50 protein-coding genes (2 of these 50 running past the window's edge) are annotated in these 57,671 nt (G+C 53.1%); 31 read left to right on the forward strand and 19 right to left on the reverse strand.

Annotation, left to right across the window (positions count from 1 at the left end):
• Positions 1 to 747, forward strand: partial view of a 2,3-butanediol dehydrogenase gene (locus ACT3TR_RS15065; protein ID WP_444625629.1) — the 3' portion only. 318 nt of this gene lie to the left of the window's left edge; only the last 747 of its 1,065 coding nucleotides appear in the window; its start codon lies off the left edge, out of view; its stop codon occupies positions 745 to 747.
• 448 nt (positions 748 to 1,195) lie between these two features.
• A complete protein-coding gene (locus ACT3TR_RS15070; RefSeq protein ID WP_176483388.1) occupies positions 1,196 to 1,807 on the forward strand; it encodes an OmpW/AlkL family protein in 612 nt (203 codons plus the stop codon).
• 183 nt (positions 1,808 to 1,990) lie between these two features.
• Here the strand turns inward: ACT3TR_RS15070 and pepQ are convergent, their stop codons facing one another.
• The 7 genes from pepQ to ACT3TR_RS15105 all read right to left on the reverse strand — a co-directional run bounded on the left by pepQ (position 1,991) and on the right by ACT3TR_RS15105 (position 10,184).
• Positions 1,991 to 3,289, reverse strand: a complete 1,299-nt coding sequence (gene pepQ / locus ACT3TR_RS15075; protein WP_444625628.1) for a Xaa-Pro dipeptidase — start codon at positions 3,287 to 3,289, stop codon at positions 1,991 to 1,993.
• Between the two features lie 46 nt (positions 3,290 to 3,335).
• On the reverse strand, positions 3,336 to 4,247 hold the full coding sequence (locus ACT3TR_RS15080; RefSeq protein WP_441684793.1) for a LysR family transcriptional regulator: 912 nt from the start codon (positions 4,245 to 4,247) through the stop codon (positions 3,336 to 3,338).
• A 46-nt stretch (positions 4,248 to 4,293) separates the two neighbouring features.
• On the reverse strand, positions 4,294 to 5,331 hold the full coding sequence (locus ACT3TR_RS15085) for an ABC transporter ATP-binding protein (protein ID WP_096282343.1): 1,038 nt from the start codon (positions 5,329 to 5,331) through the stop codon (positions 4,294 to 4,296).
• Positions 5,332 to 5,369: 38 nt separating this feature from the next.
• On the reverse strand, positions 5,370 to 6,386 hold the full coding sequence (locus ACT3TR_RS15090; protein WP_096279552.1) for an ABC transporter ATP-binding protein: 1,017 nt from the start codon (positions 6,384 to 6,386) through the stop codon (positions 5,370 to 5,372).
• 7 nt (positions 6,387 to 6,393) lie between these two features.
• Positions 6,394 to 7,368, reverse strand: a complete 975-nt coding sequence (locus tag ACT3TR_RS15095) for an ABC transporter permease (protein ID WP_444625627.1) — start codon at positions 7,366 to 7,368, stop codon at positions 6,394 to 6,396.
• The gene (locus ACT3TR_RS15100) at positions 7,365 to 8,414 is read right to left on the reverse strand and encodes an ABC transporter permease (RefSeq protein WP_444625626.1); all 1,050 of its coding nucleotides are present in this window, start codon (positions 8,412 to 8,414) and stop codon (positions 7,365 to 7,367) included. The genes ACT3TR_RS15095 and ACT3TR_RS15100 overlap by 4 nt, the downstream gene beginning before the upstream one ends.
• A 189-nt stretch (positions 8,415 to 8,603) precedes the next feature.
• The gene (locus ACT3TR_RS15105; protein WP_096279557.1) at positions 8,604 to 10,184 is read right to left on the reverse strand and encodes an ABC transporter substrate-binding protein; all 1,581 of its coding nucleotides are present in this window, start codon (positions 10,182 to 10,184) and stop codon (positions 8,604 to 8,606) included.
• A 274-nt stretch (positions 10,185 to 10,458) separates the two neighbouring features.
• Here ACT3TR_RS15105 and ACT3TR_RS15110 point away from each other — a divergent pair, with 274 nt between their 5' ends.
• Entirely contained in the window at positions 10,459 to 10,977 is a 519-nt protein-coding gene (locus ACT3TR_RS15110) for a hypothetical protein (RefSeq protein WP_096279558.1), read from the forward strand.
• 37 nt (positions 10,978 to 11,014) lie between these two features.
• On the opposite strand, the gene ACT3TR_RS15115 is transcribed toward ACT3TR_RS15110, so the two are convergent.
• Positions 11,015 to 11,401, reverse strand: coding sequence for a glutaredoxin family protein (locus ACT3TR_RS15115; protein ID WP_096279559.1), 387 nt, complete (start codon positions 11,399 to 11,401; stop codon positions 11,015 to 11,017).
• Between the two features lie 269 nt (positions 11,402 to 11,670).
• Between ACT3TR_RS15115 and mpl the strand changes: the two genes are divergently transcribed.
• The 3 genes from mpl to ACT3TR_RS15130 are packed head-to-tail and all read left to right on the forward strand — an operon-like array spanning position 11,671 to position 14,354.
• Positions 11,671 to 13,065, forward strand: coding sequence for a UDP-N-acetylmuramate:L-alanyl-gamma-D-glutamyl-meso-diaminopimelate ligase (mpl, locus tag ACT3TR_RS15120; protein WP_096279561.1), 1,395 nt, complete (start codon positions 11,671 to 11,673; stop codon positions 13,063 to 13,065).
• On the forward strand, positions 13,062 to 13,730 hold the full coding sequence (locus ACT3TR_RS15125; RefSeq protein ID WP_096279563.1) for a flavin prenyltransferase UbiX: 669 nt from the start codon (positions 13,062 to 13,064) through the stop codon (positions 13,728 to 13,730). Before mpl ends, ACT3TR_RS15125 begins: the two co-directional genes overlap by 4 nt.
• Positions 13,731 to 14,354, forward strand: a complete 624-nt coding sequence (locus ACT3TR_RS15130; RefSeq protein ID WP_176483389.1) for a LysE family translocator — start codon at positions 13,731 to 13,733, stop codon at positions 14,352 to 14,354.
• 14 nt (positions 14,355 to 14,368) lie between these two features.
• On the opposite strand, the gene ACT3TR_RS15135 is transcribed toward ACT3TR_RS15130, so the two are convergent.
• Genes ACT3TR_RS15135 through ACT3TR_RS15145 form a run of 3 tightly spaced genes read right to left on the reverse strand, consistent with a single transcriptional unit; the run spans position 14,369 to position 17,580 of the window.
• Complete coding sequence (locus ACT3TR_RS15135; RefSeq protein ID WP_444625625.1) at positions 14,369 to 15,766, reverse strand: bifunctional DedA family/phosphatase PAP2 family protein; 1,398 nt, start codon at positions 15,764 to 15,766, stop codon at positions 14,369 to 14,371.
• Between the two features lie 42 nt (positions 15,767 to 15,808).
• Entirely contained in the window at positions 15,809 to 16,741 is a 933-nt protein-coding gene (locus ACT3TR_RS15140) for a diguanylate cyclase domain-containing protein (RefSeq protein WP_444625624.1), read from the reverse strand.
• Complete coding sequence (locus ACT3TR_RS15145; protein WP_444625623.1) at positions 16,738 to 17,580, reverse strand: hypothetical protein; 843 nt, start codon at positions 17,578 to 17,580, stop codon at positions 16,738 to 16,740. The genes ACT3TR_RS15140 and ACT3TR_RS15145 overlap by 4 nt, the downstream gene beginning before the upstream one ends.
• Positions 17,581 to 17,853: 273 nt before the next feature.
• Between ACT3TR_RS15145 and ACT3TR_RS15150 the strand changes: the two genes are divergently transcribed.
• The 11 genes from ACT3TR_RS15150 (at position 17,854) to lipB (ending at position 28,420) form a co-directional block, all read left to right on the forward strand.
• Positions 17,854 to 19,161 carry a glutamate-5-semialdehyde dehydrogenase gene (locus ACT3TR_RS15150; RefSeq protein ID WP_444625622.1) on the forward strand — a complete coding sequence of 436 codons (1,308 nt, stop codon included), beginning with the start codon at positions 17,854 to 17,856 and terminating at the stop codon, positions 19,159 to 19,161.
• A 25-nt stretch (positions 19,162 to 19,186) separates the two neighbouring features.
• Positions 19,187 to 19,840: a nicotinate-nucleotide adenylyltransferase gene (gene nadD / locus ACT3TR_RS15155; RefSeq protein WP_444625621.1), complete on the forward strand. Its 654-nt coding sequence runs from the start codon at positions 19,187 to 19,189 to the stop codon at positions 19,838 to 19,840.
• Positions 19,841 to 19,925: 85 nt separating this feature from the next.
• Positions 19,926 to 20,312, forward strand: coding sequence for a ribosome silencing factor (gene rsfS / locus ACT3TR_RS15160; protein ID WP_096279575.1), 387 nt, complete (start codon positions 19,926 to 19,928; stop codon positions 20,310 to 20,312).
• Positions 20,309 to 20,776: a 23S rRNA (pseudouridine(1915)-N(3))-methyltransferase RlmH gene (rlmH, locus tag ACT3TR_RS15165; RefSeq protein WP_096279577.1), complete on the forward strand. Its 468-nt coding sequence runs from the start codon at positions 20,309 to 20,311 to the stop codon at positions 20,774 to 20,776. The genes rsfS and rlmH overlap by 4 nt, the downstream gene beginning before the upstream one ends.
• 71 nt (positions 20,777 to 20,847) lie before the next feature.
• Positions 20,848 to 22,755: a penicillin-binding protein 2 gene (gene mrdA / locus ACT3TR_RS15170; protein WP_096279579.1), complete on the forward strand. Its 1,908-nt coding sequence runs from the start codon at positions 20,848 to 20,850 to the stop codon at positions 22,753 to 22,755.
• 3 nt (positions 22,756 to 22,758) lie between these two features.
• Complete coding sequence (rodA, locus tag ACT3TR_RS15175; protein ID WP_096279581.1) at positions 22,759 to 23,919, forward strand: rod shape-determining protein RodA; 1,161 nt, start codon at positions 22,759 to 22,761, stop codon at positions 23,917 to 23,919.
• An 87-nt stretch (positions 23,920 to 24,006) separates the two neighbouring features.
• A complete protein-coding gene (gene mltB, locus ACT3TR_RS15180) occupies positions 24,007 to 25,056 on the forward strand; it encodes a lytic murein transglycosylase B (protein ID WP_096279583.1) in 1,050 nt (349 codons plus the stop codon).
• Positions 25,057 to 25,088: 32 nt separating this feature from the next.
• Positions 25,089 to 26,096 carry a septal ring lytic transglycosylase RlpA family protein gene (locus tag ACT3TR_RS15185; protein ID WP_444625721.1) on the forward strand — a complete coding sequence of 336 codons (1,008 nt, stop codon included), beginning with the start codon at positions 25,089 to 25,091 and terminating at the stop codon, positions 26,094 to 26,096.
• Between the two features lie 85 nt (positions 26,097 to 26,181).
• Complete coding sequence (locus ACT3TR_RS15190; protein WP_096279585.1) at positions 26,182 to 27,381, forward strand: D-alanyl-D-alanine carboxypeptidase family protein; 1,200 nt, start codon at positions 26,182 to 26,184, stop codon at positions 27,379 to 27,381.
• Between the two features lie 59 nt (positions 27,382 to 27,440).
• Entirely contained in the window at positions 27,441 to 27,752 is a 312-nt protein-coding gene (locus tag ACT3TR_RS15195) for an HP0495 family protein (RefSeq protein ID WP_096279587.1), read from the forward strand.
• A gap of 2 nt (positions 27,753 to 27,754) precedes the next feature.
• Positions 27,755 to 28,420 carry a lipoyl(octanoyl) transferase LipB gene (gene lipB / locus ACT3TR_RS15200; RefSeq protein ID WP_096279589.1) on the forward strand — a complete coding sequence of 222 codons (666 nt, stop codon included), beginning with the start codon at positions 27,755 to 27,757 and terminating at the stop codon, positions 28,418 to 28,420.
• 118 nt (positions 28,421 to 28,538) lie between these two features.
• Here the strand turns inward: lipB and lipA are convergent, their stop codons facing one another.
• Positions 28,539 to 29,597 carry a lipoyl synthase gene (gene lipA, locus ACT3TR_RS15205; protein ID WP_096279591.1) on the reverse strand — a complete coding sequence of 353 codons (1,059 nt, stop codon included), beginning with the start codon at positions 29,595 to 29,597 and terminating at the stop codon, positions 28,539 to 28,541.
• Between the two features lie 405 nt (positions 29,598 to 30,002).
• On the opposite strand from lipA, the gene ACT3TR_RS15210 reads away from it, so the two are divergent.
• The 5 genes from ACT3TR_RS15210 (at position 30,003) to ACT3TR_RS15230 (ending at position 37,096) form a co-directional block, all read left to right on the forward strand.
• Positions 30,003 to 32,429 carry a DUF3141 domain-containing protein gene (locus ACT3TR_RS15210; protein WP_444625620.1) on the forward strand — a complete coding sequence of 809 codons (2,427 nt, stop codon included), beginning with the start codon at positions 30,003 to 30,005 and terminating at the stop codon, positions 32,427 to 32,429.
• Between the two features lie 291 nt (positions 32,430 to 32,720).
• Positions 32,721 to 35,348 carry a type I DNA topoisomerase gene (gene topA, locus ACT3TR_RS15215; protein ID WP_444625619.1) on the forward strand — a complete coding sequence of 876 codons (2,628 nt, stop codon included), beginning with the start codon at positions 32,721 to 32,723 and terminating at the stop codon, positions 35,346 to 35,348.
• Complete coding sequence (locus ACT3TR_RS15220) at positions 35,345 to 35,806, forward strand: DUF6586 family protein (RefSeq protein WP_444625618.1); 462 nt, start codon at positions 35,345 to 35,347, stop codon at positions 35,804 to 35,806. The genes topA and ACT3TR_RS15220 overlap by 4 nt, the downstream gene beginning before the upstream one ends.
• Positions 35,807 to 35,988: 182 nt before the next feature.
• A complete protein-coding gene (locus ACT3TR_RS15225) occupies positions 35,989 to 36,618 on the forward strand; it encodes a L,D-transpeptidase family protein (protein WP_444625617.1) in 630 nt (209 codons plus the stop codon).
• A gap of 214 nt (positions 36,619 to 36,832) precedes the next feature.
• Complete coding sequence (locus ACT3TR_RS15230; RefSeq protein ID WP_096279604.1) at positions 36,833 to 37,096, forward strand: Lpp/OprI family alanine-zipper lipoprotein; 264 nt, start codon at positions 36,833 to 36,835, stop codon at positions 37,094 to 37,096.
• Between the two features lie 140 nt (positions 37,097 to 37,236).
• Here the strand turns inward: ACT3TR_RS15230 and ACT3TR_RS15235 are convergent, their stop codons facing one another.
• Positions 37,237 to 38,352, reverse strand: a complete 1,116-nt coding sequence (locus ACT3TR_RS15235) for a L,D-transpeptidase family protein (protein WP_444625616.1) — start codon at positions 38,350 to 38,352, stop codon at positions 37,237 to 37,239.
• An 84-nt stretch (positions 38,353 to 38,436) separates the two neighbouring features.
• Positions 38,437 to 41,886: a transcription-repair coupling factor gene (gene mfd / locus ACT3TR_RS15240; protein ID WP_444625615.1), complete on the reverse strand. Its 3,450-nt coding sequence runs from the start codon at positions 41,884 to 41,886 to the stop codon at positions 38,437 to 38,439.
• 256 nt (positions 41,887 to 42,142) lie between these two features.
• On the opposite strand from mfd, the gene ACT3TR_RS15245 reads away from it, so the two are divergent.
• From ACT3TR_RS15245 to sthA, 9 genes are all read left to right on the forward strand, one after another.
• The gene (locus ACT3TR_RS15245) at positions 42,143 to 43,597 is read left to right on the forward strand and encodes a glyceraldehyde-3-phosphate dehydrogenase (RefSeq protein ID WP_444625614.1); all 1,455 of its coding nucleotides are present in this window, start codon (positions 42,143 to 42,145) and stop codon (positions 43,595 to 43,597) included.
• A 312-nt stretch (positions 43,598 to 43,909) separates the two neighbouring features.
• Positions 43,910 to 45,289, forward strand: coding sequence for a Na(+)-translocating NADH-quinone reductase subunit A (locus tag ACT3TR_RS15250; protein ID WP_441686030.1), 1,380 nt, complete (start codon positions 43,910 to 43,912; stop codon positions 45,287 to 45,289).
• Positions 45,289 to 46,515: an NADH:ubiquinone reductase (Na(+)-transporting) subunit B gene (locus ACT3TR_RS15255; RefSeq protein ID WP_096279614.1), complete on the forward strand. Its 1,227-nt coding sequence runs from the start codon at positions 45,289 to 45,291 to the stop codon at positions 46,513 to 46,515. Before ACT3TR_RS15250 ends, ACT3TR_RS15255 begins: the two co-directional genes overlap by 1 nt.
• A complete protein-coding gene (locus tag ACT3TR_RS15260; RefSeq protein ID WP_096279616.1) occupies positions 46,515 to 47,336 on the forward strand; it encodes a Na(+)-translocating NADH-quinone reductase subunit C in 822 nt (273 codons plus the stop codon). The genes ACT3TR_RS15255 and ACT3TR_RS15260 overlap by 1 nt, the downstream gene beginning before the upstream one ends.
• Before the next feature lie 2 nt (positions 47,337 to 47,338).
• Positions 47,339 to 48,007: an NADH:ubiquinone reductase (Na(+)-transporting) subunit D gene (locus ACT3TR_RS15265; protein WP_096279618.1), complete on the forward strand. Its 669-nt coding sequence runs from the start codon at positions 47,339 to 47,341 to the stop codon at positions 48,005 to 48,007.
• A gap of 1 nt (position 48,008) precedes the next feature.
• Entirely contained in the window at positions 48,009 to 48,626 is a 618-nt protein-coding gene (gene nqrE / locus ACT3TR_RS15270) for an NADH:ubiquinone reductase (Na(+)-transporting) subunit E (RefSeq protein ID WP_096279620.1), read from the forward strand.
• 71 nt (positions 48,627 to 48,697) lie between these two features.
• Positions 48,698 to 49,930 (forward strand): NADH:ubiquinone reductase (Na(+)-transporting) subunit F, encoded by a 1,233-nt coding sequence (gene nqrF, locus ACT3TR_RS15275; protein ID WP_096279622.1) that lies wholly within the window; start codon positions 48,698 to 48,700, stop codon positions 49,928 to 49,930.
• 306 nt (positions 49,931 to 50,236) lie between these two features.
• On the forward strand, positions 50,237 to 50,491 hold the full coding sequence (gene nqrM / locus ACT3TR_RS15280; protein ID WP_444625613.1) for a (Na+)-NQR maturation NqrM: 255 nt from the start codon (positions 50,237 to 50,239) through the stop codon (positions 50,489 to 50,491).
• A gap of 92 nt (positions 50,492 to 50,583) precedes the next feature.
• A complete protein-coding gene (gene sthA / locus ACT3TR_RS15285) occupies positions 50,584 to 51,975 on the forward strand; it encodes a Si-specific NAD(P)(+) transhydrogenase (RefSeq protein WP_096279626.1) in 1,392 nt (463 codons plus the stop codon).
• Positions 51,976 to 52,103: 128 nt separating this feature from the next.
• Here sthA and ACT3TR_RS15290 read toward each other — a convergent pair whose 3' ends face one another.
• The 5 genes from ACT3TR_RS15290 to leuS form a co-directional block, all read right to left on the reverse strand.
• Positions 52,104 to 53,033, reverse strand: coding sequence for a PA2778 family cysteine peptidase (locus ACT3TR_RS15290; RefSeq protein ID WP_441686034.1), 930 nt, complete (start codon positions 53,031 to 53,033; stop codon positions 52,104 to 52,106).
• Positions 53,034 to 53,043: 10 nt separating this feature from the next.
• Positions 53,044 to 53,448, reverse strand: a complete 405-nt coding sequence (locus ACT3TR_RS15295) for a PA2779 family protein (protein WP_441686036.1) — start codon at positions 53,446 to 53,448, stop codon at positions 53,044 to 53,046.
• Positions 53,449 to 53,605: 157 nt separating this feature from the next.
• Positions 53,606 to 54,673, reverse strand: coding sequence for a DNA polymerase III subunit delta (gene holA / locus ACT3TR_RS15300; RefSeq protein ID WP_444625612.1), 1,068 nt, complete (start codon positions 54,671 to 54,673; stop codon positions 53,606 to 53,608).
• Positions 54,670 to 55,164: an LPS-assembly lipoprotein LptE gene (locus ACT3TR_RS15305; protein ID WP_444625611.1), complete on the reverse strand. Its 495-nt coding sequence runs from the start codon at positions 55,162 to 55,164 to the stop codon at positions 54,670 to 54,672. Before ACT3TR_RS15305 ends, holA begins: the two co-directional genes overlap by 4 nt.
• On the reverse strand, positions 55,161 to 57,671 hold the 3' portion of the coding sequence (gene leuS, locus ACT3TR_RS15310; RefSeq protein ID WP_444625610.1) for a leucine--tRNA ligase. It continues 75 nt past the right edge of the window; 2,511 of the gene's 2,586 nt are visible here — the last part of the coding sequence; its start codon lies beyond the right edge, outside the window — the gene reads right to left on this strand; its stop codon occupies positions 55,161 to 55,163. Before leuS ends, ACT3TR_RS15305 begins: the two co-directional genes overlap by 4 nt.

The following is a 57,671-nucleotide window of genomic DNA, read 5'->3' on the forward strand; positions in this document are numbered from 1 at the left end:
CATAAAGACGGGGCTTACTTGATGGAGCGCTACAATTTGACGCCGGAGCTGGGCTTTCACGGCCTATCCGGCGGCGGTGGCGGTTTCTCTGAGTTCACCGTAGTCGGCGAGCACATGGTGCATAAGCTGCCGGATGGCCTAAGTTTCGAGCAAGGCGCGCTGATAGAGCCCGCGGCGGTTGCGCTGCATGCGGTGCGCCAGAGCTGCCTAAAAGCGGGCGACAGTGCGGCGGTATTTGGCGCAGGTCCGATTGGGCTCATGACCATAGAAGCGCTAAAGGCTGCCGGTGCTGCTCGTGTTTATGCTGTTGAGGTGGCCCCCTCACGCAAGGCAAAAGCTGAGTCGTTAGGTGCAACGGTCATTGATCCCCAGCAGGGAGATGCCGTGGCCAAACTTCAGGCATTAAGTGGCGGCGGTGTTGACGTCGCGTTTGAGGTGACGGGAATTCCTGCCGTTTTGAATCAGGCTTTGCATAGCACTCATGAAGGCGGTGAGACGGTCGTGGTGAGTATTTGGGAAGGGGAGGCTAGCTTTCATCCCAACGACTTGGTCATCAAAGAGCGCACCATGAAGGGTATTATTGCCTATCGGCATGTTTACCCCGCCGTTATTGCGCTGATGGAGCGCGGCTATTTCCGCGCAGAAGATATGGTGACTCAGCGCATTGCGCTGGTGAATATCATCGAGGAGGGTTTTGAGGCACTGCTTAGCGATAAGTCGCAGGTGAAGGTTATCGTGACCCCTTAGCGCCTGCGCTACGATGATGCGCCGCACCCGACTAATGCTTTGGTCTGGTGCGGTTTTTTTGCTTCAAACATCAGCCAATGTCTTTTTATTATTTAAGATTTTGAAATATATGTTTTTTATTTTTTTTGGCATGCGAATCGCTATATATATGGCAAAGGATGATTGAACAGAGTGATGTGGCGATTAATGTGTTGCTCACCCTTCATCATCTACATCGCTAGACAATCTAGCGATACACAGAGTGAGCTGGCGTGCTCCACCTAGTCCCCTTCGGGGGACTTTTTTTATGCGTGGAAAAAACTATCAGACTTGGAATTCTTATAACAAAATTTTACATGCAATTTGGAAACACTGTTCGTATACTATATACTATACAGGAAAGCCGGATAACCGGCACCGTAATACCAAGGCGCAAGGGAACTAGCGCTGCATAGAGAGGATAAATCTAATGAGCAATATGAAACTGATTTCCGCCGCTGTAATCACTGCTAGCTTCGCACTGGCAAGCCAAGCGGCTCTCGCTTATAACGCTGGCGACGTATTCGTTCGTGGCGGCGTTGCCAAGACCAATACAGGCTCAGGTAATGGTAACGTAGCGGGTGATTCACTTAATGTGCAGAGCGAAAGCGGCTTTACTTTCGGTGCTGGTTATCTCCTTACCGATAAAGTAGGCCTGGAGCTAAACAGCTCTGAGAAATTTGAGCACGAGCTTAATACAGCATCTGCCGGTGGCGTTGGTAGCATTGACCGTCTTCCTATTAACCTGCTGGTGAATTACTACCCGATGGGTGGCTTAGATTCACGCGTTCAGCCTTATGTAGGTGCTGGTCTTAACTACACGCGCTTCTCTGGCGAGCCGAGCGGCTTCAACGTTGATGAAAGCTATGGTGTGATTGGCCAAGCAGGCGTTGATCTTGCGATCACTCAGAATATCCTGCTTAACGGCTATGTTAGCTATGCTGACGTACGTTCTGATATCAACGCAAATGGTGCTGGTCAAGTTGGCGAAATTGATATCGAGCCTGTCACTATTGGCGGCGGTGTGACTTACCGCTTCTAAGTTCTATATAGCCTGAGTTTATATAGACATAAGCTTTATGTGACTTAGGCTCTATGTGGCACCACGTGTCATATAAAGTGTTAGTAAATCATCGCCCGGCCTTGTGCCGGGCGATGTGCATTCTACACATTGATAAGACCTGCTAAACAGTAACAAGACGTTCTTAAGGGTGGCAACACGCTTTCAGGGCGTTAGATTGTCAAAACCGCTTTCCGTCACCGCCACATTATCCTCAATGCGAATACCGCCACAGGTCGAGAGTTGGTCTATCAGCGGCCAGTTAATGGGCAGTGAAGAGTTACGCAGCGGTTCAAGCAGCATGTCGATAAAATACAGGCCTGGCTCGATGGTAACTACCATGCCAGGGCGGAGCGTGCGGGTTAAGCGCAGAGCCGGGTGATTTTCCGGCGCTGGCGCGGGGGTGCCGTCGGGGTGGCGCAACCCGGCTACATCGTGCACCTGTAGACCCAGCGAATGACCTAGCCCGTGAGGGCAGAATGCTCGCGTGACGCCTTTAGCAACGGCTTGCTCGACCGTGCCTTGGAATAGCTCGTGAGCAATGAGTATTTCAGCTAAGTGATGATGCATTTGCTCGTGAAGCGCCACAAAGCTAACGCCGGGCGCTACGCCTTTAACCAACTCATCTTTTAAGCCATGCATTGCCGTGACTAGCTCGCCAAAGGCCGCTGGTGCATCGGGGCCGGCGTATGTACGGGTAATATCCGCGCAGTAACCACGAAAGCGTCTGCCTGCATCGACCAATAAGCTATAGCGTTGTTTAGGTGCTTTGAGATCGTAATGCTGGTAGTGCAGAACACCGGCATGTTGATTTAGACCAATAATGTTCTGGTAAGGGACGCTTGATTCACGCTGACGACTTGCCGCTAAGTAGGCGAGCTGAATATCCAGCTCACCTGAGGCGCCAATAAAGGCGGCCTGCGCAGCTTGATGGCCCGCTATCGCTAAGCGATTTGCTTCGCGCAGACAGGCAATTTCATACGGCGTTTTGAGTAGTCGCAGTTCATCCAGTGCATGGACGATAGTTGCTGGCTGGCATTCGGCGTTTAACGATTGCAGGGTGCTAGCGGGGAGGCGTTCAATATCACCAATAATGGCAGCTTTGCCAGCCAGTGACGGGGCAACTTTATCGCTACATAAATGAATGTCGAATTCGGCGACCCAGGGCTCTTCAGGCAGGCGCGTGGGCAGATGCCAAAAGTCAGCCGGGGCATAAAGATAAAGCTGGGGTCGTTTTTCGGGTTGAATAATCAGCCAGCTATGCTGAACGTCAGCTAGGCCCACCCAGTGCATAAAATGGCCGTAGGTTTGAAACGAGGCAGCGTGGTCATCTGCAAAATGGTCGCTAGCGTGACCGCTGTAAATGGCTAGGCTATCCAATTGATGGTCGGCTAGTAGTGTCGCGTAAGCACTTTGTAGATGTACTAAGTGTTCGCGCTGCAGTTTAAATAGAGTCGTTGACATAACAGCAGTGCCTTTTCTCAAGTAAGTTTTCTCACAGACATCATCATCAGGCGCGGGGCGGTGCGAGCTCGCTCCAGAACCCGTCAAGTTCAGCGTGGTGATGGCTTTGATGTCGATATAGGCGTAGTTCCATAGGGACATCCCAGCGGCTGTCGCCTGCTCGTACTAGGGTCCCTTGAGCAAGCTCAGACGCTACGTTGCGCTCCGGTAGCCAGCTCATGCCGTAGCCCAGCAGCACCAACTCTTTTATGCCGGCTGCGTAAAGGTTTTCACTCTGCACGGTTAAATGGGTGCTTTGTGGCAGCCTGGCCAAATGTGCTTTAACCGCAGACCCAAGCAGCCCGCGCTTAGGGTAAGCAAGCCAGGACACCGGCTGGTCGCGAGAGCCTGGCAGCAGCGCACAGGGGGCACCATCGGCATTTAACCCCGTCACTGGAATGAGTCTTTCGTGGCCAATGACTCGGTAGTTACAGGCGCTAGTATCAATATCAAGGTCGCAGCGCCCAGCCGGCCAGTAGCAAATAGCAAGGTCACACTCGGCACGTGCTAGGGCTTGAAAGTAGTCGCTGGCCACCCAGCCAGTTGCCCGCAGGTAGGGCTGCACGCGATCGTGCCATCCCGTAGACGTTAGCCATTCAGGTAGAAAATGAGGCAGCAGGCTCTGCGGTGCTGCGACCATAATACGCCGCTGCTGGCCGGCATTAATTTCGCGCACACGCGCACGGGTTAGCCGCACGCGCTCGGTTACCTGCTCACACAGGGTTAAAAACTCGTCCCCGGCGGGAGTGAGCGAAAGCGGCAGCGTTTGACGGTTAATCAGCGTTACGCCCATCTCCTCCTCAAGTAATTTAATACGACGGGAAAAGGTAGGCTGCGTAACGTGCTGATCATCTGCTGCGCGTGAGAAGTGCCGAGTTCTGGCCAGGGCAATAAAATCTTCTAGCCAGCGAATTTCCATGTTTTACCTCTCCATGCCTTTCTTCGCTGGATGTATGCCGCCGATTTCATAGGCGGCCCTCTTCAACAGCGTGGCACGCTACGCGCGTTCCGTCATCCTGGGTTTGCAATAGGGGGATTTCTTGCTTACAACGCGCGTTAACATACGGGCAGCGGCCATGAAATACGCATCCGCTGGGTAGGTTCACCGGGGTGGGCACTTCACCTGTTAGGCGAATATGCTGTGGGCGATCATCTTTCAGGCGTGGAATCGCTGAAAGTAGCGCCTGGGTGTAGGGGTGACGTGGCTTTTCAAACAGCGTCGCTGTAGTGGCAATCTCGCAGACCGTGCCTAGGTACATCACCGCCACACGGGTGCCAAAGTGCTCGACGACCGCAAGGTCGTGGGTAATGAAGAGATAGGTGAGATTGCGCTCTTGCTGAGCTTCCATCAGCAGGTTAAGTACCTGGGCCTGAATGGAAACGTCGAGTGCGGAAATAGGCTCATCGGCAACGATAAACTCAGGGTCAACGGCCAAGGCGCGCGCAATCGCGATACGCTGGCGCTGACCTCCGGAGAACTCGTGCCCAAAGCGTTTGCCCCAGTCAGGATCAATGCCCACTGAACGCATCACCTGCTCGACCTTATCGAGAATCTGCTGACGCTTCCAGTCAGGATGATGCAGGCGCAGCGGCTCTTCCAACGTTTGCTGAATCGTCATGCGCGGATTCAGCGACGCGTAGGGGTTCTGGAAAATCATCTGCATGCGCTTGCGATATGGCAATAGCTGACGCGAACTTAGATTGTCGATACGCTGGCCGTCGTAGAAAATTTCACCTTCTGACGGTGTTAATAGCCCCATGACCGTCCGAGCGACGGTGGATTTTCCGCAGCCTGACTCGCCCACGACACAGAGCGCTTCGCCGCGCTTGATATCCAGATTAACGCCGTTGATGGCATGCACATATTCTTGGTGGCGAACCAGCTTGCCGCCTTTAAAGCGCAGCTGTTCTAGAAAATCGCCGGAGAGCGAAAAACGCTTTTTGAGATCGCGGATCTGGAGCAGCGAATCAGCGCTCTGTTCGTTCTGACGCGGGGTAGGCATCGTGGTCGGATTATCCGCTATAGCCTCAGGCTGTGAACTCATGAGGTTTCCTCCTTCAAGCGGCGGTCTTCAAGCATTTCAGCCACCATATGACACGCAACACGACAGTTGCCTGATTCGACAAATTCAGGCACTTGCTGCGTACAGGCCGGGCGAGGTTGGCCATCGGCGCGATTGATAAAATCGCAACGCGGATGAAACGCGCAGCCGCTGGGAAGGTTAGAAAGCGACGGCATGCTGCCACGAATCTGATTGAGCCTTTCGCCGGGCGTGGCCATCTGCGGTAGGGCGTTGATTAAGCCTTGCGTATACGGGTGCTGCGGATCATTGATAATTTCCCGCGTTGGCCCTTGCTCGATCACTCGACCAGCGTACATAACCAGCATGCGCTGGGTGACCTGGCTGACCACGCCAAGGTCGTGGGTGATCAGGATAAGCCCCACGTTATGCTGTTCGCAGAGTTCCAGCAGCAGGGCCATGATCTCAGCTTGTATCGTCACATCAAGGGCCGTGGTCGGCTCATCGGCGATGATAATGTCTGGATCAAGCAGCAGCGCAATCGCAATAATAATACGCTGGCGCATGCCACCTGAAAGCTCATGGGGGTACTGATCTAAACGCGTTTCCGGCGAGGGGATTTGCACCTGACGCAGTTTGTCGAGGGCAATCGCGCGGGCATCTTTGGACGAAATGCGGCGGTGGGCTTTCAAGCACTCGATCATCTGCTCGCCAATAGCCAGCACGGGATTGAGCGTCATCATTGGGTCTTGAAAAATCATCGAAATGCGGTTGCCGCGGACCTTGCGCAGGCCGCGTTCAGACATGCGATTAAGCACTTGGCCGTCAAAGTTAATAGTACCGCCCGCAATAAAGCCCGGCTTAGCAATCAAGTTGAGCAGCGAAAACGCAGCGACCGACTTGCCCGCGCCAGATTCACCGACAATGCCCAAGCGCTCGCCGCGCTCAAGGCTAAAATTAATGTCTCGTAAGGCGTGTACTTCACCTTGGCGAAGTGCGAAGCGGACATCGAGGTTGTTGACTTCAAGTAGTGCCATGGTGTCCTCAGCCTTTGTAGAGTCGTGGGTTCATGACATCGCGCAGCCAATCGCCGAGTAGATTGATCGACAGCACCAGTACAACGAGTACCAGGCCCGGAATCAGGGTGATCCACCAGGAGCCCGATTGAATATAGTCAAAGCCAGATTTGATTAGTGATCCTAGCGATGGATGCGTTTCCGGCATTCCCAGCCCCAAAAACGACAGTGCCGCTTCAGAGATAATCGCGTTGGCAATCTGTACTGTTGAGATAACAAAGATAGGCGACATGGTATTGGGCAGCACATGGCGAAACATAATCCGCTTGCTGCGCAGACCCATGACGCGGGCGGCGTCAACATACTCTTTGTTTTTCTCAGCCAGTACAGAGGCGCGCACGGTGCGGGCATACTGTGGCCACTCAGCTAGGCCGATAATTAAAATCAGCATCATCACTGCATATTGGCTATAGAAAGCGCTTCCCATCGTCGCTTTGACTACGGCACCTACCACGATGGCGACCATTAGGGTTGAAAACGATAGCTGAATGTCGGCAAGGCGCATCAGAAGAGTATCAACTCGCCCGCCAAGGTAGCCCGCCATCAAGCCAAAGGTGATACCAATCAGGGCTTGCAGAATCACAGCGCCAAAGCCGATCAGTAGAGAGACGCGTGTGCCGTAAAGCACAATCGACCATAGATCACGCCCTTGGGCATCGGAGCCCAGTGCAAAACGGTCGTCTGCGCCGTCAATCCAGAAGGGCGGCATTTCTGAAGCCATGATGTCGATCTGAGCCAGGTTATAAGGATCAGTCGGCGCCAATAGGGGCGCAGCAAAGGCGGCAACCACCATGCAGATAAACACTGCTAGGCATAGCTGGGCAGTGCGGTCGCGTTTAAAGCTGTACCATAAATAAGAATCGCGTAGACGTTCCCAACGGCCGGGGGGGGAGGACTTAGTCGGTGATGATTTAGCCGGTGATGATTTAGTGGTCATTGTCATGCGGGCTTCCCTGTCAGTTTAACAGTGGGATTCACGAAGCCGTAAATCAAGTCCACGAGGGTGTTGGTGATCACGAATATGACGCCGACAATCATCAGGTAGGTCACAATCAGCGGAATATCGGCACGATTGATAGCGTCTAAAAACATCAGACCCATGCCCGGCCATTGGAAAACGGTCTCTGTCAGAATGGTATAAGCCACCATGGTGCCGATTTGCACGCCGCCGACGGTAATAACGGGCAGCATGGTGTTCTTCAGCGCATGGACGAAGTAGACGCGGCGCATAGAAATGCCTTTAGCTCGCGCATACTTGACGTACTCTGACTGGAGTACTTCCATCATTTCTGCGCGGATCAAACGAATGAACAACGGCAGCATGATGGAGGCCAGTGAAACGGCGGGTAATACCAAATGCTGCAGGCCATTCCAGGTGGCTAAGTTGGTATCCCAGTTGCCTACGACATTGACAAGATCATAGCCGCGGCCAAAGGAGGGCATGTTGCCTTCAGTAGAAAAGAAGCTGTTGAGCCATGCGCCCCAGCCCGTGCTTTCTGGAAACACGGTGACGGTCACGCCAATGGCAAAAATCTGAATAAGGACGATCGCGGTTAGGAACACCGGTATCGAAATGCCGATAATAGAGACGCCCATGAATAGGCGTGAAATCGGTGAGCGGGGCTTAATCGCGCTGTACACGCCAATGGGCACTGAGAACAGCATGATAATCAGCGTGGCTGCAAACACCAGCTCTAACGTGGCCGGTAAGTGGCGGCCAATGACCTGCAGCGCAGGTTCACGATAAAAGTACGAGTCGCCAAAATCGCCTTGTACCGCGTTTTTGGCGAACCGCACATACTGCACTACGAAGGAATCGTTGAGGCCTAAGCGCTCGCGAAGAGCCTCTCGCTCGCTTTCAGGTACCGACTGGCCCACCATTTGCTGTACGGGGTCACCCAGGTTGTCCTGGATGGCGAAGGCCAGCACGCTGATGACGAACATCACCAAAATCGCGTGCATCAGCCGCTTGATTAGAAAGGCAATCATGGCGTACGCCACCTATATAATGGGTTCAACAAAGGGAGTTGGGACACGTTATGCAGAATTATTGACCGCCAATTAAAAGGCTTCGCCCCTTAAACGCTTAAGGAACGAAGCATGCTTGCGGCTAACTCTTTTGCAATTAACGCTGCAGTGACTTGCTTAACGCTGTGTCACTAACTCGCGATGGATTGATTAATCATCGCTGCGATTAATGACCAGGTCACCTAGGTAAGGGAAGTCAATGGCGTTGACCACTGGCTCAATGTCGATACCCTCTGCGGCGGCGTAGGCCAGATTCTGCCAATGCAGCATGATGAAGCCGGCATCTTCATACAGCATAGCTTCAGCTTCGCGGAGCATTTCGTTGCGTTTTTCTAGGTCGACTTCGCTATCAGCTGCGGTGACCAATGCATCGATTTCTTCGTTGCAATAGTTGCCGTAGTTATATTGGCCAGCGCCAGATTCATCATCAATGCAGAAGGAGAGGTACTGGAAGAAGTTAGCGGTGTCTTCGGTATCCGAGTGCCAGCCAAGCAGCGCCATATCAGATTCGCGCGTATCGTACTCCGGCCAATACTGGGCAAGCGGCATGGTGCGCAGGTTAACATTAATGTTAATTTGCGCCAGCATGTTGGATACCGCTTGAGCGATTTGAGCATCGTTCACATAGCGGTTGTTGGGCGCGATCATCTCAACGCTGAAGCCATCTTCATAGCCTGCTTCGGCCATTAGCTCTTTGGCACGCTCAATGTCATAGCGCGGCACTAAATCCGAGTTGTGACCTGAGTAGCCCATCGGTGAGAACTGGCCAGCCGGTGTCGCGAAGCCGCGCATCAAACGATCGGCAATACCTTCCTGATTGATGGCTAAATCAACGGCTTGACGAACGCGAGCGTCCTGGAAGGCTTCCACACGCTCTTCGTTCATTTGGAGGCCAATAATGCGTGTACCGTCAATCTCAACTAAATCAACGCCGTTGGCTTCCCGCACGCGATCTAAGTCATTGGGCGGTACGGCATCAATGAAGTCGACACCGCCTGAAAGCAGGGCAGCAACGCGTGAGGCATTTTCAGCAATAGGGGTTAACACGATGCTTGAAACGTTGCCTTCGCTTTCGGTGTCCCAATAGTCGTCAAAGCGCTCGAAATCAACCCGTACGCCCTGGCGGCGGTCGGTGACAACGAAGGGGCCAGTGCCTGAAACGTTGCGTGAAGCGAAGGAGTTACCGGCTTTAACTATTTCAGCTTTGTCTTTGCCATCGTCAGTTTCACCGCTGTAGTACTCGCTATCCATTGGGAATATATAGGTGGCGAGGTTAAGCAGCAGCGGGTAAGGCTCAGTAGTCACGATTTCAACGGTATAGTCGTCAATGGCTTCGACGCTCGCTACCGGCTCAAAAATGGCGCGGTAGTCAGGGCTTTCTTTTAAACGCTCAATGGTCCAAACCACGTCTTTGGCAGTGAAGGGGTTACCCGAGTGGAAAGTGACGCCTTCACGCAGTGTCATGCGCATGGTGGTTTCGTCGACCTGTTCCCACTCACTGGCTAGGCGAGGCTCGAATTGAAAGTCTTTTGTCCAGCGTACTAGCGGGTCAAACGTTAAATGCGATAGGCGCAGCATGCCGCCGGATAGCTGCTCGTGTGGATCAAGCGTTTCAGGATCAGCGGAGTAACCAATGCGCAACGTTTCAGCGCTAGCCGTCATCGGCAGCAGCGTCGTACCGGCAACCACTGCACCAATAACAGTCGCTAGCAGAGTCTTCTTGAACGTCATATTCGTTCCCTTTATTCATTGTTTATTATTAATTTTACGGATGTTTTCTTGTATCGAGCGATACGTTAAATTGAGAAAACGCCAGTAAAACAGACACGGTCAGCTCGTAAGCTATGCTAACAACATAGTGAATACCCATAGCCTCATACAATCGAAATAATGACAGGCATCATTCGTCTACTAAATGACAGCGCTAAGGACGGCGTACAATCGCCTACTGACTCGGCAAAAGCATTGCAGGTAAAATAGCGCAAACATCAGAGAGGGACTCACCATGTGGAAACAAATTGGCATCGCCGTAATAGCAGGGTGGCTGCCCGTCGGTAGCGTGGCCTCTGATCAATCGCTGCAGCAATCGCCGGACATTACAGGAATGCTTGAGGGCGATTCACAAGAGTGGTTTGTATTAAGCCAAGGTGATGACTCCAATGCCTCGTTCGTCGAATTTGGTGACGACATTAACATCGATATCACCGGTTTTATCGACCCTGAGCGCTGGGATGCGCAAGAGGCGCTGTCTATTAGCCTAACTGTGCGTGACGGTCAGTTGTTGAGTGCCGCCGTTCTTCAGCTTATTGGCACATCGACGTCCCCGCCTTTATATACTTCTGACGGCGGTGACGTGACGGTTTCACTGACGCACTACGAGCGTGATGGCCAAACGGTGCATGTAGCGGGCACCATCCAAGGGATGCTGGCGCTTCAAGTTCAGCTAGGTGATGCGCCGGATCCCAATGAAAGCATTGATATTGACGTGACGTTCGATATCGAGGCGCAGAAGATAGAGTTTTAAATCTAAGGCCCAACTGCGCCGGGCCTTCTTGTGTCGCTCAACCGAACTGCTGATGCAGCCAGCTATTAATAGTATCTGACTCGTACATCCATTCCTCACGCCCATCGTCATGAGCGATCTTTAAACACGGCACTTTACTTTTGCCGCCGCCTTCTAAGAGCGCCTGCTTGTGGGCGGGGTCAAGCTGAGTATCGCGTAACTCAATATTCAATCCCAGGCGTGCAATCTCTTTACGTACCTTTATGCAAAAAGGGCAGGTGCGAAATTGATACAGTGTAAGGCCCTGGCACGCTTGATCAACGCGAGCCTGATCTTCAGGCGTGCGCTCAATTGACGTCGGTGTAGTGAGCTTTTCCGAGACAATCATAACGGGGGCGAGTACGGCGCGAAGACCACGGAAAAAGTAGCGAATAAGAATGCGCATATAGGGCTCCTTGGCTGATAACAGCATGACAAGTGGGTCGACGAATTGGCGATAAAACGCATAAAGAGTGGCCGCATCCTGCAACAACTGAAGGGATTTGTCACTTGAAGAGCTTTGACGGGCGTTAATCGCGGTTTATAACGATGAGGTGATGAGCAAATTGCACCAGCATGCTAGGCTATTTAGCTATTTTTGCGCCTATTTTGTAATGCATTTATGGGCAGTTAACTAGTTGAAATCATTTATTGGCGATTAACGGGGCGAGAGGCATGCACCTTCATATTATTGGTATCTGCGGCACCTTTATGGGCAGCCTAGCGTTACTGGCGCGCGAGCTGGGGCATGAAGTTAGCGGCTCTGATAAGAATGTTTATCCGCCCATGAGTACTCAGTTGACTGATGCTGGGATTACCTTGATGGAGGGTTATACAGCAGAGCATTTATCGCCAGCTCCCGATCTTGTCATCGTAGGTAATGCGTTATCACGCGGTAATGCAGAGGTCGAAGCGCTACTTAATAGCGGCGTGCCGTATACCTCGGGTGCGCAATGGTTGGCTGAGCACGTGCTGCCAGGGCGGCGCGTTATTGCCGTTGCCGGCACCCATGGCAAAACCACGACGGCTAGCGTTGTCGCGTGGCTATTAGAAAGCGCCGGTTTAGCACCGGGCTTCTTGATTGGCGGCGTGCCGCGCAACTTTGGCGTATCGGCACGGCTAGGCGATCCACAGGCGCCGTTTATAGTCGAGGCCGATGAATATGACACGGCCTTCTTCGATAAGCGCTCCAAGTTTGTTCACTATCGCCCTCGTATCGCGATTCTCAATAATCTTGAATTTGACCATGCTGATATCTTTCCCGACCTGGCCGCCATTGAGCGCCAGTTCCATCACTTGATTCGCACCGTGCCCAGCCAAGGTCATTTGCTGGTCGCTGATGAGCAGCCCGCCCTGGACCGCGTTCTGGAGCAGGGAGCCTGGACGCCGGTCGCGCGCTTTGGCAATCAAAACAATAGCCAGTGGCAGCTGCGCTTAGAACGTGCTGATGCCAGCCGCTTTCAGGTCATCCACTGCGCGGATGAGCACGGCCAGGATGAAGATGCTGTCGTTGAGTGGCCGTTAACGGGAGAGCATAACGCGCGTAATGCGCTTGCCGCGCTAGCAGCCGCGCACCTGTGCGGGGTTGATTTAGCCCGTGGTTGCGCTGCATTGGCGCGGTTTGAAACGCCCAAGCGGCGCCAGGAAGTGCGTGGTGAAATCAATGGTATTCAGGTAATTGATGATTTTGCCCATCACCCCACGGCCATTGCCGCCACGCTCAAAGGGCTACGTGCCGCCACTACCAAAGGCCGCTTGCTGGCCGTTATTGAGCCACGCTCAAATACCATGCGTTTAGGCGCGCTACGCGAGCGTTTGCTTGAAAGCGTTGCTGATGCTGATGCCGTGTTTTGGTTTCAACCCAGCGGGTTGGACTGGTCGATGGAGGAGCTTGTCGCCGAACAAGATGGCCGTGGGCAGCTATTTAGCGAGATCACGGCGCTAGTAGAGGCCGTGGTTAGTCAGGCGTCACCGCTAGATCGTATTGTGGTCATGTCCAACGGTGGTTTTGAGGGCGTTCATGAGCGCCTGCTTGCCGCGCTAACAATCGCCAAGGAGAGCCAAGCGTGACAAACACAAGCGGTACATCGTTCAAAAAGCCGATTACGGTGGCGCTGACGGGCGCCTCGGGGGCGCAATATGGCTTACGCCTGATTGATGTATTGGTCGCCGCCGGTCATGAAGTATGGGTTATGGTGTCAAAAGCAGCCCACATGGTGATCGCAACAGAAACGCCTTTCTCACTCCCCGCGCAGCCCCAGCGTTTAGTGGAGGCGCTCAGTGAGCGCAGTGGGGCGCAGGCTGGGCAAATACGCTGCTTTGGGCGTGAGGACTGGATGGCACCCGTGGCATCCGGTTCAGGCGCGCCCTCAGCCATGGTCGTTTGCCCGTGCTCCACTGGATCGCTGTCAGCTATCGCAACAGGGGCCAGTAATAACTTGATTGAGCGGGCCGCGGATGTCGCTATTAAAGAGCGGCGCACGCTGGTGCTGGTGCCGCGCGAAAGCCCGCTGTCGCCCATTCATCTTGAGCACATGCTGGCGTTGAGCCGCCTGGGGGTGGTCATTTTGCCTGCTGCGCCAGGATTTTATCATCGCCCTCAGAGCATTGATGATCTTATTGATTTTATCGTAGCGCGTATTCTTAACCAGCTGGGCATTGAACATACTTTGCTCCCTCGCTGGGGCGAAGCTGGTAGTGCGGCGACTCCTCCTTCTGCACAGGAAGATTTATAGATGATGTCTTGGGCGACACTTTCGGTTTTTGTGCCAACGTTTCTCTTTGTTTCACTAACGCCAGGGATGTGCATGACGCTCGCCATGGTGCTTGGGATGACCCAGGGCGTTAAGCGGACGCTATGGATGATGATCGGGGAACTGGCGGGCGTGGGCTTAGTCGCCGCCGCCGCCGGTGCGGGCGTTGCCGCGCTCATGCTGCGTCAGCCTGAATTATTTGTGCTGTTTAAATGGGTTGGGGGCGCCTATCTCGGTTATTTAGGCATCATGATGTGGCGCTCGCGTGGGCGTATGGCGATTCCTAGCGAGCTGGATGCCGGCCCACCGGCCAGCCGCCTTCAATTGGTAACGCAAGGGTTTGTCACGGCCGTAGCCAATCCTAAAGGATGGGCCTTTTTTATGGTTTTGCTGCCGCCATTCTTGGACGGTGGCCGCCCTCTGTTTGGCCAGCTCAGTCTTCTGATTGCAGTGATTTTGACTATCGAGTTTGCGAGTATGCTGGTCTATGCCACTGGCGGCAAAACGTTGCGCAACGTGCTGGGTAAAAGCGGCAACGTGCGTTTGCTAAATCGCATAGCCGGTACGCTGATGATTGGCGTGGCCCTGTGGCTGGCGCTGGGTTAGCTAATACCTGGTCGCTAAACCGGTGGCAGCAGTCCTACGCGGGCGCTAATAAGTACTAAAGATGCCACACATAGCAGCAGCCATGGGCAGGGGCGTAAACACGCTCGAGGCTGCTGCTGCCAATGAAGCAGTGTCAGTGCACATACCACCAGCCCTAATAATGCCCCGCCAACAAGATCGCTAAACCAATGCACCCCCACCACCAACCGCGATAGTGCCATCGGTAGCGCAAAAGAGAGGGCTACCCAGTAGGCCCAAAAACGTTGTTGTCGCGGTAGTTCGGCAGCAATAAAAGCTGCCGCCAGACCCAACAGAACCACGGCCGTTGATGTATGGGCGCTGGGATAAGAAAACGAGCCCATTAAGTAGTCCGGGGTGCCTGGGCGAGGACGAGCAAACAGCTCCTTAATCAGTGTGTTGAGCATCGCTACGCCGCCTAATGCGCCGCTCCAATGCAATAGAGCATCCCACCTATTGCGCACCAGCATCCAGATTGCCCAGGGCAGCGTTAACGCGATAATACCGTAGGTGTCGCCGATTCGAGCAAAAACATTCGCGATTATGTAGGTGATATCGCTGTGCAGCCATACGAACATGCGCTGAACGAGTAAATCCATTTCCAGCGGGCCGTGATGATTGATAACCAGCAATGTCCAGCCAGACAAGCTGCCTAACGCGATCACTAGCAGCAGCAACGACGCCAGCGGGACATCGCCCGCTTGGCTCATTGCAAGCCAAGGACGTCGTAATAGCGGGATGCGGCGAATACTTCCGGCAATGATGCGATAAAGCCGACCATGGCGCGACGCCTGATGCCGGCCCCAAGAGAAAATAACCGCCAATACAATAATGATAAACGCGAGTATCACTAAGCCTGCTTCTAAGCCGGGCGGTAGATTTAGATGGTGCTGCCAAGCGCGCCCAAGCAAATAGCCGGGCAGTATATAGGCGGGCGCCCAAAGCGCTGCTGAGATTATGTTGGCCAACACAAAAGTGCGCGGCGGCATGCGCATCATGCCTGCCACTAATGGAATGATGGGCCTCACTGGCCCTACAAAACGGCCAATAAAAACGGATGAAACGCCATAGCGCTTAAAGAAGCGCGTACCCCGATCTAGCCATTCAGGGTGCTGCGACAGTGGCCAGCGCTGAGTCACCTGCTCGCGATGTTTAAAACCCAGTGAAAAGCTAATGCCATCGCCTAAAACGGCGCCGATGAAGGCCGCGCCTATCAACCATGCCAGGGCAATACCCTGATGGCCAGCTAATGAAGCCATCGTGGTTATTAACATAACGCCGGGTACTAGCAGGCCCACTAGCGCTAGAGACTCGACAAGTGCAATAACGAGAACTAGGCAAAGTAACAGCGGTGGGGATAACGTTAAAGACTGTAGCGTATCAGCGAAGGACACAAGCCTCTCCAGCTAAATGTTTGAATAATAAGTAAACGGAGGCTAAGCGTGCGCGATAGCCGCGCCGCGTGCTTCTAAACGGCTTAAATAACGTTCGAAACTTTCTACGCGAGCAGGTATGCAGGCTGCAATACGTACTTCAAGTTGCCCTGTTTCGACCAAAACACACCGAGAAAGTGCCCGCTGTAAGCGTTCACGGACCAATAGTGCACCGCTTTCACTGGTATCTGGCAGCACAAGCCAGAAAGTAGCATTGCTCGTACGCCCCAGAACATCATGGTCGCGGCAGCGGCTGTGAACCTCACTGCACAGAGCGCCTAGCAGTGCTGTTTTGGCGCGCTGGCCAAACTGCTCCTCGGCCATATCTAGCTGGGGAAGGTGCAATACTAACAGGGCTAGCTGCTTATTAAGCATCTCTGCGCGCTGGTATTCACTATGCAGCCGCTCTTTAAACGTATCAATATGGTAAGCGTTACAGTCGCTGTCGTTTGGGTCGGTGGCGCGTAGCAGTGCTTGGCGCCGGGCATGCTCCCAGCGCGGTAAGGCGAGAAGAAGCGTTAATGTGACGTAGCCCACGACATTCGAAGGTGATGAATTAGCCACGGCAGGCAATAGCCACCACAGCGGCCCTGCGATTATGTTGATGGTAATCGCAGCCGACAGTGGCAATAGCAAAAATGCAGCGATAACAGGGAGGCCTAGCCAAATAGGTGACACCTGCGGCTGATAGTAAAATGCGCCAAGTACTACGGCGTAGACACTGCAGAGTAAAATCATGCGGGGTAGGTAAGCCGCTAGCTTTTGCCCCATGTGCATCAAAAGTGCCGATATGAGTAGCAGCGTTGTAAAGGTAGGAATTAATAAATCACGATATTCCCCCATCGCATAAAGCCAAAGCGCATAGCTTGCCATCAGTACAATGCTTGACCCGTAGGCTTGCGCCATTAAGCGTCTTGGGATGCGCTGCTGTGTCATGTTGTCTCTCGCGCTATCGATTGCTTGCTCATTTGCGCTAGCGTAGCGGCATCGATATCCGTTAATCCAAAATGTTCGCTCGTTGTAACATCTGGCAGCGCGGTTAGCAGTATGCGGCGCCGGTGTGCTGTCTCTTGCACAGAGCGGGCAAGCAGTATCGTGACCAACGTTGTGTTGTTGATGCGATAGACGTTTTCGAACGCGTGTGTCAGGTCGCACAGTTTATGTGCAGTGGGCCAAAGCTGGTGGCGTTTCACGTGCAGAATAAATATTTCGGCGTGCGTTCCCTCGCGTTGACAGCGCCGCTGCTCACGAGGGATATCACGAAGCAGCTGCTCCTCAGCCCATAGATTTAGACCTGGTATCAAGCGTAAGCGTTGGCGAATAGCCCCGTTCATATCGATAAGTTGCTGTGCCCGCGACAGGGCGATCAAACTGAGTATTATCACGCTAGCTAACAAGAGTATGAGAGTCGGGGTGTCCAACTGAGGTGCCACCATTGCCGTACTAATCAGCGCAGCACTTAGAGTAAAGGCAGTGCCCCATCTGCGTTGCGGTAACATCAGCATGGCAGCCCACGCCCAAATTAAAATGCTGTGCTGCTCTGGTGCTGTGGCTATTAACCCCATCAATAGTGCGCCGGGTACTATTTGCCATGGCAGCCCTCGTGAGCGGCGGTGGCTAAAGTCGAGCACTAGCGCAGTGATACACAGCCAGCCGACGGAAAGCCAAAGCACTATGCTGGCAGCGTTGGACGGGGCGGGTGCCCAAAACGCTAAGGCGGCGGCAGCGGCGAATAGATTGGCTCGTAATAGGCCGATTTTGTACTTGCTTTGCATGGTGGCTTATTATTCGTCCTGAGTAACCTATCGTCCTGAATAATCTGGCGCGCTTAGGCAAATGGGTGAGCGCAGGATGGTAAACGTACGCTGTATACATTAGCGCCTTAGTCATCCTTAGCATAACGTCCAAAAGGCGTAACATCTTTATCAGCGTGAAAAACGGCAACGCGAGCATGCTTGCCGGCCTTGAAGAAGCAGTATTAGTTGACGACCCTAGCCAGTGCTTAGGGCACCTATAACCGAGTATGCGCGACGACGCGCGGAGACAGCATGAGCGTTTCAACACCGTTCCAAAGCGGGGCCCTTCAACACCTTTCTAGCGGTGATGTGCCCGCCTACATGCAGGCACTGGGGCAGGCGGCTCGGCACGCTGCCAGTGAGCTACGGCGAGCGGATACTGGCTTGAAAAATCGTGCTTTATTCGCCATTGCCGATCGCTTAAAGGCTGCGCGCGCACGCATTTTAGACGCCAATGCAGCAGATTTACAGCGCGGTCGTGAAAACGGTTTAGAGAGCGCGCTACTAGATCGTTTAGCGCTGGACGATGTGCGGGTTAGTAGCATGATTGAAGGCCTTCATCATGTGGCAGCGCTGCCTGATCCGGTGGGCGAGATTGACGATATGCAGTACCGACCCAGCGGTATTCAGGTGGGTAAAATGCGCGTGCCGCTAGGCGTTATCGGTATTATTTATGAGTCACGTCCTAACGTGACGCTGGAAGCCGCAAGCCTGTGCTTGAAGTCGGGTAATGCCTGTATTTTACGCGGCGGGTCGGAGGCTAGTGAATCCAACGCTGCCATCAGCGCTTGTATTCAAGCAGGGCTTGCGGATGTAGGGCTGCCCGCTGGAAGCGTGCAGGTGGTTGCCACGACTGATCGCGCGGCCGTCGGTGAAATGATCAGTATGCCCGAGTATGTTGATGTGATTATTCCACGGGGCGGGAAATCACTGATTGAGCGTATCTCCCGTGAGGCGCGCGTGCCGGTGATCAAACATTTGGACGGCGTATGCCATGTGTACATTGATACAACGGCGGATCCCGCTAAAGCACTAGCGATTGCGGTCAATGCCAAAACACATCGTTATGGCACCTGCAACACGATGGAAACACTGCTGGTGGATTCGCTGATTGCAGACCTGCTGTTGCCTGAGCTAGCGCGTGCTTATGGCGAGCATGACGTTGAGCTGCGTGGCTGCCAGCGTACGCTGGCGCTATTGCCCCAAGCCATTGCTGCCACGGATGCCGACTGGACAGCGGAGTATTTAGCTCCGATTCTGGCCATCAAAATCGTTGATGGCATCGAGGAAGCCATTGCGCACATAGAGTTTTACGGCTCCCATCATACCGATGCGATTGTCACTCAAGATTACTCGCTGGCACGACGCTTTATGGCTGAAGTTGATTCCAGCTCAGTGATCGTCAATGCATCAACGCGTTTCGCCGACGGTTTTGAGTACGGCTTAGGCGCTGAGATTGGTATTTCAACCGATAAGCTTCATGCCCGTGGCCCGGTAGGGTTAGAAGGGCTTACAACACGTAAGTACGTGGTGTTTGGTGACGGGCAGGTGCGCGAGTGATTAGGTGGAATAATAAGGGGGTGAAATGAGCAGCCATGAACCTCGTGTTGGTATGCTTGGCGGCACATTTGACCCCGTTCATCTGGGCCATTTGCGTAGTGCCGTGGAGCTACACGAGGCGCTGGCGCTTGATCAATTGCATATGATTCCAGCGCAGCAGCCACCGCTGCGCGGACGCCCGCAGGTATCTGCCCAGCAGCGCTTGTCACTGTTACAGGCGGGTATCGGCGACACTCCAGGGCTTGTCGCGGATGACCGTGAGCTGCAGCGCGGCGGGCCTTCCTACAGTGTCGATACGCTGGCCGAGCTGCGAGCCCATTATGGCGAGCATGCCCGCTTAGTAATGGCCATTGGCTATGATGCCTTCCTGCGGCTTGCGCAGTGGCATCAGCCTGAGCGCATATTTGCACTGGCCCACTTGGTTGTCATTGCGCGGCCTGGCTACAGTGACGCGTTGCCTGAATCATTAACGGAACTGGTGGGGCAACGTGGAGTCGATAGCGTAGAACAATTGATGCAGAGCCCCCGCGGGGGATATTTATTCCTTGAACTGCCTTCATTGTTGGCAATTTCCGCCACGGGCATTCGCGAGTGTTTATATCAAGGCAAAAGCGTGCGTTATTTGATGCCAGAGCCCGTTGAGCAGGCCATTAAGCACCACGGACTTTATCAGCAGTGAGATATAGCGCTGGCAGTCAGCAAAGAAGCCGTTACAATGGCCGGCTTTATTGACCGGTTATCGAACGAGGTTGTCTTTAGGAGTCATGCACATCGATACATTGAAAAGCCTAGCGGTTGACGCGCTAGAAGAGCTAAAAGCACGTGACATTACGCACTTGGATGTTTCCAAATTAACCGAGGTCACTGACCTCATGCTGATTGCCAGTGGTACATCTACTCGGCACGTAGCCGCGATTGCCCAAAACGTGGTTGAAAAAGCCAAAGCGGCCGGGCTGCGTCCTCTGGGTGTTGAAGGTGGCGATAATGCTGACTGGGTGCTTGTCGACCTAGGCGACATTGTAGTGCACGTCATGATGCCTGAAGCGCGGCTTTTGTATGATTTAGAGCGTCTTTGGGCTGATTTGCCGAGCGACTCTAACGCTATTGACGAATCGCTTGAACGCTTCCGCGAGCGGGCCAGTATGTCATGAAAATTCGGCTGTTAGCCGTGGGTAACAAAATGCCTGCCTGGGTAGAAGAGGGCGTGGAGACCTACCGCAAACGGCTGCCGCGAGATTTTAATCTCGAGATTGAAGAAATTGCGCTTGGGCAACGTGGCAAAAATGCCGACATTGCAAAAGCGCGTGCTCAAGAAGCACAGCGGATTCGCGATAAGCTGCGTGGTGATGAGTACGTTGTTGCATTGGAAGTGAAAGGTAAGCCGTGGACCACCGAGCAATTAGCCCAGGAAGCCGATGATTGGCGTATGACCGGGCGCGATATTGTTCTGCTGGTCGGTGGGCCCGATGGGCTTGAGCCTTCGCTTTCGGCGATGGCGGAAAAAGCCTGGTCGCTTTCCCCTTTAACGCTACCTCATCCTCTGGTTCGTATTATGCTGGCTGAGCAGCTATATCGTGCTTGGACACTGCTAGTGGGCCATCCCTATCACCGCTAAAGATTGAATGGTGGGCAACCACTGTTCTCGACTTGCGGCGCTCATTATTCGATTTGAGAGTCATTTTTGCCATGCTCAAGCGCCCCAACACGCTTAAAAACTCCGAGCAAGAGCTGCGTATTTTTCGAGTCAGGGCGCTGATCGCTATCTTAGCCGTGTTGTTACTTGCCTGCCTATTAACGAGCCGATTGGTCTACTTACAAATCGTTCAACATGATTTGTACAGCACACGCTCTGAAAATAACCGTGTACGCGTGGAGCCACTGCCGCCCAACCGAGGTTTGATTTACGACCGTAATGGCGTTCTGCTGGCAGAAAATCGTCCGACCTATAACTTAACGTTGGTGCGTGAGCGGGTCGATAATTTAGATGAAACGCTGGCGCTTTTAGTCGACCTGCTCGAGTTGCCTGAAGAAGAGATTGAGGCATTCAATGTTCGCTCGCGTCAGCGTCAACGACCTTATCAGCCCGCGCTATTGACCAGCGATCTTAGTGAAGAGCAAATTGCGCGTTTAGCGGTTAATCGCCATCGACTACCGGGTGTAGAAGTGGAGGCCCAGCCGCTGCGCTTTTATCCCGACGCTGAAGTCATGGCCCACGCATTGGGCTATGTGGGACGTATAAACGCCCAAGAAATGGAGACCCTGGATGCGGGCCGCTATGCGGGCACGCATTTTATTGGCAAAACGGGCATCGAGCGCTTTTATGAAGAAGAGCTTCACGGCCAGGCAGGTTTGCGCAAGGTAGAAACCAATGCCCGCGGTCGAGTACTAAGAGAGCTGGGGCGAACCGACCCTGTGCCAGGCGAAAACCTGACTTTAACGTTGGATAAATCGCTTCAAATGCTCGCGTATGAGCTGCTTGATGGCCGTCGCGGCTCCATCGTCGCTATCGCGCCTGCAACGGGCGAAATTCTGGCGATGGTGTCCACACCAGGGTTTGATAGTAACCAGTTTGTCACCGGTATCGATGTGGCTTCTTATCGCGCTCTGCAGGAAAATCTTGATCTGCCTTTGTTTAACCGCGCCATTCGTGGCCACTATCCACCTGGCTCTACAATTAAACCTTTTTTAGCGCTGGCGGGGCTTTCCGAGGGCGTGATTACACCCGACAGCACGATTAATGACCCTGGCTACTATCAATTGCCTAACGATACGCGCCGCTACCGCAACTGGCTGCGTTGGGGGCACGGGCGGGTAGATTTAGAGCGAGCGTTAGCGGTATCTAATAACACTTACTTCTATACCTTGGCCCATGACTTGGGTATTGATAGCCTGCATGATCGCATGAGTGACTTTGGTTTCGGTCGGCGCGTGGCGTACGACGTTCAGGGCGAAAGTGGCGCTCTAATGCCTTCTCGGGATTGGAAGCGTGGGCGCTTTAACCAGCCCTGGTACCCGGGTGAAACCCTGTCAGTAGGCATCGGGCAGGGTTATTGGCAGGTGACGCCTTTGCAGCTTGCTAGCGCCACTGCGACGCTGGCCAACCGCGGCCACTGGGTTAGGCCACGGCTAGCGCGCCAAATTGGCGATACACCTGTTCCCCGAGACCTCCCAGACACCTTGGACGATATAACGTTGGCCAACGATGGCTGGTGGGATCGCGTTTTCAGCGGTATGGAAAAGGTGTTAAGCGGTAGCGAAGGAACCGCTCGCCGCACCGGCGCTGGACTTGAGTATCGTATGGGCGGTAAGTCAGGCACTGCGCAAGTGTTTTCGCTAGGTCAAGACCAGCGCTATAACGCGGATGAGCTAGCAGAGCGGCTGCGTGACCACGCGTTGTTTGTGGCGTTTGCACCGTTAGACGACCCTCAAATCGCTGTTTCCGTTATTGTTGAGAATGCCGGTGGCGGTAGTACGCATGCTGCCCACCTGGCGCGGGCCATGACCGATGCTTGGCTTCTAGAGGATGAAGCGCCTGACGTGGAAGAAGTGCGCGAAGCGCTAGCGGATGATAATGCCAATGTGGAGGGAAACTAAGCCATGCCGTGGCATTTTATAGCTCGATCAATGCGTGGCCATCCCGTCCGTCCGCCGGATAGCGGTATTTCACGGCGTAAAAGTATTTGGGAGCGAATCCATCTTGACCCTTGGTTACTGGGGCTACTGCTCGTCTTGATGGGCGGTGGTTTAGTGGTTCTTTATAGCGCCTCTGGTCAGTCTCTTGACTCTGTCATTGCTCAAGGCGTGCGTTTTTGCCTAGCGCTGACGGTGATGGTGATTATTGCGCAGTTCTCTCCGTCGACTTTTCTACGCTGGGCGCCACTTGGCTACGGGATCGGTGTAGCAATGCTATTGGCGGTTGATTTAGTTGGCGATGTGGGGATGGGTGCCAAGCGGTGGTTGGAAATTCCCGGCGTGATTCGTTTTCAGCCCTCCGAGATGATGAAATTAGCGGCTCCTATAATGGTGGCGGCCTACCTTAGCCGCTGTGAACTACCGCCGCGCCTGCGCGATATCATCGTATGTGGTGTGATTATTGGGGTGCCGGTAGTGTTAACGGCGATTCAGCCAGACCTGGGAACCTCGCTTTTAGTCGCCAGCGCGGCGTTAATTGTGGTGCTGCTAGCAGGCTTGTCGTGGCGATTGATAGGATTTATTGCCGTACTGGGCGCCGCGGGCGTTCCGGTACTGTGGATGAATATGCATAATTATCAACGTCAACGGGTACTAACGTTTTTAAACCCTGAAAGCGACCCCTTGGGTTCGGGTTGGAATATTATTCAATCGACCACGGCCATTGGCAGTGGTGGAATATGGGGTAAAGGCTGGCTTCAAGGCACTCAGTCGCAGCTAGAGTTTTTACCCGAGCGGCATACGGATTTCATTATTGCCGTATTAGGCGAAGAGTTCGGGTTGGTGGGGATGCTGGTGCTGCTGTGTTTGTATCTGCTGATCGTGAGTCGCGGTTTATGGATGGCAAGCTCTGCTCAGGATACCTTTGGTCGCTTGGTCGCAGGCAGCATTATATTGACGTTTTTTATCTATGTGTTTGTCAACATGGGCATGGTGAGCGGAATTCTGCCTGTTGTAGGCGTGCCGCTACCGCTGGTGAGTTATGGTGGCACCTCAAGCGTGACCTTGTTAGCGGGTTTCGGTATTCTCATGTCTATACATGCCCACCGTCGGCTGCTGTCGCGTTAGAGATAATGTGCAAGGCTCCACTTGTGCTGTTCGCGCGCGTTGCTCGGGAATGGAGGCCTCAGGAATGAAATGTTCAGGAGTAGAAAAATGAACGGGATTCACGGCAGGACGAGCAGCTATTTTTTAGCAGCGCTGATGTGCTGGGTAACGCCAGCGGCGCTAGCCGACGAGCCTTCGCAGGCGTCTCAACAGCAGGTTGCTCCGCAGTACAATACGGATAGTCAAGCGCTGGTAGATGAACTCGTCGCAGAGGGCCTGCCAAAAGCGTGGGTGGAAGAAGCGCTGGGGCAGGCGAGTTACACGCAAAGCGTGCTAGATGCTATGGAAGGAGCGGCGGAGCGTCGCCTGCGTTGGTACGAGTATCGCAATATTTTTATGACCGAGCAGCGTATTCAAGAAGGCGCTGAATTTATTAACGCTCATGCTGATGCTTTAGCACGTGCCGAAAGCACCTACGGAGTTCCCGCAGAAGTTATCACCGCCATTATCGGTGTTGAAACGTATTACGGGCGTCATAAGGGGCAGCACCGTGTGCTAGATTCGCTTGCGACGCTGGCGTTTTATCACCCCACAAGAGGTGCGTTTTTTCGTGGTGAACTGGCCGCTTTCTTACGCATAGCGTATGAGCAGCATGTTGATCCCGCTGAGTTACAGGGCTCTTACGCTGGGGCTATGGGTTACCCGCAGTTTATTCCTACGAGTTATCAAGCCTACGCCGTCGATTTTGATGGCGATGGAATTCGTGACCTGTGGGAGAATCCAGTCGATGCTATTGGCAGTGTTGCTAATTACTTCGCCGTACATGGTTGGAAGCAGGACGCGCCTATCTATCACCTGGCCAGTGGCCCTGACGTATTGCCCGTCGAGCTATTGGATGAACTTTCGTTCAATCAAACCTCAGCGCCTACGGTGAGTGTTGCTGAGCTCTCCGCGCACGGCATTGAGCCTAACGAGCCGTTAGACAGCGATTTGCCGGTGATACCGCTGGCACTTGAGTTTGCTGATGGTGAAACGCACTATCGGTTTGGTGAGTATAATTTTTATGCTATTACCCGCTACAACCATAGTCACCTGTATGCAATGGCCGTGGCTGAGCTATCAGAAGCGATTGCTGAGCGATATGAGGACGAGGAATGAATGCTCATTTATCAGCGTTACGATTAGCGAAAATGCAGCTTACAGTGCCTCTGAGAGCGGGCGGTGTACTCGCCATAATGGCATTGGTTGGCGGCTGTGCGAGCAACAACGCTCAGCGTACTGATACGCCCAGCTCAGCCAATCAAGCTGCCGCTACGGCCCCAGCGCCAACGGCTGCCAATACGGCTGGAGGGCGCTACGCGTTAACGGGCGATGCTTACCCGATTGAGCCGCCGGATGTTGCCAAAGTGCCGGATGCAGAGCCGCGTATTGAGCAACCCTCAGCAGGTGGTAACCGTTCGACCTATGAAGTGTGGGGCAAAACGTACCACGTATTGCCTGATGCGACAGGCTACGAAAGACGCGGTACGGCGTCGTGGTATGGTGAAAAATTTCATGGCTATGCCACCTCAAACGGGGAAATTTACGACATGTATAAAATGTCGGCAGCTCACCGTTCACTGCCATTGCCTACCTATGCGCGCGTAACAAGTCTCGATAGCGGCCAGTCGATTATTGTCAGGGTTAACGATCGCGGCCCGTTCCACAGTGATCGTGAAATCGATTTGTCCTACGCGGCAGCGGCTCGGCTAGGCTTTCTCGATAACGGTACGGGGCCTGTGAAAGTGGAGGCTATTGATTCCGAACGTTGGGTCGCTGAACGTGGTGGGGCAACCCCGGAACGTGCCGTGAGTCAGGTGCCCGCGACTCGTCCGTCGCCTAGCGTTGCCACGCAGCAGCCCGCTGCACCCGTGCCAGCTGCTCCTGTTCAAACAGCGGTTGCTCAAGCGCCATCGGCACCTACGACAGCCGGTGATAGCAGTGGGGCTATGTATCTACAGATTGCCGCTTTGGGTAGTCCCGAAGGTGCACAGCAGTTACAGCAACGGTTGGAAGGTGAACAACCGCACTCAGTGCGTATAATGAACGACGCGGATATGTATCGAGTGCAGGTGGGCCCTATTGCACCGGCGCAAGAATCTCAAGCACGTGAAGCGTTACGTCAAGCGGGCTTCCCTCAAGTGTTTGTTGTGCGATAATTCACTGCCTATCTATTTCTGGCGGCGCGACTGACGCGCCGCTGTTTTTTTCCAAGTAAGCTTTCAAGTAAGTGAGACTGACGTTATGAACGTGTTTACATCCATTGGCCGCTCTGCACGGCTGTGCCTTTTTGCTGCCATGGCAACTGTTACTTTGCCTGCCGCTGCCCAGGTAATTCCTCAGCCACAAACAATTATTCCGGCGGCACCACAGTTAGCGGCAAGTTCGTGGATACTCATGGATGCCAATAGTGGTCGCATATTGGCCGAGCATAACTCGGATGAACGCCTTCCCCCGGCCAGCCTGACCAAGCTGATGACCGCTTACTTGGTTGAGCGCGAGCTTAATCGAGGCACCATCAATCTGACCGACATGGTTAATGTCAGCGAGAACGCTTGGCGCACCGGCGGCTCGAAAATGTTTATTGAAGTAGGCGACCAAGTTTCTGTCGATAACCTGCTCCACGGTATCATTATCGTTTCAGGCAACGATGCGAGTGTGGCCATGGCCGAGCATTTGGCCGGTGGCGAAGCGCCTTTTGCAGACCTGATGAATCAGCACGCCACGCGTTTGGGCATGAACGACACTAACTTCCAGAACGCTACTGGTTTGCCTGCTGAAAATCATTACTCAACCGCCCATGATCTGGCGCGCTTGTCACGCCATATCATCAATGATTATCCTGACCATTATGAAATCTACTCGCATCGCTCCTTCGCCTTTGGCGGCATTGATCAGCCCAACCGCAATCGCTTGCTGTGGCGTGACACCTCGGTAGATGGGCTTAAGACTGGCTGGACAACCGAAGCGGGTTTCTGTTTGGTATCTTCGGCAAAGCGTGACGACATGCGTTTGATTTCTGTTGTCATGGGCACCAATTCTGACGAAGCGCGTGCTCAGGAAACGCAAAAGCTGCTTAGCTACGGCTTCCGCTTCTTTGAAACGATGAAGCTTTACGAGCGTGGCGCTGTTCTCGCTACGCCGCGCGTTTGGGGTGGTGATATTAACGAACTGCGAGTCGGCGTTGATGAAGAAGTCTTCATGACTCTGCCGCGCAATCGTAATGAAGAACTTCGCGCTCGCCTGAATCTTGATCCAGACCTGAAAGCGCCGATTGCCATTGGCGACGAGGTGGGTACGCTAGAAGTGCACCTGGGTGATGAAATCGTGGGCGAGCGTCGTTTAGTCGCTTTGGAAAATGTTGAAGAGGGTGGGCTGTTCAAGCGTCTGTTTGATCAGGTTCAGCGCTTCTTTAGCGGTCTGATCAGTAACTTTACCGACTAGTTTGACGTTGGTATGTTCGCTGATTAGTCCAAACGTATATTGACGATGAAAGGTTTGCTATGAAAAAAGGTGTCCCTCAGGGAGTCCGCGATTTGCGCCAGCCGGCAGTGCTGGAGCCGCCTAAAATCACCTTTCCCTGTGATTATTCATTAAAAATCGTAGGAGACGCCGCGGACGATTTTCCGGCCAGCGTATGCCAAGTCATTGTGCAATACGCTGCTGATTTCGATGCGACCACGATGCAGGTGGTTGACAGTCGAAACGGGCGTTTCCAGTCAGTGCGTGTGGTGATTAGAGCAACGGGTGAGCAGCAAATAAAACAATTGTTTGATGCTCTAAAGGCTACCGGTCGTGTCCATATGGTGGTGTAATCGTGCAAGATTCGGCGCCGATTGAGCTACATCGTTTAGGTCGCCAGCCGTATCTTCCGATATGGGAGGCGATGCGCTCGCTGACCGATACCCGAGATGAGCATACGCCTGATCAATTCTGGCTAGTTGAGCACGACCCTGTATTTACTCAGGGCCAGGCAGGTAAGCCGGAGCATTTGCTAATGCCCGGCGATATCCCAGTTGTGCAGACTGATCGCGGCGGTCAGGTCACCTACCATGGCCCTGGCCAAGTGGTGCTTTATCCGCTTTTAGATGTGCGCAGGGGTAAGATCGGTGTGCGTGATTTGGTGACCGCGTTGGAGCGCGCGGTGATTGAGGTATTGAGCAGCTATGGTCTTAATGCATATGCCAAACCTGACGCGCCTGGCGTTTATGTTGCTGGCGGGGCAGGTGAGCAAAAAATCGCCTCGCTAGGGCTGCGTATTAGACGGGGTGCCAGTTTTCATGGGGTGGCGTTAAACGTGGATGGCGATTTATCGCCTTTTCTGCGCATTAATCCGTGTGGTTATGCCGGCATGCCGATGGCGAAATTGTCAGATTTTGTGACATTACCTGATGAGCACTGCGTAGGCGATCAGTTGGCGCAAGCGTTAGCGGCTCAGTTAAAGCGCCGTTTATTGCTCGTTGAGCCGTTGCCAGCACACTAATTTTTTAGGGCTTTTGTCTAGAACCGTTATGTTCTAGATACATGATTTCTCAATGCTATAAATTGCCGCTGTACCGGGAGCCTAGAGGTTAGCTTTCAGTACAGCGGCTTTTTTATGCCTAGCCTACATTGAACGTAGGAATACGATTGGGATCGGGTTCTTGATGCTGGCCGGGAATGGCTGCAGGTGAGGCAAGGCCTAGGTTATTCTTTTCAAAAACGCGGTCAGCGCGATAGCTTGAGCGCACGAGCGGACCTGATGGAACTTCCATAAAGCCCTTTTCAAGACCAATCTCACGGTAGCGATCAAATTCTTCTGGTGTTACCCAGCGCTCTACCGGCAAGTGGTTTTTGGTTGGGCGCAGATATTGCCCAAGCGTCACAATGTCGACACCTATTTCACGCAGGTCGTCAAACGTTTGTAAGATCTCTTCGTCGGTTTCACCTAATCCCAGCATTATGCTGGTTTTGGTGATGATGTCAGGACGGTAGCGCTTGGCATGAGCAAGCACATCAAGAGTTTTACGATAGCCTGCACGCCGGTCACGTACGCGCCCCGTTAATCGCTCAACGGTTTCAACGTTTTGGGCAAATACCTGTAGCCCGGAATCAACGACGCGCTCAATTGCCGTGAGTTCGCCATCAAAGTCGGGTGTTAACGCCTCAACGACAACGTCCGGCGTGCGCGCTTTAATAGCGCTTACGCAGTTGGCGTAATGCGTTGCACCACCATCGTCTAGATCATCACGATCTACCGAGGTCAGTACAATATAGCGCAGCCCCATCAGCTCGACTGACTTAGCCGTGTTTTCAGGCTCTTCAAGATCCAGCCATCCTTGTGGGTTGCCGGTGTCTACTGCGCAGAAGCGGCATGCGCGTGTGCAGACGGACCCCATCAGCATGATAGTGGCCGTGCCGTTGCTCCAGCACTCGCCCATATTAGGGCAGTGTGATTCTGCACATACGGTGCTAAGTCGATGCGTGGCGACGTTTTTCTTCACCGCTTCAAAGCGTTCGCCACCCGGGATCTGAGCTCGTAACCACTTTGGCTTGCGCTCAAGAGTAGGGGCTTCTGCCTGCTCTTTGCGCTGCTTCATGCCATCCTTGATTACCGACATGCCATGTTCATTGCGGAATTTTTCACCGCTAGACACGCGCTGCGAGGGAATCTTGCTCATAGGGACAGAGCCTCTCTATTGTGCGGTAGGCATGGTGACGGAGGGGGCGCTCACCTCTCACCCAGCCTGCCAGTTGATGCGTAACTCGCTGGATAATTCTTTAACCTAATGGGCGCTAATGTAACATATCTCGCCGTCAACAGGACACCGATAGGGACTACTGCCAGCTCAACCCCAATCGGCCTGCGGGCTGGCGTGCTAAGGGGCAGATGCCCAGTTGAAATAACCGGAATGCTGCACAGGATAGTCCTGAAAAAAGAGGCTTGAAAATAGCCTTAAAAATAGTGCCGGCATTTATTTTGGGCTAAAGATCGACGTCATACAGGTAGTGTCCTAAACTATGTTGCGTTGCAGCATCATTGCTTTCGGGTCTGATGCTTGTGCATCTACCCAATGGGGGAACCTATGAATTTTTTGGCAAATCCTTTGCTTTCTAGTTCCACGCTTACGCCTTTATTTGATCCGTTCGGATTTGGGCGTGCGGCCTTTGATTACTGGCGCGATAGCGTTGAGCGCAGCGTTTTGCATTTAGATGTAATGCGCGAACGCGGCAATCAATACCTTGAGCATATGGAGCAAACTAAGCCCAGTGTGCTGGGCTTCGATACTGAAGTATTAATGGATGGGCGCACGCTGCCACGGCCCACTAACTATGAACTACTGCGTGTACTACCTCACGAAGGTACCGAAGTTGATCTACAAAAGCGTCCCTTTGTCGTTGTAGACCCGCGCGCAGGGCATGGGCCAGGCATCGGTGGTTTTAAACCTGACAGCGAGCTAGGCGTCGCGCTGAAAGCTGGCCACCCCTGCTATTTTATTGGTTTTCTGCCGTTCCCTGAGCCCGGTCAAACCGTTGAGGATGTAGTCGAGGCAGAAATCGCTTTCTTGCGTCATGTTATAGAACTGCATCCGGAAACCACCGAAAGACCCATGGTCGTAGGCAACTGCCAGGCGGGTTGGCAGCTTATGATGGGGGCTGCCTTAGAGCCTGATGTGTTTGGGCCTATATTGATTGCCGGCGCACCGCTTTCTTACTGGGCTGGCGAGCACGGTAAGGCACCCATGCGTTATACCGGTGGAATGTCGGGCGGCAGTTGGATTACCGCGTTAACGAGCGATATCGGCGACGGGATGTTTGACGGTGCCTGGCTGGTACAGAATTTTGAGCGCCTCAATCCAGCAAACACCCACTGGAAAAAGCAATATCACCTTTACGACAACATTGATACCGAGGCGGGTCGCTACCTTGATTTTGAACGCTGGTGGGGTGGTCACGTTGTGTTGGGCGGTGAAGAAATTCAATACATCGTCGATAACTTGTTTGTCGGAAATCGGCTTTCGACCGCACAGTTAGTGACCCACGACGGTCGTCGCATTGATCTGCGCAATGTTCGCTCACCGGTCGTTGTTTTCTGTTCAAAAGGCGATGATATAACGCCACCGCCTCAAGCCCTGGGCTGGATTCGTGATCTTTATGAAGACGAAGATGATCTTATCGCCAATGAGCAGACCATCGTCTATTGCCAGCACGACACTACGGGCCATTTAGGAATTTTTGTATCGAGCAGTATCTCGCGTAAAGAGCATACCGAGTTCACCGCCAATATGGATTATATTGATGTGATGCCACCGGGGCTGTATGAAACCACGGTGACGCATACCGATGATCATCACGACCCGGCGTTAATCGAGCGCGATTATTTGCTGGAGTTTACACCCCGTAATTTTGCAGAGCTTGATCGGGACGTGATGCATAAGCCGGAGGATGACCGACGTTTTGCAACGGTTGCGCGTGTATCCGAAATTAATCTGGGCATGTACCGCCTTTTCCTTCAGCCTTGGCTAAAAGCGAGCATTACGCCGGAAGCCGCGCGCTGGATACGCCGCATGCACCCCATTCGTTTGGGCTATAAGCTATTTTCTGACCGTAACCCATTGTCAGTGCCGTTGCCGGTAATGGCGGAGGTGGTGCGCAAGAATCGTCACTCTGTCTCTCAAGACAATTTGTTTAAAGCACTTGAGACCATGGGCTCAGATCAGATTGTGACTAGCTTAAACAGCATGCGCGATTTACGTGACGCCAATACCGAAAAAATGTTCATGAATATCTACGGTCAGCCATTTTTGCAGGCGGCTGTGGGTCTTCATGGCGATGCCCACGTACACCGTCGCCGCCCTGGTGCAGAGCCTGAGCACCGACGCTTTGTTAAGCAGCGCCAAGAAGAGATTCGTGAAAAAATAGCGCAAGGTGGCGCTCATGAAGCAGTCATGCGCTCGCTTATTTATGTGCTCGGCGGCGCACCCGCGACAGATGAACGTAATTTCAAGCGTCTGCGCGCCTCGCGATCTGAGCTTGAGCCCGGTATTAAGCTCAGTGAGTTTAAGCGTTTGGTACGCGAGCAGTTCTTCATATTGAAGCTTGATCGTGAGCAAGCGTTAAATGTGTTGCCTGGACTGCTCAATGGGCAGAGTAATGCCGATATTAGCGGCCATGTGAAGCAGCTTGAGCATGTTTTCGCCGCCAGCGGTGAGCTTTCAGAACGTGCAGCAGAGCGCTTCGCACAGATTAAAATGTTATTTGATAAAGCAAGGCCATCCAAGCCCGCCGCCGCCCCTGCAAAAGCGCCCGCTAAAACGGTTGCTAAGCCCAAGTCTGCCGCTAAACCAGCCGCTGTGGCTGAGCCCACCACGCCAAAGCCAAATGCCGCTGAGCGTGCACCCGCTAAATTGCAATCGGTTAAGCCATTAGCTGGTGCCGAGAAAAAGGCAGCCAGTAAATCAGTTGCGAAGCCTGCGAATGGCGCGGTTAAAAAGACACCGCCCAAACGCTAAATCAGTCGCTTAGCTCAACGCGCCCCCGCCTATTTGGTGGGGGCGCGTTGTTTGTTTCAGCACTTTTTGGGTTGCCGTAAAGCCGAGGGCAGTCTAGTGTCTAGCTACTCTTTATCTGAAATTTAAGGATTCACACCACTACTTAGTTGCTACTGGCGCTTAGCCAAGGGCTGGGGTAGGGTAGGCGCATTTTTTCATCCGTATCTTTTTAATGGCCTGTTTCCCGGCGATACGGCACCGAATTCAGAGCACGCGCTAGAGTCAGCCCGTGCATTAGGAAAGTGGAGCACTATGGGCAAGTCACTGGTCATCGTCGAGTCGCCAGCTAAAGCGAAGACGATTAACAAATATCTCGGCAACGATTTCATCGTGAAGTCGAGCGTGGGTCACATCCGTGACCTGCCGACCAGCGGCTCAGGTAAGGCAGCCTCCGACCCTAAGGAGCGCGCTCGCCAGGCCGCAGCGACACGCAAAATGTCGGCGGAAGAGAAAGTTGAGCATAAAAAGCGCAAAAGCCAAGATCAGCTAATTCGGCGTATGGGCATCGATCCTAATAACGGTTGGGAAGCTCACTACGAAGTGCTGCCCGGAAAAGAAAAAGTCGTTGCCGAGCTGAAAAAGCTGGCTGAGAAAGCTGATGCTGTCTATCTCGCAACGGATTTGGATCGCGAGGGGGAAGCCATTGCATGGCACCTGCGCGAGACCATCGGAGGCGATAACGACCGCTACAAGCGCGTGGTGTTTAACGAGATCACCAAAAACGCGATCCAGGACGCGTTCAAGGCGCCTGGCGTGCTTAACATACCCCGTGTAGAGGCACAGCAAGCACGACGCTTCCTCGACCGAGTGGTGGGCTTTATGCTCTCGCCGCTGCTATGGGCGAAAGTGGCACGGGGGCTGTCAGCGGGTCGAGTGCAGTCGGTAGCCGTGCGCTTAATTGTTGAGCGTGAGCGCGAAATCCGTGCGTTTATTCCTGAAGAATTTTGGGATGTTCACGCTGACTTAGCCTCACCAGAGGGCGAGCTAGTGCGCTTCGCATTGGTGCGCCAAGACGGCAAAGCGTTTAGGCCTACCTCTGAAAAAGATACGCTGGCGCGTATTGAGCAGCTCAGGAAAGCCAAACTAGCGATTACCTCGCGTGAAGATAAGCCTACCAGTTCAAAGCCCACGGCTCCCTTTATTACCTCTACGCTGCAGCAAGCGGCGAGTGGGCGGTTAGGCTTTTCGGTTAAGAAAACCATGACCATGGCTCAGCGTCTCTACGAAGCTGGCTACATTACCTACATGCGTACTGATTCCACCAATTTGTCGAAAGACGCCGTGGAAAGCGTGCGTGAGTACATTAGTGAAGAGTTTGGTGAGCGCTACCTGCCGGAAGCGCCTAATCGCTATAGCAGTAAAGAAAGCGCCCAAGAAGCTCACGAAGCTATTCGCCCTTCAAGCGTTGAGCGCAAAGCAACCGATTTAGCGGGCATGGAGCGTGACGCAGAGCGTCTTTATGAATTGATTTGGCGCCAGTTTGTGGCTTGTCAAATGACCCCCGCGCAGTATCTTTCAAGCACGCTGAGCGTTGAGGTCGATGGCTATGAGCTGCGTGCCAAAGGCCGCGTGCTCAAATTTGATGGCTATACGCGGGTAATGAAGCCCGGCGGTAAAAATGAGGACCAGACCCTGCCTGACTTGCCGCAGGGGACGCCCATGGCGCTGGAAGCGCTTGATCCGCTGCAGCACTTTACTAAGCCTGCACCACGCTATACCGAAGCAAGCCTGGTTAAAGAGCTTGAAAAACAGGGCATTGGTCGACCTTCAACCTACGCCTCTATTATTTCGACGATTCAAGATCGCGGCTATGTGAAATTAGAAAACCGGCGTTTTTATGCTGAAAAACTTGGTGATATTGTCACCGAACGGCTAAAAGAATCGTTCCCGGATTTGATGGATTTCTCGTTCACCGCTCGTATGGAAGATAGCTTGGATGAAGTTGCCGAAGGTGAGCGCAACTGGCAGGGTTTGCTAGACGACTTCTACGGTGAGTTCCGTGAAGAGCTTGCTAAAGCAGAGAGCGATGATGGTATGCGGCCCAATCAGCCGGTGCCGACAGACATAGATTGCCCTAGCTGCGGTCGTCATATGCAGATTCGAACGGCTTCTACGGGCGTTTTCTTGGGCTGTAGCGGCTATAACCTGCCGCCAAAAGAGCGCTGCAAAACGACTATCGACCTTATTCCGGGTGAGGAGGCCGTTGCCGAAGACGCGGGAGAAGACGCTGAAACCAACGCGCTGCGGGCGAAGAATCGCTGCCACAAGTGTGGCACGGCCATGGACAGCTATTTAATCGATGAGACGCGCAAGCTGCATATCTGTGGCAATAGCCCAGACTGCGATGGCTACGAAGTCGAGAGTGGTAAATTCAAGATTAAAGGCTACGATGGCCCGGTGATTGAGTGCGATAAATGCGGCTCTGAGATGCAGCTTAAATCAGGCCGGTTTGGTAAGTATTTTGGCTGTACCAATGGTGAGTGCAAAAATACGCGCAAGCTATTGAAAAGTGGCGAAGTGGCGCCGCCCAAAATGGATCCGATTCCGATGCCGGAGCTGGCCTGTCAGAAGGTTGACGACCATTACGTGCTGCGCGATGGGGCAAGCGGTCTATTTTTAGCAGCCAGCAAGTTTCCTAAAAATCGTGAAACGCGGCCGCCGTTAGTCAAAGAATTGAAAGCGCATGCTGATGAGCTGCCAGAGAAATATCACTTTATTCTCAAGGCGCCTAGTGAAGATCCTGATGGACGCCCGGCTCAGATTCGATACTCTCGCAAGAGTAAAGAGCAGTTTGTGATGACCGATGAGGAAGGTAAGGCCACTGGCTGGAAAGCCACGTTTGATGCCGGCAAATGGCACGTGGAGGATAAGCGTAAGTGAGTGCGCAGTCCCGAACCAATCAATTGCTCTATCAGGCTGAGCTGCTAGCCACGTTATCAGCCGGGGATGACGAACATGCCACGGCGAGACAGATGGCCCAGGAGGAGGGCGCGTTGGCGCTCTTTGAGCTGGCTTTAGAGTCGCTGTTGCGTGAAGTCACTGAGCATGCACGGTTGTTAGAACATGCTTGGCGTATTTTGCTAGCAGAAGATGGTGTGAATTTAGCAGAGCTGCAACGCCTGCGCGATTTAAGAGCCCATCCTGAGAGCTGGTTACACTGGCTCGTGGCCCAGCTTGAGCGCTTGCACAGTGACGATGGGGCCGCACGGCGTACGGCGCACAATCCCGCGATGATTGCAGTGGGTAGCCCAGTGAATTTACGCAAGCAGCTATTGGATAATCTCCAGGCAGCAAAGCGAGAAATAGGCGCTCTGCGGGAAACTAGCTTGGAATGGTAAGTCTACTAAAATAACGTAAAGCGCTCATTGGAGTAATGCCTTGGTGAGCGCGGTTATTCACTGCGCGTTAGCTGTATTGCGCGTATGACGAAAATACTAACGGCGAATGTGGGAATAATGTATAACAGCCACCAGATGAGCCTTGTGGGTCAACCACAGGCTAACGTGTTTCGAGAGCTACCATGATGCCTGTCAATCGCCGTCGTTTTCTCGCTATGGCGCTGAGCTTTCCCGCCGTTGCGAGCGCTGCTGTGAATTCGCCTAGTCCATCAGGCGTCCCGGATCTCGTTGAGGCGATGCTCACTCGTGCTCATGTACCTAGGCACAGCAACGAACTATGGGTGTTGATAGATGATCAAGAGTCTACGCTAAGCGTGTTTCGTGGCAATGCCTTACTAGAGCGCTTTGCGCCGATATCGCTAGGGCGGGCGGGGGCAAAAACGCAGCGCGTACGTGGCGATAGTGTGACCCCTTTGGGCGAGTTTCGTATCAATCGCTTTAATTACGAAAGCCAATGGCGCACTTTTATGGCCATTGACTATCCAACGCCGGCCCATGCACGCATGGCATTGGATAGTGGGGTTTACTCCCAAACGGATTATGAAGACTACTTCGAATACTACCGCCGTTACGGTCATCCATCCCAAAATACGGCGCTTGGCGGCGCTATTGGTATTCATGGGTTGGGTGGCGCGGATCCCGATATTCATGGGCGCTATAACTGGACTCAGGGGTGTGTTGCCGTTACCAACGAGCAAATTGATCGCCTCGCAGAGCTAGTGGGTGTTGGCACCCGTGTAGTGATCCGTTAAGCTAGCGCCGTTGTAAGGAAGTTCGAGGTTTTTAAATAAGTGGCTATAGACAAGCGCTGTGGACTATTATAAAACAGCGTTTGACTTGTGTGCTTGACAGCACAAGTCATTGAAAAGAACCTGCACCGCAGGTAGACAAATTTAAGCTAAGAGCTTAGCCTTACCTTTGTCATACCCTTAACGTAGTACCCAAGGACGACTCAAGGAGAACATTATGACTCTGAAAAATACTCTGAAAATGACTGCTGCTGCCGCTTCTCTGGCAATCCTAGCTGGTTGTGCTTCTACCAGCGCTCTGGAAGAAGTTCGCATGACTGCTGAGTCTGCACAAGCTGACGCTGCAGAAGCACGCAGCATGGCTTCACAGGCTATGAACACTGCAAACCAAGCCCAGCGCGATGCGCAGGCTGCTCTGCAGATGTCTGAGCAGAACCGTGAAGAAATGAACCGTATGTTCCAGCGTTCCATGCAGAAGTAATTCTGCCTGGACTGTTGGGGAGTCAATAGACTCTTTCAGCGGTTGCTGTATGTGTAGATTGTAATGCAAGAAGCTTTGCACACAGCTACACAAAAAAACCCCGCCTCGGCGGGGTTTTTTGTTGCTGCGCTATCAGCGCATCAAGCTTTTTCTTCGCTGCTAGGTGCTGCCGTGAGCTCAATTTCGTCGATAAGTTCGACAGGCTCGGGTTTTATTTCAGGTGCTCCGGGGCCAAAGAGGGCAATAAATTGGCCGTCTGGTGCGTCAACGGCACGCTCTATCTGCTCTGGGTCGATCTCTACTTGATCTTCAGTTAGCGCCGTAACGCGATCAATTGCGTTGCGTATCGGTTCGAAATCACCCACGTTTTCTTCAAGCTGAGGGAAGGACTGCACGAACAGTGTGCCGTCGGCTCCCCAGCCTGCTTTAAAGGGCGCATCCATCAGGTTGACCTGAGTGCCGCTAGGCAGGCGCTCATACAGCGAGGCGATATCTTCAGGGTACATGCGAATACAGCCACGGCTAGCACGCATGCCTACGCCGTCTGGCTTATTGGTGCCATGAATTAAGTAGCTAGGCATCGCCAGAAGGATGGCGTGCTCGCCAAGCGGGTTGTCAGGGCCTGAGGGCACAATTGAAGGCGCAGGATCGCCACGTTCAGCCGCTTCGCGGCGCATCGAAGCTGGCGGTGCCCATGCAGGGTCTTTTACCTTAACGGTTGTGCGAGTGATACCAACCGGGGTTGCAAACTCTTCCCGACCTACGCTAATCGGGTAGGTTTCAACGATGCCCGGATTGTTGGCCGGGTAATAGTAAAGACGCAACTCAGATAGGTTGACTACGACGCCTTCACGAGGTGCCGGGGGCAAAATATACTGAGCCGGAATAACGACCTCGGTACCTGCGCCAGGAACCCATAGGCTTACGCCAGGATTGGCCATACGAATTTCTTCATAGCCAATATTGTGACGTCGAGCAATATCAACGAGTGTCTGGCTAGAGTCTTCGACGACGACCGTATAGCGTTCCCCGACGATGTCGCCGGTTTCAGGTAGGCGGAAGTGGCCGCGGGGCAGCTCGTCTCGGCTAGCAACTTGTGATGCGCTGTCAACGGCATCGAGGTTGATTTCTTGCGCTTGTTGGCTGTTTACCTGCTCGTCAGCGGATTGCGCAAAAGCAGGGGTAGCCAGGCTAGCTGCAAACAGCACAGCCAAGCTGGTGGGGCCCCAGAGATTGAAAGTATGTCGAATGTTCATAGTCGTTCCTAATATGTTAATTTACTGCTGATGCGCGTTTTGGTGACCAGTAGGGCATAGCTACTGACAAGTTTGCCCCAAGGTTCACGCCGCCGCTACTTTTTGATTAAGCGTGCTGAGTAAGTTTTCTAGCTGCTGAAAACGCTTATCAACACTTTCCATAGGTAATTCAAATCTTAAGGTGTCTGCGCCATCCAGGCGGTAGTGTTTTGGTGAGCGTTGAATAAGTGTCACCAGCGTCATGGGGTCGACCTGAGTGCTGCTCTCAAATAGCACTCGACCACGGCTTTCGCCGGCTTCTATTCGGCTGATGCCTAGCTGCTCAGCGCGATGGCGCAGCTTGGTTTGCCGAATGAGGTTTTTCAATGGCGCTGGCAGCAAGCCAAAGCGGTCAATAAGCTCAACCTGCAGTTCTTTAAGCTCGCCATCGCTCTGCGTATTGGCAATCCGCTTATACATCACTAGCCGCTGCTGCACATCGTGAATGTAGTCGCTGGGAATGAGGGCAGGCAGATTAAGGCTAATTTCGACACCGGTATTGAAGGGAACATCGATATTGGGGGTTTTGCCGGCACGAATCGCCTTCACGGCTCGATCAAGCATTTCCATATAAAGCGTGTAGCCAATGGTTTCCATTTGGCCGCTCTGCTCATCGCCTAGCAGTTCACCTGCTCCGCGAATTTCCATGTCGTGGCTAGCCAGCGTAAAACCCGCCCCTAAATCATCCGAAGCGCTGATGGCCTCAAGACGTTTTATCGCATCGCGCGTCATGGCTTTTGGTGTAGGGGTCAAAAGATAGGCATAGGCTTGATGGTGGCTGCGGCCAACTCGTCCCCGTAGTTGGTGTAGTTGGGCCAGGCCAAATTTGTCAGCACGCTCAATGATGATGGTGTTTGCGCTAGGCACATCAATGCCTGTCTCAATAATGGTGGAGCAGACCAATACGTTAAATCGGCGATGGTAGAAGTCCGACATGATGCGTTCCAGGCTGCGCTCAGGTAGCTGGCCGTGGGCAACGCCAACGCGTGCTTCGGGTATCAGTTCGCGGATCTTTTCGGCGGTGTTTTCGATCGTTTTAACTTCGTTATGCAGCACATAGACCTGGCCTCCGCGCAATATTTCACGCAGCAGGGCTTCTTTTATCACGCTGTCGTCATGCTGCTGTACGAAGGTTTTGACCGAAAGGCGGCGGGCCGGCGGCGTGGCGATGATCGATAGGTCGCGGATGCCGCTCATGGCCATGTTCAGCGTACGCGGAATAGGCGTGGCGGTCAGGGTTAATATGTCGATCTCAGCGCGTAACGTTTTTAGCTTCTCTTTTTGGGCAACCCCAAAGCGATGCTCCTCGTCGATAATGAGCAGGCCCATTTTAGGTAGCTCAACACTTTTCGAGAGCAGCTTGTGAGTGCCGATCACAATATCGGTTTGACCGTTTTTAATGCTTTCCAGCGTCTGAGAGACTTCTTTGGCACTGGTGAAGCGAGAAATCAGGCCAATATTGACGGCAGTATCGGCAAAGCGATCGCGGAAGTTCTCAAAATGTTGGCGTGCGAGCAGAGTGGTCGGCACCAGGACGACCACTTGCCGGCCGGACTGCACGGCTAGAAACGCCGCGCGCATGGCGACTTCTGTTTTGCCGAAGCCTACGTCGCCGCACACCACGCGGTCCATCGGCTGTGGCGATGTCATGTCGCTGATCACCGCCTCAATGGCCGCATGCTGATCGGGCGTCTCCTCAAACGGGAAGTTGGCTGAGAAACGTAGGTAATCCTCCCCGGGGGCTTCGTAGACCACGCCCTGCTGAGCTTCCCTGCGTGCGTAAACGTCCAGCAGTTCGGCTGCGGTATCACGAATTTTCTCGGCGGCTTTGCGACGCGCTTTTTCCCATTGATCTGAGCCCAACTTATGCAGAGGCGCTAGTTCGTCGTCGGCGCCGCTATAGCGGGAGATCATATGTAGGCTATCGACGGGCACATACAGCTTGGCGCCATCTGCATAGGAGAGCGCAAGAAACTCATTTGCCTGCCCGCCTGCCTCTAATGTCTCAAGGCCTAAGTAGCGGCCCACGCCATGGGCTTGGTGAACAACCGGCGCGCCCTCACGCAGCTCTGATAGATGACGTACCGCTAGCTCATTGTCATCGGTGGCTTTTTCACGACGGCGACTTTGACGTACGACTTCGCCAAATAACTCGGTTTCGCTGATCACCGCCAAACTGGGATTGTTAAGCCACAGGCCACTGTCGACTAGCCCTTCGGTAATCGCATACTGTTGGCTGCCAGCCAGAAACGCATGGAAACTCTCAGTGTGGGGCAGCGATAGCTTCAGCGGTGCCAGTATCTCTTCTAATGCCTCGCGCCGGCCGCGGGATTCCGCCACAAAAAGCGTGCGTGTTTTAGAGTGTGAGGTTAAAAACGTGGACAGATCGCTTAACGGCTTTTTCGCTCGCGAGTTGATCGACAGCGTAGGAAGCGATGTGGCGTCAGGCAGCTGCGCATGGCGTTGCTGGCTGTCTTCGGTCAGCTCAATGCGCGGATACGATTTGATGGCCGAAAATACGTCACTGACGGGAAAAAATGCCCGGTGCGGAGGCAGAAGCGGGCGCGTATTGTCCACGCCTAAGTTGACAAAGCGGGCATCTATTGCCTGCCAATGCTGCTCGGCTGCTTGGAAAACGCCGGGCAGTAAAGCTACTCGCGTGTCATTCGTCAGGTGATCGAATAAAGAGGCGGTATGCTCAAAAAATAGCGGTAGGTAGTGCTCAAGGCCCGGTGATGGAATGCCTTTTAATGCATCGTTATACAGCGGGCACTGGCGCGGGTCGACGTCAAACAGTGTTTCAAATTTTTCGCGGAAACAGGCAATGGCACTACGGCTGAGTGAATACTCATGAGCGGGTAATAGCTCGAGTGACTCAAGTTTATCCGTAGAGCGCTGGCTGCCTGGGTCAAAGTGGCGCAGCGTATCGATTTCATCATCAAACAAGTCGATACGGATTGGTTCATCCATACCCATGGCAAACAGATCAATCAGCGCGCCGCGCATGGCATATTCGCCGGGTTCGTAAACCGTTTCTACGGCACGGTAGCCCGCTCGCGATAATGATTCGCGAAAGGTCTCACGATCCAGCCGCTCGCCGGTTTTTAAGGTCATCACTCGCCCGGCAATATATTCAACCGGGGGCAGACGCTGCATCAGCGTATTGATTGGCACCAGCACAATGCCGCGCACGCCATCTTGCAGCTGACGAAGCGTGCGTAGTCGTGCCGAGACAATGTCTTGATGGGGTGAAAAGCTGTCGTAGGGCAGCGTTTCCCAGTCGGGGAAGGGCAGCACCGGTACGTCGCTGTAGAAATACAGGTCTTGCTCAAGGCGCTGCGCGCTGGCCGTATTGGGCGTGATGACCAATAGAGGTGCGTGGGTTGCAACGCGGGAGAGTGCCAGTGCAGTCGCACTGCCCGGCGGCGATGTCCAGTAGAGCGTATCGCGAGTCCCTTCGGGCTGGGGCGGTTCGAGCAGAGAAAAAGTCGGCATAATCAAGATATCGTTTTGCGCTGAAACGGAAAGCAGATCATACACGATCGCCCGTTTCAGTTAGAGCGCTGTCGCTTATCGATAGTTACTAATCATTGGCCAAGCTTGTAGTCAAATCGACGATTCTGTAATACGCCTACACGCTGTGCGACCATCCTTTGATTGCGACGGCGGCGCTTGGCTAGGATAATGCAGCACGGAAATTGTTTTTTACTTATTGTTTTTACACTTTTTCACTACATTAATGAGGCCGCACGTGAGTCAGCAAGCTCTCGAAAACGTTTTTCAAGAATGGCAGGGTAACGAGGCTTTGGCGGAACAGATGATCCCTATGGTGGGTCAGCTCTATCGTCAAAATAACGTTGTTGCCACCATGTTCGGACGTTCGTTGATTAAGCGGTCGGTCATTCGCATTCTTAAAGACCACCGCTTCGTGCGCAAGCTGGAAGGGACAGAGCTGTTTGTCGACGATACGTACCCAATCCTAAAAGGCATGATTGCGCTTAACCTTGGGCCTGCGCATGTAGATGTCGGTAAGCTGGCGGTGATGTTTAAGCGCCAAGGTGGCGGTGACGTTGAGGCTTTCCTACGTAAAGAGCTTTACGAAATAATTGATGGTTATCAGTCGGGGGCAAGCACGGGCGAGCCTCAAGATGTAGTGCTTTACGGGTTTGGTCGTATTGGCCGCTTGCTAGCGCGAGTGATGGTTGAGAAAGCCGGAGGCGGTAACCTTCTGCGCCTACGTGCCATCGTGGTGCGCGGCCGTGGCGACGTGGCGAAAGATCTTGAAAAACGCGCCAGCCTGCTGCGCCGTGATTCTGTTCATGGCCCTTTCGATGGTACGATTATCGTCGATGCGCAGGCGCGCACGTTGACGGTTAATGGCAATGTTATCCAGGTTATTTACGCCGATTCTCCTAGTGAGATTGATTACACCGAGTACGACATCGACAACGCTGTGATTGTTGATAATACCGGTATCTGGCGCGATGAAGACGGCCTGGGTCAGCATTTGAAATGTAAAGGTGCCGCTAAAGCTCTGCTAACCGCACCGGGCAAAGGCGACATTAAGAATATTGTTTATGGTATTAACCATGCGTCGATTGGCGATAGCGATCTTATTGTCTCTGCTGCGTCATGCACGACCAATGCGATTGTGCCGGTATTGAAGGTGCTCAACGACGAATACGGCGTTGTGAATGGCCATGTTGAAACCGTCCATGCCTACACTAACGATCAGAACCTGATCGATAACTACCATAAAGGCGATCGTCGTGGCCGTAGCGCGGCGCTCAACATGGTATTGACTGAAACGGGAGCCGCTAAAGCTGCTGCGAAGGCATTGCCTGAGTTAGAAGGCCGGCTGACAGGCAACGCCATTCGCGTGCCCATCCCCAATGTTTCCATGGCTATTCTAAACCTGACGCTGGATAAAGAAGTCAATGCCGTTGAGCTAAATGATTACTTGCGTCGGATGTCAATTGAGTCCGCTTATCAGAAGCAGATTGACTTCGTTGATTCCGCCGAAGTGGTGTCATCTGATTTCGTTGGCAACCGCCATGCGGGCATTGTTGATGCTAAGGCGACGATTGCTAGCGGTCATCATGCTGTCGTTTATGTGTGGTACGACAATGAGTTTGGCTACAGCTGTCAGGTAGTGCGTATTTTGCAGCAGATGTCTAATGTGCAGTTCTTAAAGTTACCACGCTAAGTAATTAGTCGTAGGAAAGTCCGTGCGTTGGACGTTCATGCGAGCAGGACTAGCGGGCGCTACCTTCGGGTGGCGCCTTTTTTTGGTCCCAATTCACCTTCTTGTGTATGTATATAGCACTTTTGAAGGTCATAAGGGATGTGGTCATTGGACGCGCTTGTCTTTATAATAAGAGGGATTTTTCGGGGTGGTTCAAGTGCTGCTTGGGCCTGACTGGTAACAATCTGAGCAGAAAACAAGAATTCACTGAGCAGAAAAGAAGCATTCGAACCCCATACCTTCGTATATCCGATCCAACAACTGGGCGAGACTATGATCGAAGTCAAAAAAGGCCTGGATCTCCCCATCACGGGAGCGCCCGAGCAGCGTATTGAAGATGCGCGGCCTGTGCGCCACGTGGCAATCCTGGGTACTGACTACGTTGGCATGAAGCCAACAATGGAAGTTCAGGAAGGGGATAAGGTCAAACTAGGCCAATTGCTCTTCACCGATAAGAAGATTGATGGCGTGCGCTATACAGCGCCTGCTGCCGGTGAAGTGCTTGCAATAAACCGTGGCGAAAAACGTCGTTTGCTATCTGTTGTGATTAAAGTTGACGAGACTGAGGAGGCGATTGAGTTCGCAGCTCATGATCGTAATGCCATCGCACAGCTTGATCGTCAGATCGTAGTTGATCAGCTGGTGGAATCTGGGCTGTGGACAGCGCTACGCACGCGTCCATTCTCGCGTACGCCAGCTATCGACAGCACGCCGGTCGATATTTTTGTGACTGCCGTGGATACCCATCCGCTGAGCCCTGACCCTGCGCTGATCATAAATGAGCAGCCGCAGGCATTTGAAGACGGCCTCAAGGTGTTAGCGCGCCTTACCGAGGGCAACGTTTTCCTATGTACAGGTGAAAAGGGTACAGGTGAAAAGGGTACAGGCGAAAATGCCTCTATTCCGGGCGGCGATATTGACGGTGTGAAGATTGAAAGCTTTGGGGGACCTCATCCTGCCGGCTTGGTCGGGACCCACATTCATTACCTTTCCCCGGTCGCACTGCATAAAAAAGTGTGGCACATCGGCTATCAGGACGTGATTGCGTTCGGCAAGCTGTTTGTAGAAGGTAAGCTGGATGTGAGCCGTGTTATTGCCATCGGTGGTCCGCGTGCCGAGAATCCACGTCTTATTCGTACACGCCTAGGTGCTAATACGGATGAGCTGCTGGACGGCGACGTTATCAAGCCTGATGACACTCGCGTCATTTCTGGCTCTGTTTTTTCTGGTTTTGCTGCAGAAGGCAAGTTGACCTATCTAGGCCGCTTTGGCAACCAAGTGAGCTTGCTAGAAGAAGGCAATAAGCGCACATTCATGGGTTGGATGTCTCCCGGTGTTAATCGCCACTCGGTTTTGGGAATTTATATCTCCAAAATTAAAGGGCTGAGCAACTATGCACCGACGACGTCAACGAATGGTTCTGAGCGTGCGATGGTGCCCATCGGTGTCTACGAGAAAGTGATGCCACTAGACATTATGCCTACTCAACTTTTGCGTTCGCTGATCGTGGGTGACATTGAAGCTGCCATGCAGCTTGGGTGTCTTGAGCTGGACGAAGAGGATCTGGCGCTGTGCACGTACGTTTGCCCTGGCAAATACGAATACGGCCCTATCCTGCGTGACAATCTCTCCATGATCGAGAAAGAGGCGTGATGATGGGTATTCAACAGACACTCCAAAATATCGAGCCGCATTTCCACAAGGGCGGAAAATACGAAAAGTTCTATCCGTTATTTGAAGCGGTAGATACTATTTTCTACTCACCGCCTAGCGTTGCTAAAACGACGGCCCACGTGCGCGATGGTATTGATCTTAAGCGTATGATGATCACCGTTTGGCTGTGCACTTTCCCTGCCATGCTATTTGGTATGTGGAATGCCGGCTGGCAAGCTAACGTCGCCATTGATGCGGGTTACGCGTCAATGGGTGGCTGGCGCGAAGCGATCATGATGACCTTGGCGTCGGGTCATGATTCCAGCAGCTTATGGGCTAACTTTGTTCTTGGTGCTACCTACTTCTTACCTATCTATTTGGTAACGTTTGCAGTGGGCGGTTTCTGGGAAGTGTTGTTCGCGATTAAGCGTGGCCACGAGGTGAACGAAGGTTTCTTCGTGACGTCGGTGCTGTTTGCGCTGATTCTTCCCGCCACTATCCCGCTTTGGCAAGTTGCTTTAGGCATCACCTTTGGTGTGGTCATTGGCAAGGAAATCTTCGGTGGTACGGGCAAGAACTTCTTGAACCCCGCACTAACGGCGCGTGCATTCCTATACTTCGCTTATCCGGCGCAAATCTCGGGTGACTCTGTATGGGTCGCAGCCGATGGCTATACGGGAGCCACTGCGCTTTCCTTAGCATTCCAGGACGGCATGACGGCGTTGACCAATACCTTTAGCTGGTGGGATGCCTTCCTTGGCTTTATCCCAGGCTCTGTGGGTGAGGTTTCCACGCTGGCCATCTTTATGGGGGCGGCGGTTCTGCTGTGGACACGTATTGCCTCCTGGCGAATCATGCTGGGTGTATTCCTGGGCATGGTGGCCACCAGTACACTCTTTAACCTGATAGGCTCCGATACCAACGCCATGTTCGCCATGCCTTGGTACTGGCATCTGGTTATTGGTGGGTTTGCCTTCGGTATGGTGTTCATGGCGACTGACCCGGTGTCAGCCTCGATGACTAACCAGGGCCGCCTTATATTTGGTGCGCTGATTGGTGTGATGACTGTCTTGATTCGTGTTGTGAACCCGGCCTTCCCAGAAGGCATCATGCTTGCGATTCTGTTCGCGAACCTGTTTGCACCGCTGATTGACCATTTCTTCGTCCAGGCCAATATCAAGCGCCGCGTTAAGCGTACCGGTGTACCGGCCGAGGAGACTGCCTAATGGCACAAGGTAATAACTCCATCAAGAAAGTCCTGATTGTGGCCTTTGCACTGTGTATTGTGTGCTCGGTCATCGTCTCGACGGCGGCGGTTGCATTGCGCCCCGCTCAGCAGCTCAATCAGGAACTTGACCGTAAAACCAATATCCTCAACGTTGCCAAGCTCTATGAGCCCGGTATGGACGTTGAGGAGGCCTTTAGCGAGCAAATCACCGCCCGCGTTATCGATTTGGATAGCGGCGAATACACTGATGAGTTTGATCCTGATACGTTTGATAGCTTTGAGGCTGCGCGGGATCCCGCTACCGGCCGCACGCTGTCAGGCGATCAGGATATTGCAGGCCTTTCGCGGGTAGAAAACTACGCGACGGTATACCTGATTGGTGACGAAAACGATCCAGAGCAAATTGTGCTACCTATTCGTGGCCAAGGGCTTTGGGGACTGATGCGGGGCTTCTTAGCGGTAGAGGGTGATGGCAACACGATCGTTAGTATCACCTACTACGAGCACAGCGAAACGCCAGGCCTAGGTGGGGAAGTAAACAACCCACGTTGGCAGGCCCAGTGGGAAGGTAAGAAAATTTACGATGAAGAGGGCGACCTCTCACCGGCAATTCACCTTACTAAGGGCGGCGCGAGCGACGACTATGAAGTGGACGCGTTATCTGGCGCTACGCTAACCAGTAATGGCGTGACAAACATGCTGCGGTTCTGGTTAAGCGAGGAAGCATTCGGGCCGTATTTGGCGAAATTCCGCAGCGGTACTGAGCCGGAAGATGCCGAAGGCACCGATACTGACTTCGAAGACGTTGAGGGGGCTTAATCATGGCGGACGTAAATGCAAAAGGCGTTTTAACGGCGCCGATTTTTAGAGACAACCCCATCGCACTGCAGATTTTGGGGATTTGTTCAGCACTGGCAGTAACGACAAGCATGAGCGTGTCGCTGGTAATGGCGCTGGCGGTTATCTTTGTGACTGCGTTCTCAAACTTGTTCGTTTCGTTGATCAGGAATCACATTCCGTCATCGATTCGTATCATTGTGCAGATGACCATTATTGCATCATTGGTTATCGTGGTAGATCAGATTCTCAAAGCCTACGCTTATGAGATGTCCAAACAGCTTTCTGTGTTTGTAGGCCTGATCATTACCAACTGTATCGTTATGGGCCGTGCAGAAGGCTTTGCGATGTCTAACTCGCCAGGTCTGTCGTTCTTAGACGGTATCGGTAACGGCTTAGGCTACGGCTTTGTACTACTGATTGTCGGTTTTGTACGTGAGCTGCTGGGCGCTGGAAGCATCTTTGGCTTCACCGTCCTCCAGACGGTTCAAGACGGTGGCTGGTACGTTCCTAACGGCTTGCTGCTGTTACCGCCTTCGGCGTTCTTCATTATTGGTCTGCTGATTTGGGTTATGCGTTCGGTTAACCCAGAGCAAGTAGAAAGTAATGAGTTCAAAATGAAGGAAAACACCCAGCCCAAGGAGGCCGTGTAATATGGAACATTATCTGAGTCTTTTTGTTGCCTCGGTGTTTGTTGAGAACATGGCGCTGGCCTTCTTCTTGGGCATGTGTACCTTCTTGGCTGTTTCCAAAAAGGTTTCTTCTGCGATTGGTCTCGGTATTGCCGTTATCGTTGTATTGACCGTTACGGTACCCATCAACAACTTGGTGTTCACCTACTTGCTGCAAGAAGGCGCACTAACGTGGACGGGTATCAGCGGTGCTGAAAATATTGATCTTTCGTTCCTTGGGCTGCTTTCCTATATCGGTGTTATTGCTGCACTAGTACAGATCATGGAGATGTTCCTTGATAAGTACGTGCCTTCGCTCTACAACGCGTTAGGTGTATTCCTGCCGCTAATCACCGTTAACTGCGCCATTTTAGGTGGCGTACTGTTCATGGTTGAGCGTAACTACAACTTTGGCGAATCAGTGGTCTATGGTTTTGGCGCAGGCACGGGCTGGGCGCTGGCGATTGCCGCTCTGGCGGGTATTCGTGAAAAGTTGAAGTACAGCGATGTGCCGGGTGGGCTGCAAGGACTGGGCATCACTTTCATCACCGTGGGTCTGATGTCGTTAGGCTTTATGTCTTTCTCTGGCATTCAGCTTTAATCGGAGCCGGTTTTTCTCGGCGATGCTCGCGTCGCCGGGTTATACAAAACCTTCAGCAATAGGAAACCGACATGGTTGATACAACAGTCATCTTGCTCGGTGTTGTCATGTTCACGGTCATCGTTATTAGCTTAACGGCGATCATTCTGGCAGCGCGCAGTAAGCTAGTTAGTAGCGGGGACGTGACCATTGAAGTCAATGGCGACCCTGAGCATACGTTGAGTACGCAAGCCGGTGGTAAGCTGCTAAACACGCTTGCTGCTAACGGTATTTTCCTCTCTTCAGCTTGCGGTGGCGGCGGTTCCTGTGCGCAGTGCAAGTGCCGTGTAGAAGAGGGCGGTGGCTCCATCCTGCCAACCGAAGAATCGCACTTCACTATGCGTGAGAAGAAAGACGGCTGGCGTCTATCTTGTCAGGTACCTGTGAAGCAGGACATGAAAGTAGAAGTGCCTGAAGAAGTCTTTGGCGTTAAAAAATGGGAATGTGAGGTTGTTGCTAACCCCAACGTTGCCACCTTTATCAAAGAACTGAACTTGAAACTGCCTGAAGGTGAGGAAGTTGCCTTCCGTGCAGGTGGCTATGTGCAGCTAGTCGCACCGCCTTACGACATCAAGTTTTCTAATTTTGATATTGAGGAAGAATACCGCGGTGACTGGGAAAAATTTGACATGTTCAAAGTTTCCCACAAGAGCAACGAGGAAGTTATTCGCGCTTACTCGATGGCTAACTACCCTGATGAAAAGGGTATCCTTAAGTTCAATATTCGTATTGCAACGCCGCCTCCCGGTACTAGCCATGCGCCTGGTTTGATGTCTACGTTCGTCTTCAACTTAAAAGAAGGCGACAAAGTGACTGTCATGGGGCCATTTGGTGAGTTCTTCGCCCGCGATACTGATGCTGAAATGATCTTTATCGGTGGTGGTGCAGGTATGGCGCCAATGCGCAGCCATATCTTTGACCAGCTAAAGCGTTTGAAGTCGGATCGCAAGATCACCTTCTGGTACGGTGCGCGCTCTTGGCGTGAAACGTTCTATAACGAAGAGTACGATCAGTTAGCCGAAGAGTTCCCTAACTTTGAGTGGCACTTGGCGCTTTCTGATCCACAAGACGAAGATAACTGGGAAGGCCCTACAGGCTTCATCCATAACGTGCTGTACGAAAACTATCTAAAGGATCATCCCGCGCCTGAAGATTGCGAGTACTACATGTGTGGACCGCCGATGATGAATGCCTCTGTTATCAAGCTGCTGCTGGATATGGGTGTCGAGCCAGAAAACATCTTACTGGATGACTTTGGCGGCTAATCAATCATCAAGATTGTAAGTCGACAGCCTCGATAGGCCGTAGTAGATATAGACGTGATAAGCGGGGCTGGCCTTTTGGGCTGGCCCCGTTTGTTTATGGATTACCCTCAATAGGCGGGCGCTTATAACCTCTGATCCGCTGATGTATAATGAGTGTACAAAATAAGCTTGTAAGGCACTTCTTGGCAGGTAAGCTGTCGACAGTTACCTGTAGAGAGAGCTACTTGTAGAGAGGACTACTGGCAAGCGACAGTTTAGGTGCAAGCAAGGCATCACTATCAAAATAAGCAGTGTTGGGAGATTGATATGACTATTTGGCTACTGGCATTTGGTTTTATGGCACTGATCATGTGCGCCATGGCAGTGGGTGTGCTTATGGGCCGTAAACCCATAGCGGGCACATGCGGCGGCTTGAATCAGCTTGGATTAAAAGAAGGCTGCGATATTTGTGGCGGTAAAGACGAAGTCTGTGAAGAAGAGAACCGCAAGCAAAACAGTATTCGCCGCCGCAGCGACGAAAGTCGCGGCGCTGATCTAGGTTACGATGTGACCCGTCGATAGCCAGGTATGTACTAGGCGAAAAGCGTATGTTTAAAACGTGCAGCGCTTATTTCGTGAGACGAGTATAACGGGAAGAGGGAGACGCAGAGAGTATGGCGGTTCATAATTACGATGTCGTAGTAATCGGTACGGGGCCTGCAGGGGAAAGCGCAGCCATCAACGCTGCAAAGCATGGCAAGCGCGTAGCGATTGTTGAGAAACAAGCCCAGGTGGGGGGGAATTGTACTCACTGGGGGACGATCCCTTCTAAAGCATTGCGCCATCAGGTCAAACAGATCATGGCGTTCAACACAAACCGAATGTTTCGCGATATTGGTGAGCCGCGCTGGTTCTCTTTTCCTAAAGTGATGGAGCGCTCACGCGGAACCATCGACAAACAGGTAGAGATGCGCACCACGTTTTACGCGCGTAACCGTATTGACCTGTTCCATGGCGTTGCGCGTTTTAAAGACGAACACACCTTAGTGGTACGTGATCGCCAAGAAGGCATGGAAGAACTAGTCGCTAAGAAAATAGTTATTGCCACTGGTTCACGCCCCTATCGTCCGGCGGATATTAACTTCCGTCATCCGCGCATTTATTGCTCTGATACTATCTTAAGCCTCTCGCACACGCCGCGTACGCTAGTGATTTTCGGGGCTGGTGTCATTGGCTGTGAATACGCGTCGATATTTTCAGGCTTAGGCGTCAAAGTTGATCTCATTAATAACCGGGACAGCCTGCTGTCGTTCTTGGACGATGAGATAAGCGATGCCCTGTCTTATCATCTGCGTAAGCACGGTGTCTTGATTCGCCATAACGAAGAATACGCCAGCGTGGAAGGTGATGAGTCTGGTGTAGTAGTGCATTTAAAGTCAGGTAAAAAACTGCGCGCTGATGCTTTCCTATGGGCGAACGGTCGTACCGGTAATACGGACAGCTTGGGCCTGGAGAACATTGGCCTGAGTGCGAATGGCCGGGGGCAGCTAAGTGTTGATGAACATTATCGTACCGAGGTTTCGCATGTCTATGCGGCGGGCGATGTAATAGGTTGGCCAAGTCTTGCCAGCGCCGCTTACGATCAAGGCTTGAACTCGTGTAATGAGCTGCTCGATAAAGAATATCGGTTTGTCAGCGATGTGCCGACAGGCATTTATACTATTCCTGAAATCAGCTCATTCGGGGCCAATGAGCGCGAATTGACGGAAGCTAAAGTGCCCTATGAAGTCGGCAAGGCTTTCTTTAAAGATACCGCCAGGGCACAGATTACGGGCGATATCGTGGGCATGCTTAAAATCCTTTTCCACCAAGACACCCTGGAAATACTCGGTATCCACTGCTTTGGCGATCAGGCTTCTGAAATTTTGCATATCGGCCAGGCGATTATGCAGCAGAAGGGCGAAGCCAATACCCTGAAGTACTTCGTTAACACGACCTTCAACTATCCGACGATGGCTGAAGCTTATCGAGTGGCGGCTCAGAATGGCTTAAATCGCGTTTTCTAAGTTTTTGTCTAGCCAGTCAGGCTGCCTTTTCCTTTGAGAAGGCAGCCTGATGGATATGCCTTAGCAACTACTCAATTCTAGCAACGCTCCAATCTCAGTAACTATCCAATCTCAGTAACTATCCAATCTCAGTAACTATCCAATAACTGCTGGGCCTTTTTTTGCCAGCTACCTGGTAATGAAGCCGCCTGAGTTAATGCGTCTCTAGCTAATTCAGTCGATCCTTGTTGAACAAGTAATAGGCCGCTATTTAGCCAAGCCGCGCCCATCTCAGGGTCAATGTCGGTTGCCTTCTCAAATGCCTGAAGCGCTTGGTCGGGCTGCTGGTTTGCGTAAAGAGCGTTGCCTAGCGCAAACTGACCTATTGCGTTAGCAGGGTGGTGCTCTACGAACGTTTGCCAGCTTGAAAGTGCTGCCCGAGGCCCGTGGGTCTCTTCATAGGCACTAATGGCTTCTAACGCATTGCGTGCGGTAATGCCGGCAGGCAGGGAGCCTGGCTCTGCGACCACAAATCCCCAGCGCTGGGTGCGTGCCCAGGTCGCGTCAAAGCGGCTAAAGGACAGGGTATGACGTTCAATTTCGCCGCTGCGCAGAATAAGCGTTTCGCTAGGGAGGTCATAGCCAATCGCGATAGCGTAGTGCCACATAGGGTAAATCGGCAGAGATAAATTTTGCATTACGACTACTGGATCGCCTGCCGCTAAGTGGCCGAGTAACGCATCCATTGTGCCACGAATAGGATATGCCAACTGCTCATAGCGTCTAACGGTTGCCAGCATTTCGGGCTGTACGCTGCCATCCCGCCCGGGTAAGAATACCTGAGGAATGAGCTTATCAACCTCTGCATCCACGTCTTGGTAATTGAGCGCCATGGCCAGCGTGGCAGGCCCACATTGGAATTCCGTTTGAGCGTAAAAAGGCACGCTTTCAATTTCGGCGTGCGCCGGCAGGTTGCTGTAACTGCTTTGTAGCAATACCGGATTACGGGCACAGGCGCTGAGTAGCAGAAGGATCATAAAAACGCCCGCAAAGCGGGCGTAAAAAAACGTGTTGGTCATGTGCTGCCTATCAACGAGTAAACGGATAAACGTCTGTCAGGCCGAGAATGTCGGTAATCAGCAGAATGATAAATACCGCAAACAGTACACCGATAACACCGCCACCCGCACCAGCAGGCATTAGTTCTAGCTGATCAGCCATCTGCTGTGCTTCAGAATCGCTAAGCGCCGCAACACGCGCATCTACTTCGTCTAGGTCAACACCCTGCTTTAGTAGCTGATCCTGCACGTCTGCGCGGGCTAACACTTCATTGATACGCTCGCGATCAGCGCCAGCACGATCACCTGCTAAAACAGATTGGGTAGAGACTAGATCCATTGAGTGAGGCGTAACAGGTGCTGCAGCAACGGGCAAGCTGGTAATAACGAGCGCTGCAATCAGCAGAGTAGAGAGGTAAGCACGCAATGTTTTCATCGTCTTGTTCCTTAGACTAGTCAGGGGGAGTACAAGCTTTTTTGTCGCTTGAATCAACAGTATAGAAATAATTTGCCAAATTTTTAAGCCCAAGAGCAAAAGTACTCATTATTTGCACTAACGTGGCTAGTGTTCATCATCGTATTTACGCTGCCGATTAACCGTGTGCATTAACGCGATAGGTCCAGGCTGTTTCTGCAAGCAGCCCACGCCCACCGGCAATGGTCATGGCCAAATCATGCAGCCCGGGCCATAGGGGGACTGCCGCGGCGCCTTTTACGGCCAGATCTAGCCGCTGGGCCATTAGCAGCAGTTTGTGAAGACGCTTCATGGGCAGGCGGGCAATAGCTTTCTGGTAAGCAGGGCGTCGCTTGTCAAAGATCATCGGCTTTTGGGTTTTGCAGGCGTGCTCAAAGCTTTGCCCTTGATCCAAATGTTGATGCAGCGAAAGCAGCGTTCGCAGCTCGCGACTCAGTGCCCAAAGTACAATCGGGGCTTCGACGCCTTCACTCTTTAATCCATTAACAATGCGAGACGCGCGACTGGGCTCACCTTTCAAACAGGCGTCGGCTAAATTAAATACATCGAACCGAGTGCTGTCTTCGACGCCTTGGGCAATGCTCTCTACATTTAAGCGCGTGCCCTGAGGATGAATCAAGGCCAGTTTTTGCAGCTCTTGATCAGCGGCGAGCAAATTACCCTCAGTACGTTCGCCCAGTAGGCGGGCCGCATCCAGCTCTATTTGCAAGCCGTGCCTTGAGGCGCGATCGCGCAGCCAATAACCCAACCTCGAGGCATCGACGGGCCATACCGGTACAAACAAGCCCTGCTTATCTAATGCTTTAAACCAGGCGCTTTTTTGCTGCTTGGCGTCTAGCTTCCCCATGCTGATGAGCAGTACGTCGTCACTGTTATCCAAGGTTTCGGCGTACTGTGCCAGCGCTTTGCTACCATCCTGCCCAAGCTTGTGATTGCCTACCCGTAATTCCAGCAGCTTATTGGTCGCAAAGAGCGATAGGTTGCTGGCCACTTCAATCAAGCGCCCCCAGGCAAAGTTCGCTTCAACGTCCAGCACTTCGCGCTCTTCGATACCAGATTGCCGCGCTATCATTCTTACCGCATCGCAGGCATCGCGGTGCTGTAGCGGCTCGTCGCCGGCTACAATGACCACGCGCGGCATTTTTTTTGCCAAAGCAGCGGGTAGCTGGTCGGCAAATACTTTCACTGCATGGCCTCAATGTTGGCAAGGCGTTCTATTATCCGCTGCGACAGCTCGCGAGCCAGCGTTTGCTCAGCCTCGGCAAACAGCGATTCGCGATTGAGCAGGTCATCATCATTAACGCGAATACGACTGCTAGAGGATAGCGTCGCGTTATTAATGTGGTAAGCGTTAGAGGCTCGTTCTTGCACGGACAGCGATATGCTCAGGGTGAGTTCATGCTCGCGACTTGCGCGGCCATCACCACCCAAACGACGGTCAACGAGCGACGGCGTGCCAAGCGTTACACGCCAAGGGGAGCCAGGCTCTACCTGAGTACCTAGTTGCCGCAGGCGAGTTGTTAGTTGCTGGGCAACCGCGCTGTTGTTATCGCCTTCCAGTGCTAGCGTGGGCAGGGTGGGCAATGAATCACGACCACGTAACCGAAAGCCACAGCCGCTTAAGAGCATCGCCGCCGAGGCGGCGATGCTTGTGGTTAAAAACGTACGTCGGTTCATCCGCTCACCACAATGTTGACCAATTTTCCGGGCACCACGATCACTTTACGCACGGTGTTACCTTCAAGATAACGCTGGACGTTTTCGTGTTCCATGGCGAGTGTTTCGATAGACGCCTTATCGGCACTGGCGGGCACTTCAAGGCGAGCGCGCAGCTTACCGTTGACTTGCACGACGAGCTCAATACTATCGCGGGTAAGCGCCGCTTCATCAACCACCGGCCACGTTGCTTCAATAGCAGGGCCGCTATGTCCCAGCGTCTCCCACAGGCTATGGCACAAGTGTGGCGTAATCGGTGCTAGCAGCAAGACGCCCGCTTCCAAGGCTTCGCGGCTTACCGCTAACCCCAGCTCAGACGTATCGTCGAATTTGCTGATGGCGTTGGAAAGCTCCATAACGGCGGCAATCGCGGTATTGAACGTGGTGCGTCGGCCGATATCATCGCTGGCTTTCTTGATGGTCTCGTGGGTTTTGCGTCGCAGCGTTTTCTGGTCGTCATTGAGCGCGTCAATATTCAGCGAGCCCGGCGTACCGGCGGCTATATGCTCATTGACCTGGCGCCATAGGCGCTTCAAGAAGCGATGGGCGCCTTCAACGCCGGAATCAGACCACTCCAACGACTGCTCAGGCGGGGCGGCGAACATCATGAATAGCCGCACGGTATCCGCACCGAATTTGTCGATCATCGACTGCGGGTCAACGCCGTTGTTTTTCGACTTGGACATCTTCTCGATGCCACCCATCTCTACCGGCTGTCCATCGCTCATGAGAATGGCGCTTAATGGGCGGCCTTTCTCATCGCGCTTAACGTCAACATCCGCTGGGTTAAACCACTCTTTACCGCCGTTATCTTTTATGCGGAAGAACGTTTCCGCAATGACCATGCCTTGGGTCAGCAGCTGTTGGAAAGGCTCGTCAGAATCCACCAGGCCAAAATCACGCATTAGCTTGTGGAAGAAACGGGCATACAGCAGGTGCAAAATGGCGTGTTCGATGCCGCCGATATAAAGATCAACGGGCAGCCAGTAATTGGCGCGGTCATCCAGCATCGCCTCAGTGTTATCAGCACAGCAGAAGCGCGCGTAATACCAGGATGACTCCATAAAGGTGTCAAAGGTGTCGGTTTCACGTGCCCATCCGTCGCCTAGATCAGAGAACGCCGGCATTTTTTTCAGCGGCGAACCAGAAGCATCAACGGTGACTTCCATGGGCAGCGCGACCGGCAGCTCAGCATCGGTAAGCGGTACCGTTTGGCCCTCTGGGCCGTATTTAACCGGGATGGGTGCGCCCCAATAACGCTGGCGGGCAACGCCCCAATCACGCAGACGGAAGTTGGTTTTTACTTCACCGCGGCCAAGCTCGGCAAGTTTTGCGGCAATGGCGTCGAAGGCTGCTTGAAACTCAAGGCCATCAAACTCGCCTGAATGGATCAGGGCGCCATGTTCGGTATAGGCGCTTTCGGAAAGATCAGGCGCTTGGCCATTTTCATCGGCAATCACCGCTTTGATCTCAATGCCGTACTTAGTCGCAAACTCCCAGTCGCGCTGGTCGTGGGCGGGTACCGCCATGACCGCGCCGGTACCGAATTCCATTAACACGAAGTTTGCGACAAACACCGGCACTTCATCGCCCGTCAGCGGGTGAATTGCTAAATGGCCGGTCGCCATGCCCAGCTTCTCTTTGGTGGCCATTTCGGCTTCTGAGGTGCCGCCTTTGGCGCACTCGTCACAGAAGGCCGCAAGCGCCGCGTTCTGCTCAGCCGCTTGTTTGGCCAGCGGGTGGCCGGCGGCTACCGCTACGTAAGTCACACCTAACAGCGTATCTGGGCGAGTGGTGTAGACCGCTAGCGGCTCGTTGGCGTTGCCATCAGCATTCTTCACATCAAAGGTCAGCTCGACACCGCGAGATTTACCAATCCAGTTGCGCTGCATGGTTTTAACCTGCTCCGGCCACTCGACTTTATCGAGGTCCGTGAGCAACTCTTCAGCGTAATCAGTAATCTTCAAGAACCACAGCGGGATCTCTTTACGCTCTATCAGCGCACCGGAACGCCAGCCACGGCCGTCAATGACCTGTTCATTAGCGAGCACGGTTTGATCAACCGGGTCCCAGTTGACCGTTGACATCTTTTTATACACCAAGCCTTTGTCGACTAGCTTGGTGAAGAACCACTGCTCCCAGCGGTAGTAGCTGGTATCGCAGGTGGCGAACTCGCGGCTCCAATCGTAGGCAAAGCCCAGTGCCTTCAACTGATTACGCATGTAGTCGATGTTTTGATAAGTCCACTCGGCCGGCGGGACCTGGTTTTGGATGGCGGCGTTTTCCGCCGGCATACCGAACGCATCCCAGCCCATGGGCTGCATGACATTTTTGCCCTGCATGCGGTGGAAACGCGATACAACGTCGCCGATAGTGTAATTACGCACGTGCCCCATGTGCAGCTTACCGCTGGGGTAGGGGAACATGGAAAGGCAGTAAAACTTCTCGCGATTCGCGTCCTCTACTGC

Origin of the sequence: Halomonas sp. AOP12-B1-6, assembly GCF_052379225.1 — a bacterium.
GTDB lineage: Bacteria > Pseudomonadota > Gammaproteobacteria > Pseudomonadales > Halomonadaceae > Vreelandella > Vreelandella casei.

Excerpts from the sequence above, each read along its gene's own strand:
- ACT3TR_RS15070 (WP_176483388.1), top strand. The coding sequence starts at position 1,196 with ATGAGCAATATGAAACTGATTTCCGCCGCTGTAATCACTGCTAGCTTC.
- pepQ (WP_444625628.1), bottom strand. The coding sequence starts at position 3,289 with ATGTCAACGACTCTATTTAAACTGCAGCGCGAACACTTAGTACATCTA.
- ACT3TR_RS15080 (WP_441684793.1), bottom strand. The coding sequence starts at position 4,247 with ATGGAAATTCGCTGGCTAGAAGATTTTATTGCCCTGGCCAGAACTCGG.
- ACT3TR_RS15085 (WP_096282343.1), bottom strand. The coding sequence starts at position 5,331 with ATGCCTACCCCGCGTCAGAACGAACAGAGCGCTGATTCGCTGCTCCAG.
- ACT3TR_RS15090 (WP_096279552.1), bottom strand. The coding sequence starts at position 6,386 with ATGGCACTACTTGAAGTCAACAACCTCGATGTCCGCTTCGCACTTCGC.
- ACT3TR_RS15095 (WP_444625627.1), bottom strand. The coding sequence starts at position 7,368 with ATGACAATGACCACTAAATCATCACCGGCTAAATCATCACCGACTAAG.
- ACT3TR_RS15100 (WP_444625626.1), bottom strand. The coding sequence starts at position 8,414 with ATGATTGCCTTTCTAATCAAGCGGCTGATGCACGCGATTTTGGTGATG.
- ACT3TR_RS15105 (WP_096279557.1), bottom strand. The coding sequence starts at position 10,184 with ATGACGTTCAAGAAGACTCTGCTAGCGACTGTTATTGGTGCAGTGGTT.
- ACT3TR_RS15110 (WP_096279558.1), top strand. The coding sequence starts at position 10,459 with ATGTGGAAACAAATTGGCATCGCCGTAATAGCAGGGTGGCTGCCCGTC.
- ACT3TR_RS15115 (WP_096279559.1), bottom strand. The coding sequence starts at position 11,401 with ATGCGCATTCTTATTCGCTACTTTTTCCGTGGTCTTCGCGCCGTACTC.
- mpl (WP_096279561.1), top strand. The coding sequence starts at position 11,671 with ATGCACCTTCATATTATTGGTATCTGCGGCACCTTTATGGGCAGCCTA.
- ACT3TR_RS15130 (WP_176483389.1), top strand. The coding sequence starts at position 13,731 with ATGATGTCTTGGGCGACACTTTCGGTTTTTGTGCCAACGTTTCTCTTT.
- ACT3TR_RS15140 (WP_444625624.1), bottom strand. The coding sequence starts at position 16,741 with ATGACACAGCAGCGCATCCCAAGACGCTTAATGGCGCAAGCCTACGGG.
- ACT3TR_RS15145 (WP_444625623.1), bottom strand. The coding sequence starts at position 17,580 with ATGCAAAGCAAGTACAAAATCGGCCTATTACGAGCCAATCTATTCGCC.
- ACT3TR_RS15150 (WP_444625622.1), top strand. The coding sequence starts at position 17,854 with ATGAGCGTTTCAACACCGTTCCAAAGCGGGGCCCTTCAACACCTTTCT.
- nadD (WP_444625621.1), top strand. The coding sequence starts at position 19,187 with ATGAGCAGCCATGAACCTCGTGTTGGTATGCTTGGCGGCACATTTGAC.
- rsfS (WP_096279575.1), top strand. The coding sequence starts at position 19,926 with ATGCACATCGATACATTGAAAAGCCTAGCGGTTGACGCGCTAGAAGAG.
- rlmH (WP_096279577.1), top strand. The coding sequence starts at position 20,309 with ATGAAAATTCGGCTGTTAGCCGTGGGTAACAAAATGCCTGCCTGGGTA.
- mrdA (WP_096279579.1), top strand. The coding sequence starts at position 20,848 with ATGCTCAAGCGCCCCAACACGCTTAAAAACTCCGAGCAAGAGCTGCGT.
- rodA (WP_096279581.1), top strand. The coding sequence starts at position 22,759 with ATGCCGTGGCATTTTATAGCTCGATCAATGCGTGGCCATCCCGTCCGT.
- mltB (WP_096279583.1), top strand. The coding sequence starts at position 24,007 with ATGAACGGGATTCACGGCAGGACGAGCAGCTATTTTTTAGCAGCGCTG.
- ACT3TR_RS15185 (WP_444625721.1), top strand. The coding sequence starts at position 25,089 with ATGCAGCTTACAGTGCCTCTGAGAGCGGGCGGTGTACTCGCCATAATG.
- ACT3TR_RS15190 (WP_096279585.1), top strand. The coding sequence starts at position 26,182 with ATGAACGTGTTTACATCCATTGGCCGCTCTGCACGGCTGTGCCTTTTT.
- ACT3TR_RS15195 (WP_096279587.1), top strand. The coding sequence starts at position 27,441 with ATGAAAAAAGGTGTCCCTCAGGGAGTCCGCGATTTGCGCCAGCCGGCA.
- lipA (WP_096279591.1), bottom strand. The coding sequence starts at position 29,597 with ATGAGCAAGATTCCCTCGCAGCGCGTGTCTAGCGGTGAAAAATTCCGC.
- ACT3TR_RS15210 (WP_444625620.1), top strand. The coding sequence starts at position 30,003 with ATGAATTTTTTGGCAAATCCTTTGCTTTCTAGTTCCACGCTTACGCCT.
- topA (WP_444625619.1), top strand. The coding sequence starts at position 32,721 with ATGGGCAAGTCACTGGTCATCGTCGAGTCGCCAGCTAAAGCGAAGACG.
- ACT3TR_RS15225 (WP_444625617.1), top strand. The coding sequence starts at position 35,989 with ATGATGCCTGTCAATCGCCGTCGTTTTCTCGCTATGGCGCTGAGCTTT.
- ACT3TR_RS15230 (WP_096279604.1), top strand. The coding sequence starts at position 36,833 with ATGACTCTGAAAAATACTCTGAAAATGACTGCTGCTGCCGCTTCTCTG.
- ACT3TR_RS15235 (WP_444625616.1), bottom strand. The coding sequence starts at position 38,352 with ATGAACATTCGACATACTTTCAATCTCTGGGGCCCCACCAGCTTGGCT.
- mfd (WP_444625615.1), bottom strand. The coding sequence starts at position 41,886 with ATGCCGACTTTTTCTCTGCTCGAACCGCCCCAGCCCGAAGGGACTCGC.
- ACT3TR_RS15250 (WP_441686030.1), top strand. The coding sequence starts at position 43,910 with ATGATCGAAGTCAAAAAAGGCCTGGATCTCCCCATCACGGGAGCGCCC.
- ACT3TR_RS15255 (WP_096279614.1), top strand. The coding sequence starts at position 45,289 with ATGATGGGTATTCAACAGACACTCCAAAATATCGAGCCGCATTTCCAC.
- ACT3TR_RS15260 (WP_096279616.1), top strand. The coding sequence starts at position 46,515 with ATGGCACAAGGTAATAACTCCATCAAGAAAGTCCTGATTGTGGCCTTT.
- ACT3TR_RS15265 (WP_096279618.1), top strand. The coding sequence starts at position 47,339 with ATGGCGGACGTAAATGCAAAAGGCGTTTTAACGGCGCCGATTTTTAGA.
- nqrE (WP_096279620.1), top strand. The coding sequence starts at position 48,009 with ATGGAACATTATCTGAGTCTTTTTGTTGCCTCGGTGTTTGTTGAGAAC.
- nqrF (WP_096279622.1), top strand. The coding sequence starts at position 48,698 with ATGGTTGATACAACAGTCATCTTGCTCGGTGTTGTCATGTTCACGGTC.
- nqrM (WP_444625613.1), top strand. The coding sequence starts at position 50,237 with ATGACTATTTGGCTACTGGCATTTGGTTTTATGGCACTGATCATGTGC.
- sthA (WP_096279626.1), top strand. The coding sequence starts at position 50,584 with ATGGCGGTTCATAATTACGATGTCGTAGTAATCGGTACGGGGCCTGCA.
- ACT3TR_RS15290 (WP_441686034.1), bottom strand. The coding sequence starts at position 53,033 with ATGACCAACACGTTTTTTTACGCCCGCTTTGCGGGCGTTTTTATGATC.
- ACT3TR_RS15295 (WP_441686036.1), bottom strand. The coding sequence starts at position 53,448 with ATGAAAACATTGCGTGCTTACCTCTCTACTCTGCTGATTGCAGCGCTC.
- ACT3TR_RS15305 (WP_444625611.1), bottom strand. The coding sequence starts at position 55,164 with ATGAACCGACGTACGTTTTTAACCACAAGCATCGCCGCCTCGGCGGCG.